21 protein-coding genes are annotated in these 40,699 nt (G+C 62.0%); 15 read left to right on the plus strand and 6 right to left on the minus strand.

The genetic code is table 11. The features are described from left to right. From JKL48_RS20435 to JKL48_RS20455, 5 genes are all read left to right on the plus strand, one after another. Nucleotides 1-941, plus strand: a 941-nt coding sequence (locus JKL48_RS20435) for a phosphate acyltransferase (RefSeq protein WP_262896020.1), incomplete at its 5' end; no start/stop codon positions are given. 351 nt (nt 942-1,292) lie between these two features. Further along, entirely contained in the window at nt 1,293-1,898 is a 606-nt protein-coding gene (ruvA, locus tag JKL48_RS20440) for a Holliday junction branch migration protein RuvA (protein WP_201986815.1), read from the plus strand. 228 nt (nt 1,899-2,126) lie between these two features. Beyond that, nucleotides 2,127-9,683 carry a T9SS outer membrane translocon Sov/SprA gene (gene sov, locus JKL48_RS20445; protein WP_201986818.1) on the plus strand — a complete coding sequence of 2,519 codons (7,557 nt, stop codon included), beginning with the start codon at nt 2,127-2,129 and terminating at the stop codon, nt 9,681-9,683. 74 nt (nt 9,684-9,757) lie between these two features. Then, entirely contained in the window at nt 9,758-10,138 is a 381-nt protein-coding gene (gene gcvH / locus JKL48_RS20450) for a glycine cleavage system protein GcvH (protein ID WP_201986820.1), read from the plus strand. Between the two features lie 30 nt (nt 10,139-10,168). Then, nucleotides 10,169-11,977, plus strand: a complete 1,809-nt coding sequence (locus tag JKL48_RS20455; RefSeq protein WP_201986822.1) for a VanZ family protein — start codon at nt 10,169-10,171, stop codon at nt 11,975-11,977. Nucleotides 11,978-12,058: 81 nt separating this feature from the next. Here the strand turns inward: JKL48_RS20455 and JKL48_RS20460 are convergent, their stop codons facing one another. Both JKL48_RS20460 and JKL48_RS20465 read right to left on the minus strand, forming a co-directional pair. Then, complete coding sequence (locus tag JKL48_RS20460) at nt 12,059-12,523, minus strand: hypothetical protein (protein ID WP_201986825.1); 465 nt, start codon at nt 12,521-12,523, stop codon at nt 12,059-12,061. Between the two features lie 411 nt (nt 12,524-12,934). Beyond that, a complete protein-coding gene (locus JKL48_RS20465) occupies nt 12,935-13,831 on the minus strand; it encodes a YicC/YloC family endoribonuclease (protein WP_201986827.1) in 897 nt (298 codons plus the stop codon). 222 nt (nt 13,832-14,053) lie between these two features. Between JKL48_RS20465 and JKL48_RS23655 the strand changes: the two genes are divergently transcribed. Then, the gene (locus JKL48_RS23655) at nt 14,054-14,509 is read left to right on the plus strand and encodes an energy transducer TonB (RefSeq protein ID WP_201986829.1); all 456 of its coding nucleotides are present in this window, start codon (nt 14,054-14,056) and stop codon (nt 14,507-14,509) included. Nucleotides 14,510-14,743: 234 nt separating this feature from the next. On the opposite strand, the gene JKL48_RS20475 is transcribed toward JKL48_RS23655, so the two are convergent. Both JKL48_RS20475 and JKL48_RS20480 read right to left on the minus strand, forming a co-directional pair. Continuing rightward, nucleotides 14,744-16,261, minus strand: a complete 1,518-nt coding sequence (locus JKL48_RS20475; protein WP_201986831.1) for a T9SS C-terminal target domain-containing protein — start codon at nt 16,259-16,261, stop codon at nt 14,744-14,746. A gap of 123 nt (nt 16,262-16,384) precedes the next feature. After that, on the minus strand, nt 16,385-19,171 hold the full coding sequence (locus tag JKL48_RS20480; RefSeq protein ID WP_201986833.1) for a TonB-dependent receptor: 2,787 nt from the start codon (nt 19,169-19,171) through the stop codon (nt 16,385-16,387). A gap of 370 nt (nt 19,172-19,541) precedes the next feature. Between JKL48_RS20480 and JKL48_RS20485 the strand changes: the two genes are divergently transcribed. From JKL48_RS20485 to JKL48_RS20505, 5 genes are all read left to right on the plus strand, one after another. Next, nucleotides 19,542-22,940: a TonB-dependent receptor gene (locus JKL48_RS20485; RefSeq protein WP_201986835.1), complete on the plus strand. Its 3,399-nt coding sequence runs from the start codon at nt 19,542-19,544 to the stop codon at nt 22,938-22,940. Nucleotides 22,941-23,074: 134 nt separating this feature from the next. Beyond that, nucleotides 23,075-24,322: an AAA family ATPase gene (locus JKL48_RS20490; protein WP_201986837.1), complete on the plus strand. Its 1,248-nt coding sequence runs from the start codon at nt 23,075-23,077 to the stop codon at nt 24,320-24,322. Continuing rightward, nucleotides 24,319-25,071 carry a hypothetical protein gene (locus JKL48_RS20495; protein WP_201986839.1) on the plus strand — a complete coding sequence of 251 codons (753 nt, stop codon included), beginning with the start codon at nt 24,319-24,321 and terminating at the stop codon, nt 25,069-25,071. Before JKL48_RS20490 ends, JKL48_RS20495 begins: the two co-directional genes overlap by 4 nt. 24 nt (nt 25,072-25,095) lie before the next feature. Further along, nucleotides 25,096-26,301: a glycosyltransferase gene (locus JKL48_RS20500; RefSeq protein WP_201986840.1), complete on the plus strand. Its 1,206-nt coding sequence runs from the start codon at nt 25,096-25,098 to the stop codon at nt 26,299-26,301. 166 nt (nt 26,302-26,467) lie between these two features. Then, nucleotides 26,468-27,745, plus strand: a complete 1,278-nt coding sequence (locus JKL48_RS20505) for a lipopolysaccharide biosynthesis protein (protein WP_201986842.1) — start codon at nt 26,468-26,470, stop codon at nt 27,743-27,745. A 287-nt stretch (nt 27,746-28,032) separates the two neighbouring features. Here JKL48_RS20505 and JKL48_RS20510 read toward each other — a convergent pair whose 3' ends face one another. Both JKL48_RS20510 and JKL48_RS20515 read right to left on the minus strand, forming a co-directional pair. After that, nucleotides 28,033-32,106: a DUF7948 domain-containing protein gene (locus tag JKL48_RS20510; RefSeq protein WP_201986843.1), complete on the minus strand. Its 4,074-nt coding sequence runs from the start codon at nt 32,104-32,106 to the stop codon at nt 28,033-28,035. Between the two features lie 184 nt (nt 32,107-32,290). Then, complete coding sequence (locus JKL48_RS20515) at nt 32,291-35,836, minus strand: DUF7948 domain-containing protein (protein ID WP_201986845.1); 3,546 nt, start codon at nt 35,834-35,836, stop codon at nt 32,291-32,293. Between the two features lie 239 nt (nt 35,837-36,075). On the opposite strand from JKL48_RS20515, the gene JKL48_RS20520 reads away from it, so the two are divergent. From JKL48_RS20520 to JKL48_RS20535, 4 genes are all read left to right on the plus strand, one after another. Continuing rightward, nucleotides 36,076-37,257 (plus strand): endonuclease/exonuclease/phosphatase family protein, encoded by a 1,182-nt coding sequence (locus tag JKL48_RS20520; protein ID WP_201986847.1) that lies wholly within the window; start codon nt 36,076-36,078, stop codon nt 37,255-37,257. A gap of 313 nt (nt 37,258-37,570) precedes the next feature. Further along, a complete protein-coding gene (gene cysS / locus JKL48_RS20525) occupies nt 37,571-39,079 on the plus strand; it encodes a cysteine--tRNA ligase (protein ID WP_201986848.1) in 1,509 nt (502 codons plus the stop codon). Between the two features lie 45 nt (nt 39,080-39,124). Then, complete coding sequence (locus JKL48_RS20530) at nt 39,125-40,081, plus strand: hypothetical protein (RefSeq protein WP_201986850.1); 957 nt, start codon at nt 39,125-39,127, stop codon at nt 40,079-40,081. 117 nt (nt 40,082-40,198) lie between these two features. Continuing rightward, nucleotides 40,199-40,699: M28 family peptidase (locus tag JKL48_RS20535; protein ID WP_201986851.1), on the plus strand; the 501-nt coding region annotated here is incomplete at its 3' end.

Below are 40,699 nucleotides of genomic sequence, written 5' to 3' on the forward strand. Positions count from 1 at the left end.
TCTTTGCCGAGGCCGACAACTACAAGGTGCTCAAAGCCGCCCAGATTCTGCGCGACGAGGGCATCTGCTGGCCCATTTTGCTGGGGCCGCCCGAAAAAATCGAAGCCATTGCCCGCGCCAACAGCCTGGACTTGGAAGGGTGCGAAATCATCAACATCCTGCGGGAAGACGCCACGCGCGAAGCGTACGCCCAGCGGCTCTACGAAAAGCGCCAGCGCCGGGGCGTCACGCTCTACGAAGGGCGCCGGCTCATGCGCGAGCGCAACTACTACGCGGCCATGCTGGTGGACACCGGGGCGGCCGACGCCTGCATCACGGGCCTGACGAAGGACTACGGCAAAAGCATCATCCCCTCGCTGCAGGTCATCGGCACGGAGGAAGGCGTGCGCCGGGTGGCCTCGATGTACATCATCCAGCACAAGAAGGGCCCGTACTTCTTCGCCGACACCACGGTCAACATCAACCCCACGGCCGAGGAAATGGTCGAGATTATCGGCCTCACGGCGCGGGCCGTGCGCTTCTTCGACGCCGAGCCGCGCATGGCCGTCATCAGCTACTCCAACTTTGGCTCCAACGCCGGCGCGCTGCCGGAAAAGACGCGCCGGGCCACCGAGCTGGCCAAGGCGCGCTTCCCGCACCTGCTGATTGACGGCGAAATGCAGGCCAACGTGGCCCTGAGCCCGCAGCTGCTGCAGGAAAACTACGGCTTCTCGCCCCTGGCCGAAAAAGGCGCCAACACGCTGATTTTCCCCAACGTGGAGTCGGGCAACATCGCCTACAAGGTGCTGCAGGAAATCGGCGGGGCCGAGGTCATCGGGCCCGTGCTCCTGGGCCTGCGCAAGCCCGTGCACATCCTGCAGCTCGGCGCCTCGGTGCGCGACATCGTCAACATGGCCGCCATCGCCGTGGTGGATGCCCAAACCGGCAGCAAGGCGCTGTGAGTAGGGGCAGGCGGAGGTAGATTAGAACGTCCTGCTGAGCGCAGCCGAAGCATCTCTCCCACGCCGCTTGTCATGCTGACGAAGGAAGTATCTTCTCACGTTCTGCCGATGCGTTCTGGCGTGATAAGGTCCTTCGCTGTGCTCAGGATGACAAGTGGCGTGGGAGAGATGCTTCGGCTGCGCTCAGCAGGACGGGACTACGAATATGACGGGCTTTTGGCCATAATTCGGCCCCTTCACACCTTCCTCATTTTCTCCAAAAATTTTGGCCGAAAAGCCAGTAAATTTGGGAGATAAAAGCGTGGCGTTGGTGTTGCGCAAATACACTCCTGGTTTCTCCTTTCCCAGCCTATGATTGCCTACCTCGACGGTAAACTTGCTTACAAAGACGCCACCCTGGCCATTGTTGACATCCTGGGCATCGGCTACGAAGTCCGGATTTCGCTGGCCACCTACTCCAAGCTGCCCGCCGAGGGCGCGGCCACCAAAATCTATACCTACCAGCACATTAAGGAAGACGGGCAGACGCTCTACGGCTTCCTCGACCCCAGCGAGAAGGCGCTGTTTATGCTCCTGATTTCGGTGTCGGGCATTGGGCCGGGCACGGGCATTGTGATGGTGAGCAGCATGAGCGTGGGCGAAATCCGCGAAGCCATTGTGAACGAGAACGTGCGGGCCATCCAGAGCATCAAGGGCGTGGGCCCGAAAACGGCCCAGCGCGTGATTCTGGAGCTGAAAGACAAGCTGCGGAAGGATGAATTATTGGCCAAAGCGGGCGTGGATACCGTGCCGCTGGCGCGGCAACACAATACGCGGCGCGCCGAAGCGTTGCAGGCCCTGGTGACCCTGGGCTTCGCGCGGGCCGCCGCCGAGAAGCAGTTGGACCAGATTCAGCACAAGCACGGTGGGGAGCTGAGCGTGGAGGAATTGATTAAATTTGCTTTGAAGTCGCATTGAGCCGCGGCCGTGTTTAGCTGTGAGCCAATAGCTTTTAGCTACTAGCGGTCCGCTGGTGCGCCTCGTCGGAGGCGCTGTGGCCTTGCCTTACCCATTACGCTTCGCTTTTGATGAGCCGTCCGAGCCCCGACGATGTCTTATGGGCTAACAGCTATCCGCTACTAGCTATCCGCTAAACCTTTATCCTGCTTGAAATCCGGTCAGAAATTACTCCCCGCGTCGGTTGTTATGGTTGCGTCGTTGCTGGCGTGGTGGGCCCAAGCCACACCCACCGGCAGCGCACGCCTGACCAACGCGTGGCTGCGCGCCAGCCGTGCCCTGGCTGCCGATACCCCCCGGCCCGTTGGGGCGGTGGTGGACACCACGGGCCCGTACAAACCGAGCCGCCGGCCCCGCGTGCGGCCCCGCGACCGGCCCGGCAGCCCGTTCGGGTCGCACCGGCGCGAGTCGCCGCTGGTGCTGCCGCTGCCCAAAAGCGTGAAGCTGAACGTGGCGGTGGACGACAGCCTGAAACAGTTTGACGTACAGGAAAAAGTAGGGGCCAACGTAGACTACCGCGACCCCAGCGTGCTTACGTACAAGCAGTACGAGGAGTTCCAGCGGCGCCAGGCCATCAGCGACTACTACCGGGAGAAGGCCAAGGGCGGCATTACGGGGCCGGCGGCGGCGGCGGGCACGCCCCAGGCCCAGCGCCTGATTCCTAAGATTTACCTCGGGCCCGTGGCGAACCGCATTTTCGGGGGCAGCTACGTCGACATCCGGCCGGCCGGCTCGGTTACGCTCAAGTTTGGGGCCCGGTTCAACAAAAACGAAAACCCGGCCCTGACCCTGCGCCAGCAGAGCGTGGGCGACTTCTTGTTTGAGCAAAACATCAACGTCAACCTGACGGGCGCCATTGGCACCAAGCTCAAGCTGGTGTTCAACTACGACACCAAGGCCGCGTTCGATTTCGACAACCAGATGAAGTTCGACTACGCCGGTGAGGAAACCGACATCATCCGGAAAGTGGATTTGGGCAACGTGAGTTTGCCGCTCACCAACTCGCTGGTGCAGGGCGGGCAAAACCTGTTTGGGGCCAAGGTGACGACGCAGTTTGGCCGCTTGGGCGTGACGGCCGTGGCCGCCACCGTGCGCGGCACCGCCGACGAAGTGCGCATCCAGAACGGCGCGCAGAGCCGTCAGTACGAAATCAAGGCCAGCCAGTACGAGAAGGACCGGCACTTTTTCTTGTCGCAGTTTTTCCGCGAGCGCTACGACCAGGCCCTGCGCAACCTGCCCACCATCCAGAGCGGCGTGTCCATCTCGCGCCTGGAGGTGTACGTGACCAACGACAACCGCACCACCGAAAACCTGCGCAACGTGGTGACGCTGACCGACTTGGCCGAGCCGCTGCGCTTGTACCAGGGCAAGTTTCAGACCAACCAGGCCGCCACTGCTCAGACGCCGGCCAACAACACGGCCAACTCCGAGTTTGGCATTCTGACGGGGGGCGGCACCAGCGCCCGCGACGCAACCACCGTCGATGACTTTTTGCAAAATGGGCAGGGCCTGGCCAAGAACGTGGACTTTGAGCGCGTGCGGGCCCGCAAGCTCGACCCCCGCGAATACACTTTCAACGCCCAGCTGGGCTACCTGAGCCTGAACACCGCCCTGCTACCCGACCAGGTGCTGGGCGTGAGCTACACCTACCTCTACAACGGTAAAACCTACAAAGTGGGCGAAACCTCGGACGACTACGCCAGCGTGGGCGCCGACCAGGTGGTGTTCCTGAAAATGCTGCGCGCCAGCAACCCCGGCGTGGGCGTGGCCGACCCCGGCAAGAACCCGCGCAACCCCAACCTGCGCACCCGCAACACGCCGACCTGGGATTTGATGATGAAAAACATCTATCCCCTGAACGCCTCGCAACTGAGCCGCGACAACTTCCAGCTGCAAATCATCTACAAGGACGACGCGACGGGCGTCGACCTGATTTCACTAAAGGAAGGCAGCAAAATTGCGAACCGGCCGCTCATTGAGGTGCTTAACCTCGACCACGTGAACTCGAACAACGACCGGAACCCGGACGGCAACTTCGACTACTTCCCCGGCGTGACCATTGACCCGGAGCTGGGCAAGATTATTTTCCCGAACCTCCAGCCCTTCGGTTCCTTTCTGCGCACGCAGTTCGATACCGTGGCTGTAGATGAGCGTCCGCTAATCGCCAAGTACGTATACTCGGAACTGTACAACCAGACCCAGAGCGACGCGCAGCAGCGGCAGGAAAAGGACAAGTTTTTCCTGCGCGGGCGCTTTCAGGGCGGGGCGGGCTCCGACGAAATCAACCTGCCGGGCATCGGCATTGCGCAGGGCTCGGTGCGGGTGATGTCGGGCTCGACGCTGCTCACCGAGGGCACCGACTACCAGGTGTTTTACGACCAGGCCAAGGTGAAAATCCTGAACCCGGCCTACCTCAACTCGGCCAACGAGCTGAAGGTGACCTTTGAAAAAAATGCGCTGGTGCAGGTGCAGCCGCGCAAGCTGGTGGGCGCCCGCCTCGACTACCGCCTGAACAAGGACGTGACCTTTGGCGGCACGGCCCTGCACCTGCTCGAAAACCAGGCGCCTGGCATCAACCGCGTCAATATTGGCGACGAGCCCGGCAACAACACCCTCATTGGTCTCGACGGCAGCATTCGGAAAGACAGCCGGGTGCTCACCAAGTACCTCGACATGCTGCCCTTCGTGTCGACCAAAGAAGTGTCGACCATTGCCTTCAGCGGGGAGTTTGCCAAGCTGCTGCCGGGCCGCTCGCAGCTCGGCAACGGCGAAAACGGCGTGTCGTACATCGACGATTTCGAGAATGCCCGCACGCCCTACACGCTGGGCGGGCTGGCCAGCATTCCGGCCTGGCGGCTGGCTTCTACGCCCACGCCCGTTTTGGGCAGCACGGCCGTGGGCCTGCCCTACAACTACCAGCGGGCCAAGCTGGCTTGGTACACCATCGACCAGAGCTACTACACCGGCGGCCCCAGCGTGCCCGGCAACATCGGCGCCACCGACCTCACCAACCACTACATCCGAGGCGTGCGGCGCGATGAGGTGTTCCCGAACAAGGACTTGGGCGCGACCGGCAACGGCTACGAGTACACGTTTGACCTGGCGTATTATCCCAAGGAGCGCGGCCCCTACAACTTCAACCCCAACGTGAATGCCGGGGGCAAAACCTTCGCCCTGGGCGAAAACCCCCAGGACAAGTTTGGCGGCGTGAGCCGGGCCATCACCTTCGACACGGATTTCGACAACGCCAACATCGAATACCTGGAGTTCTGGCTGATGGACCCCTTCCTGAGCACCACCAACCCCAATGCCGACCCTAAGCGGGTGAACATTGCGGACCAGGACGGCAACGACCAGCCCAACACGCACGGCGGCGACCTGATAATTAACCTGGGCAACGTGAGCGAGGACGTGCTGAAGGACGGCGACCAGCACGAATTCGAAAACGGCCTGCCCACCACCACCGACCCCCAGGACATTGCCGACAACAGCAAGCAGTCGCCCTGGGGCCGGGTGACGCGCCAACAGTTTCTGACCGATGCCTTTAATGCGGCGCCGGGCGCCCGGGCCCTGCAGGACGTGGGCCTGGACGGCGTAAACGACGCCACGGAGCAGGCCTTTTTTGGCGCTTATCCGCCGGCGCTGGGCACGGTGAGCCCCTTGTATGGCGGCCTGCCCGACCCTTCGGCCGACGACTTCCGCCACCACCTCGACCCCAGCTACGACCAAACCAACACCAAGCTGCTGGGCCGCTACAAGAACTACAACGGCTACGAGGGCAACTCGGCCGAGAACAGCCAGCTCGTGTCGACGGCCTTTCCCGACAAGGAGGATTTGAACCGCGACAACGTGGTGCAGGACGTGGAGCGCTACTACGAGTACAAGATGCACCTCGCGCCGAACGGCTTGGATGTGGGCTCGCCGGATGCGCGCTACATCATCGACAAGGTGACCAACACCGTGAACGGCGACCAGGTGACGTGGTACCAATTTCGCATTCCGATTCGGGAATACACCGGCATTCAGGGCAACTCGGGCGAGTTCGGCTTCAAATCCATCCGCTTCCTGCGCATGTACATGACCGGCTGGCAGGAGCCGGTGGTGCTGCGCATGGTGCAGCCCCAGTTTGTGGCCAACCAGTGGCGCCGCTTCAACAACAAAATCGTAGACAATGCCCCGGGGGCCCAGGCGCCGCTAAACCAAATCACCGATGTCGACGCCTTCAACATCTCGACGGTGAGCATCGAGGAAAACGGCCTGGCGGTGGCCGCCGGCGCGGGCAAGAAGATTCCCTATCTGTCGCCGCCCGGCATTCTGCGCGACAAGGAGTACGGCAGCAGCAGCACCTCGCGCCTGCAAAACGAGCAAAGCCTGCGCCTGACCGTGACCAACCTGCGCAATGGCTACGCCAAGGCTGCCTACAAGAACATTACCATCAACATGCTGCGCTACAAGCGCCTGCGGGTGTTCTTGCACGGCGACACCGAAGACCCCAACACGCTCAGCGACGAAACCCGCGCCTTTCTGCGCATTGGCACCGACTATACCCAGAACTACTACGAGTACTCGCTGCCCCTAAAGCTGACCAACGTTAGCGACGTGACGGGCTCGGACGACAACAAGGCCAACGCGGTGTGGCCCGAAGCCAACCGCCTCGACGTGGCGTTTCAGGATTTCATCGACGCCAAAGCCAAGCGCAACCAGACCCAGGGCTACAAATTGCAGGACCCGTTTACGGTGGTGCTGGCGAATGGTGCCTCCATCACGGTGGTGGGCAACCCCGACTTTTCGGCGGTGCAGGGCGTGATGATTGGCGTGCTGAACCCGGTGGGCGACGGCTCCGATACGTCCTCGAAAAGTGTAAACCTGTGGGCCGATGAGTTCCGGGTGTTTGACTTTGAGCAGCAGGCGGGCTACGCCGCGCGGGCCAGCCTCAACATGAAGCTGGCCGACGTGGCCAACGTGACGGCCACCGGCAGCTTCACCAGCGTGGGCTTTGGGGGCTTGCAGGACAAGGTGCAGCAGCGCTCGACGGACGACGTGTTCCGGGGCGATTTGAACACCACCATCGCGGCCGAAAAATTCCTGCCGCCCCAGCTCAACCTGCGCCTGCCGGTGCTGCTCCAGATTGGCAAGGAAAGCCGCACGCCCCTCTACGACCCCCTCGACCCCGACACCAAGCTGGAGCAGAGCCTCCAGAAGTTCAAGAAGTCGGACAACACGGTAGACTCCGAAGCGCAGGCCGCCTACCGCAAGCTGGTGGTGGACCAAACCACTAGCCGCAGCGTCTCGGCCCTGAACGTGCGCAAGGAGCGGGCCCCCGCCAAGCCCGGTGCCCCCTTGGTGAAGCCCAAGCCCTGGGACATCGAGAACGTGGCCCTGAGCTATACCATCACCGACCGCCTGCACACCGACATCCGCACCGACCGCGACTACACCAAGTCCTACACGGCCGCCATTGCCTACGTGTACCAGACCACGCCCAAAAACTACCAGCCGCTGGCCAACTTCAAGGTGCTGGACAACCCGTACCTGCGCATTTTCAAGGAAGTCAACTTCACGCCCCTGCCCTCGCGCTTCTCGTTCCGGACGGATATTGACCGGCGCTACAACGAGCGGTTCCTGCAGCGGGTGCTGGAGGCCGGCACCCTGCCCACCACCGACGGCATTGCGCCGGTTATTCAGAAGTCGTTCTACATCAGCCGCATCTACGACCTGAAGTGGGACCTGACCAAGAGCCTGATTTTCGATTACACCGCCAACAACCGCGGCGTGGTGGACGAAGGCCGGGGCCGCACCATTGGGGTGAGCGACGACGCCATCCGCAACCGCAGCCTGCTGCAGGAAAACCTGTTGCGCGGCGGCCGCACCGTCAACTTCAACCAAACGGCCTCGCTCACCTACCGGCTGCCGCTCGACAAGTTCCCGCTCACCGACTGGCTGAGCGCCGAAACCCGCTACTCGGCCAACTACACCTGGCAGGCTTCGTCGGCCTCGCTGCGCAAGCCGGTGTACCCCGTGCCCACCGGCGACGAAGCCAAGGACACGCTCACCACCAGCCTGTACCTGGGCAACACCATTCAGAACAACGCCGAAATGAGCGCCAACGGCAAAATTGACCTGGTGAAGCTCTACAACAAGGTGAAGTTCCTGAACATCATCAACAACGCGCCGCCGCCCACGGCCCGGCCCCGCTCGGCCGTGCGCGGCCCCCTGCGCCCCGGCGAGCCCGCCGCGCCGCCGGCCCAGCCCGCCGACACCACCCGCGAAAAGAACCGCTTTGTGAAAGCCGTGCTGCGCTCGCTGATGACGGCCCGCTCCATCAACTTCACCTACGTGCGCTCCAACGGCACGCTGCTGCCCGGCTACATGCCCAAAACCCAGGCGTTCGGCTTCGACCACGGATTCACGGCGCCGGGTCTGCCCTTCATCATTGGTAAGCAGTACCCGCTCACGGACCTGTATAGCCTGGCGGCCGTGCAGAACGACTGGTACACCCACGACAGCGAATACCTGAACACGCCGCTCAGCTCGCTGCTCACCCAAACCATCACGCTGCGCACGGCCCTGGAGCCGTTCCGGGGGTTCAACATCCAGGTAGATGCCCGCCACCAACTGGCCCGCAACCGCGAAATCTACTACCGTACGCTGCTCGATACGGTAACCCTAAAGCCCGTGGTGAACCCCCTGACCGGGCGCAACGCACAGGCCGACCACCCCTTGCTGGGCACGGGCTCGTTCAGCATGTCCACCATCACCATTCAAACCCTGTTCGGCGACTTGGGGGCCAACGGCGAGACGTCCAAAGCCTTCCAGCAGTTTGTGCAGAACCGCGCCATTGTGCGGCAGCGCCTCACGGATGCCAACCACAATAACACGGGTCTGTATGGGTACAATTCGCAGGAAGTGCTCATTCAGAGCTTCCTCGATGCCTACCACGGTAAGTCGTCGGACGGCTATGAGGCCAAAGCCTTCAACCCCTTTGCCGGGCTGCCGCTGCCCAACTGGCGCGTCGACTACAACGGTTTTGCCGACCTGCCTTTCGTGAAGAAATACTTCTCGTCGTTCACGCTCAACCACGCCTACTCTTCCACTTACAGCCTGGCCAGCTACACCACCTCGACGCTCTACAATCCCGATATTTTTAACCCCGATACCGACTTCCCCAGCCGCGTCAATACCTCGGGCCAGTACCTGCCCTACTACGTGGTGGGCCAGGTGAGCATTGCCGAGCGGTTGTCGCCGCTCATTGGCATCAACTTCCAGACGGTGAGCCGCGCCACCGGCCGCCTCGAATACCGCACCGACCGCGCCATTGCCCTGAACACCACCAATGCCCAGGTCACGGAAATTCACACCGAGGAAATCGTGGTCGGTTTTGGCTATTCCACCAACAGCCTCAAGCTGCCCTTCCGCATCGGCGGCGAGCAGCGCGTGCTGAAAAACAACCTCACTGCCCGCCTCGACCTGAGCATCCGCGACAACATCACGGTGCAGCGCAGCATCCTCGATAGCACCGACCCCACCAGCCCCACGGCGCTCGGCGACATTGGCCGCGCCCAGGGCACGGTCACCAACGGCTCGAAAACCTTCCAGCTGCGCCCCACCATCGATTACCTGCTCAACACCCGCCTCAACCTGCAGCTCTACTACAGCCAAACCATCACCACGCCGCGCATCAGCAACGCCTTCCGCAACTCGGCTACCGAAGGCGGCGTGCAGCTGCGCTACAGCCTGACGCAGTAACGGGATAGGTTGGTGAGGCGTAATGCTTACTTTTGGCCGACCAACCCACAACTTCACCACTCACCCAAACACCTATGAACCTCCCCGCCACCCTGCACTATACCAAGGACCACGAATGGATTCGCGTCGAAGGCGATGTTGCCTTCGTCGGCATCACCGACCACGCGCAGAAAGAGCTGGGCGACATCGTGTACGTCGACATCGACACGCTGGATAAGGACGTGGCCCAACACGACGTATTTGGCACGGTGGAGGCCGTAAAAACGGTGTCGGACCTGTTCAGCCCCATCACCGGCACTGTGCTGGAGGTGAACGCCAAGCTGGCCGATGCCCCCGAAACCGTCAACTCCGACCCCTACGGCGACGGCTGGATGGTGAAAATTTCCATTGCCAAGCCCGAAGAGCTGCAAGAGCTGCTGACCGCCGAAGCCTACGGCGAGCTGGTAGGCGCGTAATTGTAGCACCTGCTGTAGCTTGTGCGTCGTATGCCGATTCCTTCCCGCACTTCGCCCAGGCTACAACAGGTGCCGCTCCGGCCCTACGCCGCCTTGCCCATTGGCTGGGCCGTGGTCGTGCTGGTGCTCACCCTCACCCCCTCCGATGAAATGCCGCGCACGCCCGTGTGGGAGCTGCTGTCCTTCGACACAGCCGCCCATGCGGGCGTGTTCTTCGTTTTGGCGGCGCTTAGCTGGTTTTCACTGCATCGGCAGCGCCGCTGGCCCTGGCTGGCCCACCACGCAGTCGCGACCACGTTGGTGGGCAGCGTCCTCTTCGGCGCCCTTATCGAAGTGCTCCAGATGACCATGAAGCTGGGCCGCCACGGCGAGTGGTCTGACCTGATTAGCGACAGCATCGGAGCCGGCTTAGCCGTGGGCCTGGCTACGGCCTGGGCCGCCCGCCAAGCCCGCCAAAACAAGTTCTTGGCAGCTGTAGTGTGCTGGCTGGGCCTGATGCTAGCCACTACCACTGCCCAGGCGCAGGACATAGCCCGCGCCCGCCACACCATCGAAACGTTGGCTTCTGAGAAAATGCACGGCCGCGGCTACGTGCAGCAGGGTGAGCACATTGCGGCCGAATACCTGCGTAAGCGGTTCCGGGAGCTGAAGCTGACGCCATTGGCGCCGAACTATACCCAGCCGTTTACGCTGGACGTAAACACGTTTCCGGGAAAAATAATGCTGGCCTTTGGCGATTCCGCCATGTGGAGCGGCGGGCGCCCGCTTTGGCGTGAAGCGCCGTTGCGGCCGGGGCTCGACTACATTGCCGCACCGGCTTCGGCGGGCACCGTTGGCGCCACTCGCTGGGTTCCACTGGTCGAGTTGCCCGACAGCGCAATACTGGTCAACGCCGGTAGCACGTGGTGGCAATGGGCAAACCGGCAGCCTCGCCACAAGTGGGCCTTGGTGCTGCCCCAACGCGCGTTACCGTTGCTTGGCGCCCTCCCGCCGCCGCTCCGGCAGCGCCTCGACTCGGTGGCTCGTCTCACCATTGTGCCCAAGCTCACGGCCTCCATCGGTAGTGAGGTAGCACCCAACGTGCGTTTTGAAGTACTTGCCCAATCGTGGGGCGCCTTTGCCGGTCGCGCTCGGGTGGCAGCACCAATTGCCCATTACCTCGGCTTCGCTCTCGACGCCCAAGTTCAGCGCAACTACCAAACCCAGAACCTCGCCGCCGTCATTCGCGGCAGCGCCCAGCCTGATTCTTTCCTCGTCGTCTCGGCCCACTACGACCACCTGGGCACGATGGGCAGGGACGTGTACTTTCCCGGTGGCAACGACAACGCCAGCGGCGTTTCGATGCTGCTGGAGCTGGCCGCGCACTACGCGCAACCCGCGAACCGCCCGGCTTACTCCGTGGTGTTTCTCCTTTTTGGAGCCGAAGAAGCCGGCCTGGTGGGCTCGCAATACTTTGTGGCGCACCCCCTGGTACCGCTCCAAAACATCAAGTTCCTGGTCAACCTCGACCTGCTGGGTACCGGCGAGCAAGGTGCTACCGTGGTGAATGGCAAAGTGTTCGAAGCACCTTATAAGCGCTTGGTAGCCCTAAACGACGCCCACCACTACCTGCCCGCGCTGGGCGCCCGTGGCAAAGCGGCTAACTCCGACCATTACCCTTTTTCTGAAGCGGGCGTACCGGCGTTTTTCCTCTACACCCGCGGCGGCAGTACCGCCTACCACGACGTAAACGATAAACCAGCCGCCCTGTCTCTGGCTGGTTTTGCCGGCGCGTTTGGGCTGGTGCGTGATTTTCTCAACGAAAAAGGCGCTGCGCCCACCCAAAAAAATAGTCGGTAGCCGAACCTGCGTTCAACTACCGACCTTATTTCTAACAGCTAACAGCTAACAGCTAACAGCTAACAGCTAACAGCTAACAGCCTAGCCTTTGGCTTTCAGCGAAAGCATGATTTGCTTGGCAATGGGCTCCCACTCGGGTTTCTGGCGGTCGGCGCAGTTGAAGGTGCAAATCATCAGCTTGCCTTCTACGTCGGTGAAGAAAATGAGTGTGTATACCTCGTGGCCCATTTCGGGCTTCATGAATTCGAGGTAGCCCACCTTGCGGTTGTTGATGTTTTTCACGCCATCGCCAAACCAGGTAGCCTCTTTGTACTGCTTGTGGTAGGTCTTGCCGAACGAAGCAGAGTAGATGTCCACCATGTCCTGGTCGGCGTCGTTGTCCGAGTAGTTGAAAGCGAGGCTGATGAGGTTGTTGTTGGTGAAAATAACGCTGGGGCGGCTTTGGGACTTGGCGTAGGCAAAATCCATCTGCTGCTCGGTCATCACCTCAAATCCTTTGGGAATGAGGATTTCGACCCGCTCACTTAGGACGCGTTTTTTTACCAACTCAATTTCAGATGCAGGGCGTGCGGAGGTTAATAGCAACCCCAGAATACAGAGTAAAAATGTAATTTTCATACTAATTGGCGATAAGTGGTGAGTAGCTAAATCGTATTCGGGCACCCAAGTTAGATACAATAACCAAATATCCAACTTTGAGTTCTCAAATATCGTTTGTTTTTTCGGGAGTACGAGGATATTTGATTTTGGATTTACCAATAACAGCCTAGTATTCTAGTGGTTGTCTATGGGCCAACTTGCAGGCGAAACAAAGTCCGAACTAAGCGCCAGTGGCAATTCAGTGCCAATTGCGTTGCAAGATTTACACGTATAATCCTATCAAATGAGATTTTCGGTCAACACAATTGTTTCCTCGATGAACAGCATCATACCCTACTTGTCGCGCCAACCGAATTGCTAGAGAATGTTGTTTAACTGCTCTTTTATCTTCTCCAATTCTTCCTTCATGCCCACCACTAGGTGCTGCACGGTGGCGTCGTTGGCCTTAGAGCCGATGGTGTTGATTTCGCGGCCGATTTCCTGGGCCAGAAAGCCGAGCTTTTTGCCCACGGCCTCGTCGGGCTGGTGCACGGCCTGTTCAAAATAGGCCAGATGGGCCGCCAGGCGCACTTTCTCCTCGGCAATGTCCAGCTTTTCGATGTAGTACAGCACTTCCTGCTCGAAGCGGGTGGCGTTGAACTGCTCGTGGCTGGTGAGCTCGGCCAGGTGGCCGGCCAGGCGCTGGCGCACGTGTTCGATGCGAGCGGGGTCGTGCAGTTCCACGGAGGCAAGCTGCTGGCGGATGGTGGCTATGTAGCCCAGAATTTCGGTGCTGAGGGTCTGGCCCTCGTCGTGGCGGAACTGCTGCATGGCGGCCAACGCTTCGGTCAGCAACGGTTGCAGCTCGGACCAGGCTATTTCCTCGGCGGTGGGCTCGGCATCGCGCAGCTCGGTGGCGCTGGGGATGACGCCGGGCAGGCGCAGGGCGGCCATGAAGGTTTCTTCGCCGGCGGTCACGCCCAGGCTTTCGGCCACGGTTTTCAGTTCCTGAAAAGCGGCAATGAGGGCCTCCTTGTTGAGCGTGGCGGCGCGGGCAGCAGCTGGCCGCACAAATTCCAGATTGAGGTTGACTTTGCCGCGTAGCAAAGCTTTTGCTACCGCGTTGCGGATTTCCAGCTCGTGGGGCATCAGGAAGCGGGGCAGGCGCAGGGTGAGGTCCAGGGTTTTGGAATTGACGGAACGCAGCTCGATGGTGGCGGTGTACGTGTCGGTTTCGCGATGGGCCTGGCCGAAGCCGGTCATGGAGAGAAGCATAGGGGGAAATGAGCTGATTGAGGCTGCAAAGGAACTACCCAAACTTCTGGCTTGCGAGGCTACGTAGCTGTACCGGAGCAGCCCAGGTCTGGAATAGCAGCGGCGGAGCCATAGCCGCAGATAATGAAAACGTGACGAAAGGGTAATTGACGGGCTTATCCAGGCACTGACTGCGGCCAATAGCTTTGCCGGAGCAATTACTATAGCCTTACGTGTATAGCCGTGAATACAACACAAAAAATGGCCATAGCCGGCAGCATACTGCTCGCTACGGCCACTGCCGGGCATGCCCAGATGGCTAGCCGCACAGCCGTTCCGGTGGCCGCCGCCACTGTTGCGGCCGCCACGCCGGTCGCCCCGGAAGTGCTCACTTACGCCGATGAAATGCCGGCCTATCCTGGCGGCGACGCGGCCATGCACCAGTTCCTGGCCAAGAAAATCAACTACCCCGCCGAGGCTAACCAGCAGAACCTCTCCGGCACGGTGTACGTGCGCTTTGTGGTGGACGAGCAGGGCCGCATCCGCGACGCGGAAGTAGCCAAGGGCTGCGGCCATGGCTTCGATGAAGAGGCCTTGCGCGTGGTGCGCCTCATGCCGTGGTGGACGGCTGGCCGCGTGGCAGGCCAGCCTGTGCGGGTGCAACGCACGCTGCCGATTATCTTCCGGCTGAGCCGGTAGATTTTGAGCTGAGTCGAGTTAAGTTGCCTGTCATTCTGAGCGTGCGAAGGACCTTCTCACGTTCATGCCGATTAGAATTACTGCTAAACGTGCAGGTGTGAGAAGGTCCTTCGTCTCTGCTTGATGCGCAGAATGCTCAGGATGACAGGCGATTTGGATTTCTGAACAGCGTGAGAAAACAAAAAAGGCTCTCCGAAGCGGGGAGCCTTTTTTGCGTGGTAGACAGTCAAATGATTAGTAGTCGGTATTCTGCGGGTCGAAGTTGGTCCAGCCGGTGGCCCAGTTGTCGGTGCTTTGGCCCGAGCCGCTGAAGGCGCCGATGTAAGCCACCTTCGTGAAGAAGCTGTCCGAAACCTTGCTGTCGGTGAAGGCCGGCGATACCACCGGGTTGGTGTTGGTGGCCGATGTCCAGACGATGGGGGACGTGGTGAGGGGCAGGAAGCTGGGAGCCGTGAGGCTGAAGGGATTCAGCAGGCGTACCTCATCGGAATTGGTGTAGCGCTTGTTCACGTTGCTGGTTTTGTAGAGCCAGCTCAGCGGGCCCACGGCCGTGCCGAAGCTGCTGCTGTCGGAGCTCATGGCCGAGGTAGGCGTGAGCGAACCCGCACCACCGGCCGGGCCGATGTAGATGATGTTTTTCTGGTTGCGGGTAGCTGCGGTGCCGGCCGCCATGCCGGCAATAATGTTATTCTGGAAGCGCAGGTCATTGTTGGCTACGTTGACGGCCGTCTTGGCGTGGTCAACCAGGATGCCGGCCGGATAGCCAAGAATCACCGAGTTCATGATGCTCTGGGCCGAGTTGCGGCGGATGTGCGCCGCGGCCACGTACTGCGAGCTGATGCCGCCCACGTTGTTAATGTTATTGAGCGGTCCAATCACGGTCACGTTCGAGAACACGGCGCTGGTTTTGGGCAGGTTGTCGGAAGCGTTGGCGTCGTTGTCGCTTTCAAAAGCCTTCGAGCCCGACTGGTCGGCCTGCAGCGGGTCGCGGAGCGACACGGCAAACTGCACCTTGCCCGAGAAACCGTTGTCGGTGTCGAAGTCGTCGTCGTAGCCGCGGTGGGCAATGAGGTACTTGGCGTTCACGGTGCCACCAAACCACTCGTAAGAGTCATCGCCGGAGTAGGAAACCTGGAGGTGGTCGAGGGTAGTGCCCGAGCCCACGCCGCAGAGGGTCAGGCCGTTGATTTCGTTATTGGGGGAGAAGGCGATGCCGCCAAACTCGATGCGCACATACTGCAGGGTGCCGGAGTTGTCGGCCGCGTCGGTGCCGCCGTAGGTGGTGGTGGGGCCGCCTTCCACCACGGGTTTCACGCCGTTCACGATGCTGTTCACCGGCGCGTTGCCGCAGAGAATCACGCCGCCCCAGTCGCCGTAGTTGCGGCTGCCCTTGGGCTGGTTGGAAGTGAAAATAATGGGCTTGGCGGCGGTTCCGGCGGCAATCAGCTTGGCGCCGGGCTCCACGATGAGCGAGCCCTTGGAGTCCTTATCACCCTTGATGACGGTGCCGGGCTCGATGGTGAGCGTAGCACCGGAACGCACGTACACGTAGCCTTTCAGCAGGTACTTGTTGCTGGCCGTCCAGGTGGTGCTGGTTTTCACTTCGGTCACTTCCACGGTCTGGCCAGTGGTCGTGGTCGTCGTATCCGGTGTGGCGGTGGTGGCATCGTCTTTTTTGCAAGCCGCCAGGCTCAGCGAAAACAGGGCGGCGGCGAGCAGAGTACGCTGACGAAACGGGTTGAGAACTTGCATGGTATGCTAAGAATTAGTTGGTGAGGGGTTGAGAGGAGAGGTAGGGGCGGGGCCTGCCCCCGCCCGTCGTTGGACGGAATCGTTGGTCTGGCCCAAACGTCTGGGCGGGGGCAGGCCCCGCCCCTACAGGGCTATTTTCACCCCGATGGTGGTGTAGGTGCCGCGGCGGTAGTCGGCCAGGGCGGGGTCGGTGTCGCGCTGGTATTTTTTGTCCTTGTTGAAGTCCTGGAGCAGGGTCACGCGCTGGTTTAGCAGGTCCTGCACGCCCAGGTTGAGGGCCACGCGCTTGGTCAGGCTCTTGGTCAGGGACAGGTCGATGGTGTGGCGGGGGGCTTCCACCACATCGGGGTACTGGTCGGAGCCGGCGAAGAGGATGCGTGGGCCGAACACGTTGTAGAGGGCCGAGGCCTGCCAGCTGCCCGACTCGTTCTGGTAGTACAGGCCGGTGTTCACTACGTAGGGCGACTGGCCCTGCAGGGCGCGCTTGCTGTCCCAGGCCACAATGCCGGGGCCCAAATTGACCTGGCTTTTGATGAGTGAGGCGTTGAACACGGCCGTGATGTTCTTCAGGCCAGTGGTGCCGAAGGCATCATCCAGAAAATTGAAGCTCTTGCGCACGTCCAGCTCCACGCCGTAGGAGTAGGCGCTGGGGGCGTTGGCGAAGGAGTAGGCCAGGTTGGTGCTGGGGATGACGACGTTCTCAATCGGGTTGGTGAAGTTCTTGTAGAACACGCCCAGGTGCATCTGCTCGCCGGGGGTGGGGTACCACTCGTAGCGCAGGTCGAAGTTGTCGATGGTGGCGACTTGCAGCGGCTTGGTGGGGTTGAGGTAGAGCGAGCCGTAGTTGAGGACGTTGAAGTCGAAGTCGTAGTAGTAGAACGGGGCCGACTCGCGGAATTCCGGCCGGTTGAGGCTGCGGCCGTAGCAGGCGCGCAGCAGGCTGGTTTCGGTGAAGTTGTAGCTCAGGTTGGCCGAGGGCAGCAGGTAGTTGGTGGTCACCGTCTGGTTCACGGGCGCGCCGTTCACGCCGGTGTTGATGACTTGCACGTTGCGCTCGAAGCGGGCACCCGTCAGCAGCTTGAGACTTGGGGTGATGGGAATATTGAGCGAAGCATACACGGCTTCCTGCTCGTTGCTGGCGGTGTAGCGGTAGGTCGAGTTGATATCTTCGCGCAGCTGGAAGCCGGTGCCGCCCACATTCTCGGGGGCAAAAACCGTGGCCAACGGTAGGTTTTTCAGGGTTTGGAACCGGGTGGCATCGGTGGGGGAGTAGCCGAAGGCGCGGGCCGTGAAATCGCGCTTCTTGTATTCGAGGTAAGTGCCGGCAGCTAGCTCCAGCTCGCGCCCGCCCAGGCCCACCAGCTTGTGCTTGCCGTTGGCGTTCAGGGTGTACACATTCTCGTTCAGCTTCTGGTAGAGGCGGCCCGCATTGATGACGTCGACCTGGCCGGGGGCGGGCGTCAGGATTTCCTGACCCACGCTGCCGTCGGCTAGCTTCACGGCGCGGTAGGCCACGCGGCGCAGGTCGGGCTCATCCTTGGCCGAGTAGCCGTAGCCGGCCACCCAGTCGAAGGTCGTTTTCTCGTTGTTGAACAGGTGGGTGCCGGCCAGCTGGCCGGTGTAGGTGGTGCGGCCCTGGTAGCCCAGCGCGTAGGCCTTGCGCACCAGAGAGTTGTCGCCGGCCGAGAAGTTGTCGCGCGTCGTAATCTGGTTGCGGCCAAACTGGTTGAACAGGTTGCGGAATTCCAGCTTGGTACCGTTTTTCAGCAGCGCGCTAAAGTTCTGGATGAGGCCCAGGCGCACGTTGTTGGTGGCCTGCTCATCATTGAGAAAATCGGTGCGCTGGCCGTCAGCGTCGTACACGTTGCGGGCAATGTTGAAGCGCGAGAAGGCATTGGTGTAGCTCAGCGAAGTGAGCGAGCCAATCTGGGTTTCGCCCAGCTTGATGTTGTCGAGGTACGAGGCATTGAAGCGCACATCGGGCATGGCCGTCATGGTCTTGATGCCAAATGCGTTGCTCAAATCGTGGGCCGAGGCATCGCGCTGGGCCGCTGAGCTGGCCGAGTTCAGCACCGGGAAATTGCCGGGCAAATTGCGGTTGAATGCCCCGAAACCGGCGAAGTCGGCCCCGCTGCCCTTGTTGGTATTGAAGTTGCCGAAGGTGGTGCCGTCACGGTAGCCGCTCACGTAGGAGGCCGTGAAGCTGCGCTCGTCCAGCGAGGGCTTGCGCAGGTACACTTTCACGAGGCCGCCGGCGAAGTCGCCGGGCAGCTCGGGCGAGGGGTCTTTGAACACCAGCACGCGGTCGAGCAGGGCGCTGGGCACGATGTCGAAGGAGAATGCTTTCTTATCGGTTTCGGAGCTGGGCGCGGTCACGTCGTTCAGCCACACGGTGTTGTACCGCTCGCTCAGGCCGCGCACCTGGATGAAGCGGTTGTCGATGATGGTGACGCCCGGAATGCGGCGCACCACTTCGGCGGCGTCGCGGTCCTGCGATTTCACAATTTGCTCCGACGACACGCCGCTGACGACCACGCTGGCCTGGCGGATTTCGGTGATAACCGATACCTCCGTATTGGTGCGGCGCACGCCGCGCACCACCACTTCATCGAGTGCCTTGCTGTCCGATTTAACACTCGTATTGATGACCGTGGCCTTGCCGGCTTCCACGGCGATGCCGGGCAGCGGGGTGGTTTGGTAGCCTACCGAGGAGATAATGACTTGATAGGTGCCTGCCGGCACGCGCTCCAGCCGGAAGGTGCCGTCCACGTCGGTTTGGGTGCCCAGCGTGGTGCCGTCGAGGCGCACGGTGCCGCCGATAATGGCTTCCTGGGTGGCGGCATCCTTAAGCGTGCCTTTGATGGTGCCCGATTGAGCAAATACACTGCTGCTGAAAAATAAGCTCAGCACTAAAGTGTATAGATAACGGTAATTAATAGTGTTTTCCATTCGAGGGACAAAAGTACCGGGGTGGTATTTCGTCCCTGTTTTCCCAGAATTATCAAATGATTATCGGCCCGGCAGCAGGGCGGGCAGGTGGTAGTGAGCAAAAACCGGCCGTGCGGCGGGGCCGCAACCGAGTTGTTGAGCTCTGAAAATCAGACGGGTAACCGGGTAGTAAAATGAGGTTTTGGTGAAGGGGAAATGACTCGGAATTAGTGCCAATGTTACGGCCAGGTTATGCGCCGTGAGCAAATACAACAATTAGGAAACGCCCATACGGGTGAGGAGGGCGTTCAAGGGCCGGAACTTTGCACCTGTAATCAAATCCCTCATTTTTATGTCGATTCGACACATTTTTACGCAACTGTTTTTCCTGCTGCTGGTCGTCTGCTCGCAGGCCGCAATGGCACAGGTAACCACTTCCGCGCTGAGCGGCAAAGTGACGTCCGACAAAGGCGAAGAGCTAATTGGGGTAACGGTAGTGGCCACCAACACCCCCACCGGCGTGAAGCGCGGCACCGGCACCGAGCCCGATGGCCGCTTCACCATTCCCAACCTGACTCCCGGCGGACCTTATTCCGTGACGGTGACCTACGTGGGCTTTAAAGAGCAGACCGTGAGCGGCGTGTACCTGACCCTGGGCAACACCACCCGCCTCAACTTTGTGCTGGCGGCCGAAGCCCAGCAACTGAACGAAGTAGTGGTGACGGGCAACGCCCAGGCCACCAAAACCGGCGCCGGCACCAACGTGAGCGGTGCATCCATTCAGCAGCTGCCCACCATTTCGCGCAGCATCTCGGACTTCACGCGCCTCGACCCGCGCAACTCGAACGGCTCGTTCGCGGGCAGCTCGTTTCGCTACAACAACGTGACCCTGGACGGCGCCGTGAACAACGACGCCATTGGCTTCTCGCCCTCGCTGGGCGGGCAGAGCGGCACCAGCGGCCTGCCCGGCGGCTCGGCCCGCGCCAACCCGATTTCGCTCGACGCCATTCAGGAAATTCAGGCGTCGGTGGCGCCGTATGACGTGAAGTTGGGCAACTTCACGGGCGGCTCGGTGAATGCCGTGACGCGCTCCGGCACCAACGACTTCACGGGCTCGGTGTATGGCTACGGCCGCAACCAGAACGTGACCGGCAAGAGCATCGACGACAGCCGCAGCAAAATCGGCTCGGACTACCACGACTACCAGACCGGCTTCCGGGTGGGTGGCCCCATCATTAAGAACAAGCTGTTCTTCTTTACCAACGCCGAAATTGCCCGCCGCCAGGAGCCGCAGTTCTACGGCGTGGGCCAGGCCAACTCGCCGGTGACGGCCGAACTGGCCCAGCAGATTACCGACAAGCTGAAGAACACCTACGGCTACAACGTGGGCGACTACGGCACCTACAACATCCACGCGAACAGCAACAAAATTTTCGGTCGCCTCGACTTCAACCTTGATGACAAGACCAGCATTGCGCTGCGTCACAACTACATCGGCTCGGAGGCGACGAACCTGGAGCGTTCGGGCAGCCTGTTCAAGTTTGGCTCGCAGGACTACACCCAGCACAACGTGCAGAACTCGATGGTGATGGAGGTGAAGAGCAATTTTACCAGCAAGCTGGCCAACAACCTGATTCTGGGCTACACCAACATTCACGACTACCGCGACCTCATCGGCGGCCAGGCCAACCTGTTTCCGGCCGTACAGATTAACTCGGTGAGCACCAACCCAGCGGCCGGCTACGGCGGCGGCTCCAACCAGATTCTGTTGGGTTCGGACCGCGAAGCCAGCATCTTCAACACCCGCCAGAAGACGTTTGAGCTGACCGACAACTTCACCTTCTACACCGGCTCGCACGCCCTCACGGTGGGCACGCACAACGAGTTCTACCACATCGACTACGGCTTTATCAACTCCTGGAACGGCCGCATCGAATACAACAACGTGGCCCAGTTCCTGAACGACCAGCCCAACCGCATCCGCGGGACCTACAACAAGACCGATAACTCGTACGCTTACAACTACAACAACCCCTCGGCCGCTTTCAACATCAACTTCTACAGCGCCTACGTGCAGGACGAGTGGAACGTGACCGACCGGCTGAAAATCACGCCCGGCCTGCGCTTCGACATTGCCTCGCTGCCCACCAAGCCAGCCCTGAACTCGGCCCTGGTAAACAACGTGCAGAACGACGCCAACACCCTGAACCAGACCTACTCGCACACGGCCTGGTCGCAGCTCAGCAACGGCTACCTCGGGCAGGTGCAGATTTCGCCCCGCCTGGGCTTCAACTACGACGTGAACGGCGACGGCTCGGTGGTGGTGCGCGGCGGCTCGGGCGTGTTCACCGGTCGGGTACCGTTTGCCTGGTTCGGCTACGCCTACTACAACAACGGCGTGAACTTCAACTCGGTGGACTACAACGGCATTCAGCCCAGCGCTTCCTCCACCGCTGGCCCCAAAATTCTGCTCAGCCAGAACCCGAACCAGATTTATCAGAACGCCGCTACCGCGCTACCCAACGCAGCCGCTCAGAATACAACAGAAGTCAACCTGATTGACAACAACTTCAAGATGCCGCAGGTGTGGCGCTCGTCGCTGGCCCTGGATTTCAAGCTGAAAACCGGCACTCGCTTCTCGGTGGAAGGATTGTACACCAAGACTTTGCAGGATGTGAAGTTTGAGAACATCAACCTGGTGGATAACGTGACCTACTATGCTGCCGGTCCCACCCAGACGCCGCGCTACTCAGCCGCCAGCTTTGGCTCGAAGGTAAACAGTAATTTCTCCAACGCCTTCTTCCTGACCAACACCCAGAAGGGTTACCGCTACCAACTCACCGGTTCGGTGGGCCAGACCCTGAACCAGCTGCTCGATGTGAGCGTGGCCTACACCTACGGCAAGAGCTACGACATCAGCAACGGCATTCGTAACTCGCCCCAGAGCAACTGGGAGCTGAATCCCGCGCTGAACGTGAACGACCCGGCCCTGGCCTACTCCAACTTCGACCTGCGCCACCGCGTGGTAGCCTCGCTCAACCTGCACAAAAATTTCGCCCAGCGCTTCACTGGCTACTTCACCTCGGTGCTGACCTACGCCAGCGGCTCGCCTTATACTTGGGTGTACAACAACAACCCGAGCAACAACGCGACCGGTTTCACCAACAACGGTCAGCAAAACGTGCTGCTGGCGTACATCCCGGCCTCAGCTTCGGACATCACGCTCGTAAACAAAGGCGCGGCCCCCGTCACCACGGCCAACCCCAACGGCTACGGCCTCGACGCCAGCGGTGCCCAGTACGCGGCCCTCAGCAGCTTCATCGACGGCGACAGCTACCTTAAAACCCGCCGGGGCCAGTACGCCGAGCGCAACGCCGGCCGCACGCCCTGGAACAACCAGGCCGATATCCGCCTGATGCTGGAAGCCAAGCTCGGCAAGCTCGAAGCCAACGAAGCCGGCATCGTGCCCGCGGGCCACACCATCCAGATTTCGCTCGACATCATCAACTTCGGCAACCTGCTGAACAAGGACTGGGGCCGCCAGTACTTCGTGCCCAACACCTTCAACTCGACCGTAGGCACCGGCCTCTCGCAAGTCGGTTTCGCCGATGCCGCCGGCAACGTGCAAACCAACTACAGCGCCTCCACCTTCAACCGGCCGGCCTTTACCTACGGCACGCCGGCCACCTACTCCATCGACCAGCTGGCCTCACGCTGGCAGGGCCAGTTGGGCGTGCGCTACTCGTTCTAGCGCCTTTGGCTTGGCGCTTCGGCGCCCAGGGCTCGGCCCCGGTTCCGCAATGGCGGAGCCGGGGCCGAATTTGTTTGCGTACCTGTAGCCGGGCATAGGGTTTATCTTTGTCTTGCTGCCAATCCTTTATTATTATGATTACCCGCCAGGAATTTCCCTATCTGCAAGAGCTAGTCATCAACGACGCCTACGCCGTGAAAAACCTACGCGTGCCGGTATTTGAGCCGGGGCAGGAGTTCAAGCATCTGGTGCTGACGGGAAGGAATGGGTCGGGAAAGACGACGGTGTTGCGGGCTTTGGATTATGTCATTGATTACGATATTAATAACAGTAGACTTGCTGCTCAAGAGGCCGCAGACATTGAGCAGGCATTATTAAGAAACAGTATAGACCAGTCAACACTAGACTACGCTCAGAAAAAGCTTGGACGATTGGTTAGAATTACACCATCATTTAAAAGCCATCAAGCAAACGCCGCCTACAGCGGCTTTAGTCAATTCAGTAAAAAACTAATAAGTGTCTTTTTTGAAGCCAATCGGAAGATTCAAGTAGGGGAGGTATCAACAGTCACTCGTGAAGATGAATTAGAAAAACGTCTTATGTCAGGAGCTTCTAATAATTCCTCTGCTGAGTTCTTCAAGCAATATCTTGTCAATAAGAAGGTCTTCCAAGTCTTTGACGCAATGGATGGCAGGGTAGATGGTGCTAAGCAACAAGAAGTGTTTTTTTCTCAATTGGAAAAAAACCTAGCCGAAATATTTAATGACCCAAATACTTCGCTCGAATTCGTGCGCGAACACTTTGAGTTCTATATCAATCTATCTGACGGCCGCCGATTCACATTTAACCAGCTTTCCGCCGGCTTCTCAGCATTTCTCAGCATTTTAACGGAACTGCTGATGCGCGTTGACTTGCTTCGAAAGCGAGCCAACGACTACAACTATGACCCCTGTGGCTTTGTGCTCATTGATGAGCCCGAAACGCACCTACACCTGGAGATGCAGTACCAGATACTACCACTGCTCACGAATCTTTTTCCCAACCTGCAGTTCATCGTTGCTACGCACTCGCCAGCCGTGGCTTCCAGCATCAAAAACGCCACGGTATTTGACCTGAGTACCGGACAGGCGCTGGGCGACGAAGCGGCGGGTTCGTCGTTCTCGGAGTTGATGCAGACGCATTTCGGGCTGGAAAATGAGTATTCCAACGTAGCCGATAAAATTTTGGAAGAGGTAACTGAGATTGGGCAGATGTCGGACCGGGCGGCGGCGCTAGCGCGGTTGCAGCATCTGCTTGACGAGCAGGGCCGGTACATGTCGCCGGTGTTGCGGCTCGATGTGCAGGCACAACTGCTTCACTTGCAGCGCGAGCAAGCCGCATGATTCGTTTGCAACGCCCATCCGTACCGGCTTCATTAAATACGCCGGAAATGCAGCAATACGTAGCCGATTGCGCGACTTACGCGGCGGCCTGTGCCGTCGCATCTGACCCCTCTATCATTCCTGTGCCTACCAAGCCCGGCAGCTACCGGAGCTCAGATGTGCTGCAAGCATTCGACACGCATTTCTTCAGCAAATGCTACCTCACAGAGCAATGGCATGGCAGCTCTTATGAGATGGACGTAGACCACCTCGTGCCGGTCAACCAGAACGCGGCCCTGAAATTTGACTGGAACAATCTGTTTCCGGCTGCCCACAAGGCCAATATGATGCGCCCGCGCCAGTGGCCCGTAGGCGGGCTACTCGACCCGTGCCGCGATGATGTGGAAGCCCGTCTGTTGGCCACTATCGGAGCCAACGGCCAAGCGCCACAGTTTGAAGCGGCTAATGCTGCTGACCAAGCTGCTTGCAACACTGCAGACTTGCTTAATTTACTGCACAACGGCAAGCCAAATGATGAGAATTCACGCTTGAATACTAAGCATCTGCGTGTGACTATTGCCGCACAGTACGAGCGGGTGATGCAGGCAATTATTCGTTTTCTGGCTGCCCAAAATGGCAATAACATACAACGACTTGCCATTGCTCGGCGTGACTTACAGGCACTACTGTCGCGTCAGGCTCCCTTTACGCAGTTGATGCGAGCTATGTATCCGGTGGTAGAGTTTGTGCCCTCAGAACTGCTGGATTAACGGTTGAAACCAAGCCCCTAAGCCTTGAAGATTCTCCACCTGCCCAAGTGGTACCCGCACCGCTACGACGACCAGGATGGTGACTTCGTGGGTCGGCATGTAGCGGCCATTGCCGAGTTTGGGGGCGTGGAAGGGGCAGTGCTTTTTGCCGCCGTAGCGCGCGGGCCACTGCCAACGCTGATTGATGCGGAAGAAGATTTTACCGGCCCCGTGCCTACGCTGCGCTACTACTACCGGGCCGAGCCCACCGGCCTGCCGCTGCTCGACAAGCCGCTGAAGCTGCTGCTGTATTTCTGGTGCCTGCTGCGGGGCTACCGGCGGCTGCGGCGGCACTGGGGCGGGCAGCGGCCCGATTTGGTGCACGTTCATGTATTGCTGCGCACGGGCTTGTTTGCCTGGGCGCTGAAGGCCGTGCGCGGCATCCCGTTCATCATTACTGAGCATTGGACGCTGTATTTGCCGCAGCGGGCCGATGGTATTTCGTGGTTGCGTCGGGTGCTCACGCGGGCCGTGGTGCGCCGGGCGGCGGCCCTTCACACCGTATCGGGCGGGCTGCGCGATGCCATGGCGGCGCTGGGGTTTGTGAATCCGAACTCCGTGGTGATTGCCAACGTGGTAGATACGGCGCTTTTCCAACCCACCCAACCATTCAACCAGCCAACCAACCAGCCAACCATTCAACCATTCACCCTGCTGCACGTTTCGGCATTTCATGACAAGGTGAAAAACCTCTCCGGCGTGCTGCGCGTGGTAGCGCGGCTGCGGGCGATGCGGCCCGGCCTGCGCCTGCGCATAGTGGGCTACGGACCCGATGAGCTGGCGCTGCACGAATACGCCACTGAGCTGGGCCTGCTGGCCGATGGCACCGCCGCCTTCCTGGGCAAGCTGCCCCACGCGGAAGTGGCCCAAGAAATGGCCCGTGCCAATGCCCTGGTATCCTTCAGCCGGGCCGAAACCTTTGGCTGCGTGCTGCTGGAGGCCCGGGCTTGCGGCTGCCCGGTGGTGGCCACCCGCTCCGGCGGCGTGCCCGAGCTTTTCCAGCCGGACAATACCTTCGGGGTGTTGGTGGAACCGGATGACGAAGCTGCCCTGGAATCTGCGCTCACGGGCGTGCTCAGCGGACGGCTGCAATTTGACCCGGTGCGCCTCAGAGCCGATGTAGCGGCCCGGTGTGCGCCCCGCGCGGTAGGGGAGGCCTTCGGCGCAGTGTATCGGCAGGTACTGAGCTAGCGGTGGCTAATAACGACATCGATAGAGCGTCATGCTGAGCGTAGCCAAAGCATCTCGCGTTTGGTAGTAATCCAATCGAATGGGTTGCTGCCCCGAGCGAGATGCTTCGGCTACGCTCAGCATGACGTTCTTTTGCTAGTCTTTACTCTACTCTGCCACTATGCTCATGCGCATTCTTCATCATTTCGCGGCGCGGGTCCTCACGGCGGGGCTGAGCTTTGCGGTGGTGTGGCTCACGGCGCGCTACCTGGGGGCGGCGGGGCGCGGGCAGGTCAGCTTGTTTTTTACGGATGTATCGGGGCTGGTGCTGCTGACGGGGCTGGTGGGCGGCTCGTCGCTGATATACCTGGTGCCGCGGCGCAACGTGTGGCACCTGCTGCCGCCGGCCTATGGCTGGGCTGTGGTAGTGAGCGTGGCTGGTGCGGCCGTGGTGCAACTGCTCCGCCCCGTCACGCTGGAATACACTCTGCACCTGGCGGCCGTTACGCTGGCGCAGGTGTTGCTGTCCATCAACCTGTTTCTGCTGCTCGGGCGCAAGCGTGAGCGGGACTACAACGTGCTCACCACGGCCCAGGCGGCGCTGCTGGCCGGCGCGCTGGCCCTCGCCTTCGGGGCGGCGCACTGGCTGAGCATCCGGGCCTATTACTACGCCAATTACCTGGCCTACGGGCTGCCCTGGCTCATCAGTACCATCATGTTGCTGCGCCTGCCCGATGCCTGGCGCAGTCGGCGGGCCCGGCGCCGGGCGGCGGCCCGCGAGCTGGCTCGCCACAGCCGGGGGGCCCACCTCTCCAACCTGCTCACGTTTGCCAATTACCGCTTTGGCTACTACGCCGTGGCCTACCTGGCCAGCGCCCGGGAGCTGGGCGTGCTCTCCGTGGGCGTGGCCCTGGCCGAGGCCATTTGGCTGATTCCGCGCAGCACCGCCCTCATTCAATACGTGGCCTTGGTAAATGCTGCCGATAAGCACGGCCAGACCTATGCCGCCCTGCGGGGCAGCCGGCTTACGCTGCTGGCTACGGCCGCCGCCGTCGCGGTGCTGGCCGCTGTGCCGGCTAGTTGGCTGGCGGCGTTTTTCGGGCCGGAGTTTGGGGCGGCGCACGGCGTCATTCTGGCTTTGGCACCCGGCATTCTCATCAACGGCGCGGGCATGCAGGCCAGCACTTATTTCAGCGGCATGGCCCGTTACCGCGTCAACAACCGCGCTTCGCTGCTGGGCCTGGCCGTGACCGTGCCCGTGAGCATGCTGCTGGTGCCTCGACTGGGGATGGTGGGGGCGGCCCTGGGCATGACGGCCTCCTACACGGCCAGCGTTGCGTATCTGTTTTGGCACTACCGCCGCGCCCTGCGCGCCACCTGGCCCGATTTACTGCCCGGCCGCGCCGACTGGCAATGGCTAATTGGGAAAGCAAGGGAACAGCTGAGTACTAGGAATAAGCCATAAGGAATCAGCCCGTCATGCTGAGCTTGTCGAAGCATCTCTACCGCGCAATGTGACTCAATCGATTGGTTTACTATTAAAGCTGTTTAGAAAGTCAAAATCGTTGTCATCCTGAGCGCAGCGAAGGACCTTATCACGTCAGAATAGGCGTTGTTCTGACGTGATAAGGTCCTTCGCTGCGCTCAGGATGACAGACGTGTAGGCAAATCAGACTTTCTAAACAGCTTCATTGCGGTAGAGATGCTTCGACAAGCTCAGCATGACCGTTCTGATTTTTTCTATCCCAACTACTATCGAATTACCTCGACCCATCCTTTGGCGCGGGAGCCGTTGGGGTAAGTAATGAGGTAGTAGTACACGCCGTTGGGCTGGCCGGCGGCGCTCCAATCGTCGTGGTAGGCGGCGGCTTCAAAGACGAGCTGGCCCCAGCGGGAGAAAACCTGCAGGCGGGGCGGGCAGTCGGGCCCCAGCTTAAAGGTTTGGTTCACTTCGTCGCCGTTGGGCGTGATGATGTTCGGGATTCTGCGAAGCTGCACTTCCACGACGGGCGCGGTGGTTTCGGTTTCGCAGCGGTTGGCGTTGTAGCGCACCCGTACCCGAGGCTGGTAGGTGCCGGGTGCGGTGTAGGTGTGCGTCGGGGTGAGTTCTGCTGATTGGCTGCCATCGCCAAAGTCCCACACCAGACTCGGCGAAGCAGGGATGCCGGAGCCGGATAAGGCGAAGTGCAGCGTGAGCGGGGCCAGCCGGGTTTCGGCGCAGGCCGCAGCCGTCCAGGATGCCAGCAGGGTTGGGGCCGGGGCTATCGACAGGCGCCGGGTGGTGGTGCCCACGCAGCCGCTGTCGCTCACGGCGTAGGTAAGCGTGACGGGTCCGGCCAATGCCGCTGCGGGCGAGAATACGAAACCCGTAGCCGCGCTGCCGCTCACCCCCGGCCCGCTGAAAATACCTCCGGCCGGCTTGCCGCGCAGCGCAAACGCCGCCGACCCGGCGCACAGCAAAGTGTCGGCCCCAATGGTGGGCGTGGGTATTTTTCGAAGCATAACGGTTCGGGTGGCCTGCACCAGGCAGCCGTTCACCGTCACGGTATACAGTATCTGCACCGGGCCGGGCGACAGGTTGGGCGAAAACACAAAGCCCGTGCCCGCGCTGCCGCTCACCCCCGGCCCGCTGAACACGCCCCCAACCGGCGCGGCCGTGAGCGGCACCGGTGCCAACGGCGGCGCCCCCGCTGCCGGTAGGCAGTAAGAGGGCTGGAGCGCCGTGGTGAAAGCCACCGTGGGCGGCGCTGTCACGGTAATGCGACGGGTGCCGGCACAGCTGGTCGTGCCCAGGCCAGGAAACGAGTAGCTCAGGGTTTGCACGCCCACCAAGGCCAGCGAGGGCGTGAACACGAAGCCCGCTGCCACCGAGCCCGTCACGCCGGGCCCGGTCCAGGTGCCGCCCGTTGGCGTGCCCACCAGCGAAATGGCTCCGGCGTTGGCACAGAGCACTTGGTCGGCGCCGGCATTGGGGGCCGTGGCGACGGTTACGGTTTGGGATGCCTGCACCACGCAGCCATTCAGGGTGAGGGTATAGGTCAGCTGCGAAACGCCGGGGGCCCCGCCGGGAGAAAAAAAGTAGCCGGTTGCCGCATTACCGCTCACCCCCGGCCCGCTGAAAATGCCGCCCACCGGCGTGGCCGTCAGCCGGATGGCGGGTATGGGCGGAGTTGCCGGCGTCAGGCAGTAGAATGCTTGGGGCAGCGGCGTGAAAGTGACCACCGGCGGCACTGTCACCGTTACGCGGCGGGTGCCAAGGGTGGTGCACAAGCCCGTGCTGGCAACCGTGTAAGTCAGCGTCTGGACACCCGCGAGGGCTAGCGAGGGCGTGAAGACGAAACCCGTTGCCACGCTGCCCGTCACGCCCGGCCCGGTCCAGACGCCGCCGGCCGGCGTGCCCACCAGCGGCTGCGGGCCAGCCGTGGCGCACACCGTTTGGTCGACTCCCGCGTTGGCAATGCTGGGCTGAAAGTTGAGCACAAAGGCCGCATTATTGCAGCCAATGTAAATGCCGTTGTTAGCATTATTCGTCGTCGAATAGGTATTGGCCCCGCTGGGAATAGGAAAGCCAGTGGCCGAGAAGCACGAGCAAACAGCTTGGTACACAATGCCCCGTGGGTCGAAGCGCGAGGTGCCGCCGTCCACGTGCTCGCCTTCGCTGTTGGGGTTGGGGTTGCCGTAGAAGGTGCCGTAGGTGAGCCCGGTGAGGCCGGCCGAAAACTGGGCCAGGTAGAAGTCACTGCCATCGGTGATGGGCTGGGCGGCATCCGGCGTGATGGGCAGGCCGGTGGTGTAGCCGTTGTAGTTGAGGTAGGGGAAGTTCGGCCCATTCACCATGCCATCCCAGCCGCACACGTACACCCGGTCGCAGCGGTCGACCAGGAAAGCCGTGGGGTTGAGGCTGATAAGGTGCGGGCCGGTATTAACTGCCGCCGTACTGCCAAACACCATGGCCAGCTGGCTCAAGCCCAGGTTGGCATCGAGCTTCTGAATAAATTGTGTGCCGTTGGGCGTGTTGTAGAGGCCGGGCGTCACCGGAAACTGGCCTAGCGTCTGGCCCAGCAGGTACACCCCGCCATCGGAACCCAGCTGCAGAAAATAGGCCTGGTCGTAGGCCGCCGTGCCCACATAGGTGGCCCGCAGCAGCCCCGTGCCACTGGCCGAAATGCGCGCCGCAAACCCGTCCACATTGCCCGGCCGGGTGGTGTGGTACGCCCCGCCGGAGGTCGGAAAATTGGCGCTGGTGGTGCCGCCGGCCACGTACACATCGCCGGTAGTGGGTTCCAGCTGAATAGAATACGTGGCATCGGCCCCGCTGCCGCCCAGGTAGCTGCCCCAGGTAAGGGCCGTGAGGTTGGGCGCCAGCTTGCACACCACGCCATCCGAAGTGCCGCCGTGGTAGCTGCTGCTGAAGCCCCGCGCCATCGGGAAATTGCTGGACGTGGTGTGCGAGGCGATGTACACATTATCAGCCGCATCCACCAGAATATCACCCCGAAACGGGTCGCCGTAGTTGTGGGGCAGCTGCTGCACGCTGCTATCCGGCGCCATGTTAGTGTCGAGGGGCAGCAGGCCGTCGTTGCCGCTGCCGCCCAGGTAGGTAGAGCCCACCAGAGCCGTGCCCGTTGCATTGAGCCGGGTAATGACGAGGTCGGAGCCGTTGGGGCAATCGTAGGGCGCGCCATAGCCCAACGGCGAAGTAGTGGTGCCGCCCCCAAAGGTGCGCTGCAAGGCGCCGCTGGTGGTGGGGTAGTCCGACGAGCCCGACGAGCCCAGTACCAGCAGCTCGCCCTGGCTGTTTACCACCAGGCTGTGCGGAAACTCGGCGCTGCTGCCGCCCAGGTAGGTGGCCCATACCCGCGCCGCTGCGCCCGTCACGCTGGTGTTGTACTTGATGAGGGCAATGTCAATCAGCGCCGCAAACGTGGTCTGGAAAGCGCCCGGACTGGTCGGGTAGCCCGCATCGAACGCAATGCCGCCCGAGTACAGGTTACCCGCCGCATCATAAGTAGCCGTGAAACCCCAGTTGTCCGCCGCCGAGCCGGTGTAGGTTGAAAACACAACGACGGGGTCGATGGTCAGCAGACGGGCATGGTCGTACTTGCCCAGGGCAAAATGCACGGTTTTTCCACGCAGCTGGTAGCGGCAAGCCACGGGTCGGTGCTGGCCGGCGGCATCGGTTTGCCAGGCCAGCGGGGCGCGCTCGGTCACGGTGCCCACACTGGTTTTTATGACGAGGTTGCCGGCCGGGTCCAGGGTCAGAGCATCGGCCCCGTCGTGGCGCAGGGCAATGGCGGCGGCACTGGCACCGGGGGCCAGCTCGAAGTCGTACTCCAAGTGCTGGTCGGCGCTTTCGTAGACGCGGGCATTCACGCCGGGCCAGAGGCCGGCGTAGCGCAGCTGGCGGAAGCCACGCACGTCGCGGGCCCAGCGTTTGGGGTCGGCCCCGAGGAAGTAGTTGCGGCGCTCGGCCGTGGCCGTTTCGGCCGTGAGCACGGCCGTAGCGGCCGCCTTGTCGAAGCGCAGCGTGAAAGCATGACCGCGCACGGGGCCTTCGGTCGCCGGGTCTTTCGGGCGCTTGGCGCCGTGGCCCAGCTGGGCCGGGCCGCCGTTGGCCAGCAGGGCGAAGGTGAGGCCGTCGGCTTCGGCAAAAAGCCGGCCGCCGGGCAGCGCGGCAGCATAGCGGGCGTGGGCATCCCACTGGCCCTTGTTTTCCACAAATTCGAGCGAGGGCGCCGCAGCACCGGGATGGGCCGCTGGCTGCGCCAGGAGAGCAGAAAGCAGGCTGGGGACGAACAGCGCAGCCAAGAGTAGCGGTAGTTTCATCGACAACTAAAAAGGTGGGAACGGTAGTTGGTAAAGATAACGGCTGCGAAGAACCAGCTCAGAACGTCATGCCGAGCGCAGCCGAGGCATCTCGCGTGTGGTAGTAATCCAATCGTAAGAATTACTTCGGCACGCGAGATGCCTCGGCTGCGCTCGGCATGACCTGTTTATTCCCGCCTCTGCACTAACGGCGTATTTCCACCCAGCCTTTCACGCGGCGGCTGGCCGCGTCGCGCAGCACGTAGTAGTACATGCCGTCGGGCAGGCCCTTGCCGTCCCAGTTGTTGTGGTAGTCATCGTTCTGATACACGCGCTGGCCCCAGCGCGAATACACTTCAAGCGAGGTGCGCAGGCAGCTGAAGCGGGGGCGAAACGTGTCGTTGAGCGAGTCGAGGTTAGGCGTGAAGATGTTCGGGATTTTCACCTCGCCCACGTTCAGCGGGGCAAAGCCGGTCAGCACCTCGCAGTTGGCGTAGCGGGCCGTGAGCTTAATATAATAAGTACCGGCCTGCAGGTAGCGGTGGGTAGGTGCGGCGGCCGTATCGGTGGGGCTGCCATCGCCAAAATCCCACACGAAGGTGGCGTGCGGCGCCCGCAGCACCGGCGTCAGCGGGCAGTCGAACGGCGCCAGGCCGGCGTAGGCCGGAATGGCCGAGCACACGGGCAGGTTCAGGGCTACGTTCTGGTTGGACGTGGGCGCCAGCACCACCACGCGGCGGGCCGTGGCCTGGCACGGCCCTTGGTTCACGGTGTAGGTAAGGGGGAATACGCCGCCCCGGTTGTTGGTATTGGGCGGCGTGAAAAAGCCGCCGGCCGACACCCCCGTACCGCTCCAGGTGCCGCCCGCCGGCGCGTAGCCGCGCAGCTGGAACGGCTGCTGCTGGTCGGCGCACAGCGTGGTATCGGGGCCCGGCCGAATGATGGGCGGCTGGTTCACCACCACCTGCTGCGTGGTGGTGCCGCAGCCCAGCGAATCGAAAATGGTGTAGGTGAGGGTGTGGGTGCCCGCGCCGGCCACGCCGGGGTCGAAGCGGCTGCCGCTCACCCCCGGCCCGCTAAACACGCCGCCGGCCGGTGCGGCCACCAGGGTGACGCCCCCCAGCGTGATGCACTGCGGCGGGATGGGAGCAAAGGCCGGCGTGACCGGCGGGGCCACCACGTAGCGCACCGTGCGCGTGCTCTGGCAAATGCCGGTGGTGGCCACCGTGTAGGTCAGAATATACTGGCCCGGCCCCACCGCCGTGGGCACAAAGCGGTAGCTGCCGCTGCTGGCCTGCACACCGGGGCCGGTCCAGGTGCCGCCGGCTGGGGTGCCGCCCAGGGCAATGGGCCCGTTGTCCAGGCACACGTAGCGGCGCGGGCCGGGGTCGGCCGTGATTTTATCGAACGTCATTTTAAAGGCGCCGTTGTTGCAGTTCAAACTGCCGTTGCGGGTGGTGTAGGTGCCCGCGCCCGGTGGCTGCGGAAAGCCCTGCGCGCCCTGGCAGCTGGAGCACATGGCCTGATACACCACCCCACGCTTGTCGAAGCGCGAAGTGCCGCCGTCCACGTGCTCGGCGGCATTGGGGTTCAGCTCACCAAAATAAGTGGCGTACTCGAGGCCACTCATGCCGGGCGCAAACTCGGCCAGGTAAAAGTCCGAGCCGTCGGTGGTCGGCTGCACGGCATTGCCCGTAACGGGCAGCCCAAACGTGGTGCCGCCGATGTACGTGTTGCTAAGGCCATTGTCGGCCCCGCCCCATCCGCTGATGTACACCCGCTCGCAGTCGTCTACCAAAAAGGCCGTCGGCACCAGTTTGGTGCCACCGCTGCTGGTGGAGATGCCGCCAAAGCTGGTGCTGTACACGCTGGCCGTCAGGTCGGGGTTTAGCTTCTGAATAAACAACTGGCCATTGGAGCGGCTGAACAGGCCGGGCGTTACGGGAAACTGGCCGCCCGTTTGCCCCAGCAGGTAGGCGTTGCCGGCCGCATCAAGCTGCACAAACTGGGCCTGGTCGTAGTCCTTGGTGCCGATGTAGGTGGCCCGCTCCAGCGTGCGCCCGTCGGGGCTGATGCGCACCGCAAACCCGTCGACGGCATCGTGGATACCGATGCCGGTGGGCGTGGGCGTCGTGGATAGGTAAGTGCCAGCCGTGACCGGAAAATTTCGCGACGACGTGCCGCCGCACACGTACACCCGGCCTTGGTTGTCGCGCTGCACCGAGTACGCCGCATCGTCGCCCGTGCCGCCCAGGTAGCTGGCCCACACCACCGCACTCAGGTTGGCCGTGAGCTTGCACACCAGCGCATCGGGCCGGCCGCTGTGGTAAGTGGGGTTAAAGCCCAGGGTACGTCCCGGGAAATTGACCGAAGTGGTAGTGGAGGCGATGTACACGTTGCCGCTGCCGTCGAGCAGCACATCGCTGCGAAACACGTCGCCGTAGTTGGCCGCCAGCGGGTAAGACTCCAGCACGCCGTCGTTGCCAGAGCCTCCCAGGTAGGTGCTGGCCACCAGGGCGCTGCCGTTGGCTGCCAGGCGGGTCACCACCAGGTCGGAGCCGTTGGCCATCAGGTAGGGGTCGCGCCCGGCCTGAAAGGGGTCGAGCGGGGTGCCGCCGCCAAAAGCGCCCTGCACCACCCCGGCAGTGGTCGGAAAGGTCGTCGACGATGTGCTGCCGAGAATCACCAGTTCGTTTTGCGCATTCACCACCAGGCTATGCGGAAAATCGGAGCCGTTGCCGCCCAAATACGTGGCCCACACCCGCGCCGCGCTGCCCGTGGTGGCCGTGTTGTACTTGATGAGGGCCATGTCCTCGGCGCTACTGGGGTTTACCTGGTAAGCGCCCGTGGTATTGGGGAAGCCCACGCCAAACACAATGCCGCCCGAGTACAGGTTGCCCGCGTCGTCGTACGTGGCCGTAAAGCCCCAGTTATCGGCTGTCGAGCCGGTCAGGGTCGAGAATTGCACAGTGGGGTCAATGGTCAGCGGCCGGGTCTTGTCGTAAGCGCCGAGTGCAAACGTGAGGACGGTGCCTTTCAGCACGTAGCGGCACGCCACGGCCTGGCGCAGGCCGGCGGCATCGAGCTGCCAGGCCTGCGGGGCCAGCTCGGTGATGGTGCGCACGCTGGTTTTTACCACCAGGTTGCCGGCCGCGTCCAGGGCCAGGCCGTCGGCGCCGTCGTAGCGCAGGGCCACGCGGGCGGGGTTGGCGCCGGGAGCCAGCAGCACGTCGTATTCCAGGCGCTGTTGGGCGTTTTCGTACAGCGTCAGGTCGATGCCGGGCCACAGCCCGGCGTAGCGCAGGTGCCGGAAGCCGGCCACGTGGCTGGCCCAGCGCGTGGCGTCGCTGCCAATAAAATAGTTGCGCTCGCCCGCCGTGGGCGTGGTGGCCGTGAGGGCCGCATGGGCGTTGGCCCGCTCAAAATGCACCGTGTAGGCGTGGCCCGCCACGCTGCCCGCCCCGGCCACCACGGCGGCGCCACTGCTGGCGCCGCCGTGGTGGTGGCTGAGAAAAGCGGGGTCGTAGAAAGAGAAGGTGAGGGCCGTGGGCTGCACAAACAGGCCGCCCGCTTGCAGGGCAGCCTGGTAGCGCACGCGGCCGTCCCACTGGCCTTTGTTCTGAATAAATTCGAGGCCGGGCGCATCCGGCGCCACCGACACCGCCAGCGCCGGCCGCGCCAGCAACAGGCCGGCCGACCACACCAGCCACGCAACGAAATACCGACCAGCCGAGCGGAAAAATGAGGGCATAGTAAAGCCAGAAAGCAAAGAAGAAACAGGAAGGGCCGCCACGAAGCGGCACGGGCTCCACGCGGGCCGCGCCAACTCCGTTTTGCCGGAACCGCGGCGGCGCAAAATTCGTGCGAGTCTCGCCGGGTTTGTCGATTAGAAGCCGCCGCGGCTACGCAAGATAGCGCAGCGGCACCAGGCAGCGGCCGGGTGGCTGTTGGCCGCCGCCGCTACCTTTGTGGCCCTTTGCTCCCCGTGCCGTGCGCCGCTCCTTTGCCTTCAAGCTTACCCTCCTCGCCCTGGCGTGGCTACTGCTGGCCATCGGCTGCGAGCAGGTGCCCGCCCGCGTGTTCTGGCCCGTCGTATTCGGGGCCCTCACCACGCCGGCTGCCTTGCTGGCCACGGCTTTGCTCACGCTGTACTGGCTGCGGCGCAACTGGCGGGTGGCGGTGCTGCCCTTGGTGGTGCTGTTCCTGACCTGGCCGCATGTGCAGCGCGGCCTGGCCCTGCACCTGCCGCTGGGCGCTTCCTCCAAAGAAGCCAGCCTGAGCCTGGTGAACGGGAAAACCATTCGCTCGTCCTTCTTCGCCGTGCCCGCTGCCGCCGTGAGCCTGATTTCGGCCAACGTGCGCATCTTCAACGTGTACGCCGCCCTGCGCGACCCCGACGACGCCTCCTCCATTGGGGCCATCCAGTGGCTGGCTGCCAGCCCGGCCGACGTGCTTTGCCTCCAGGAATTCTACAACGAACCCCGGCGGCGCGGCGAAAAAAACGGGGTATTCAATTCGGAAGAGAAGCTGAGCCGGGGCAGCGGCCGTCACTCCTTCGTGTCGACCAGTTTGGTCAACGGCGTGGGAGCCGAGTTTGGGCTGGCCATTTTCTCGCGCTTTCCCATTGTGCGGCGCGGCACCATTCCCTTCGGGAAGCTGTCGCAGAACCACGCCATGTGGGCCGACGTGGTGCGCCCGCCCGCCCGCACCGGCCTCGGCCACCCCGACACCCTGCGCGTCTTCAACCTGCACCTGCAAAGCATGAGCATGGCCGAAAGCGACATTGTGACGGCCACCGGCAGCCGCGCCGGCCTCCGCCAGAAAGCCCCCAACCTGCTCCGCCGCTTCCGCAACGGCGCCGTGGCGCGGGGCGCGCAGGTAGATACCGTGCTGGCCCGCGTGGCCCGCTCGCCCTACCCCGTGCTGCTGGCCGGCGACCTCAACGACCTGCCCTATTCCTACACCTACGACCAGCTGGCCGACCACCTCCAGAATGCCTGGGCCAGCGCCAGCCTCGGCATTGGGGCCACCTACAACGGCAAGCTCCCCCTGCTGCGCATCGACCAGCAGTTTGCCGGCCCGCAGTGGCAGGTGCGCGGCTGCCGCGTGCACCAGGAAATCAAATGGAGCGACCATTTCCCGGTGGAGGGGCTGTACCAATTAAGCCGTTAACCAACAAACTTCCCTCCTCAGACGAGGAGGGGATGTTTCAGCGAAGCTGAAACGGGGGTGTTTGAAGTCGTTGACCGATGTCTGAACGACGTGCTGAAGTGAGCGGCCACACGCCAGCAAACCGACCCAAAACCACTTCTGCTCAACACCGAAAAACCGGAACCGCTGCTTTCGAACAACCAAGCCACTATTGGCGTTGCAGCAGGCCCGCCTTGTCGTTCACGCCTCGTTTAACGACTTCAACCACCCCCGTTCGAGCTAAAGCTCGAACATCTCCTCCTCATCTGAGGAGGGGAGCCGCTACCTTTGTACCATGCCGCTCAGTCTGTACAACACGCTCACTCGCAAAAAAGAAGAATTCCAGCCCCTGCACCCGCCCCAGGTGGGCGTGTATTTGTGCGGTCCTACCGTGTATAGCGAAGCCCACCTGGGCAATGCGCGGGGCCCGGTGGTGTTCGACGTGCTGACGCGCTACCTGCGCCACCTGCAGTACCAGGTGCGCTACGTGCGCAACATCACCGACGTGGGCCACCTCGAAAGCGACGCCGACACCGGCGAGGACAAGATGGAAAAGGCTGCCCGCGCCGCCCGCATCGAGCCCATGCAGGTGGCTCAGCACTTCACCAACCGCTACCGGCAGCACATGCTGGGCCTCGGTTGCCTGCCGCCCGACATCGAGCCCCAGGCCAGCGGCCACGTCATCGAGCAGATTCAGGTGATTGAGGAAATCATCAACAATGGCCTGGCCTACGAGGTCAACGGCTCGGTGTATTTCGACGTGCCCAAGTACAACGAAGAAGGCAAGCGCTACGGCAAGCTCTCGAACCGCAGCATCGAGGACCAGCTGGCCGGCACCCGCGCCAATCTGGAGGGCCAGAGCGAAAAGCGCAGCCCGCTGGACTTCGCGCTGTGGAAAAAGGCCTCGCCCGAGCACATCATGCGCTGGCCTTCGCCCTGGGGCGAAGGCTTTCCTGGCTGGCACCTGGAGTGCTCGGCCATGAGCCGCAAGTACCTGGGCGAGCTGTCCGACATCCACGGGGGCGGCCTCGACCTCATGTTTCCGCACCATGAGTGCGAAATTGCCCAGAGCCAGGGCAGCCACGCCCACACCGACGAGGCGCGCTTCTGGGTGCACAACAACATGATAACCGTGAACGGCACCAAGATGAGCAAGAGCCTGGGCAACTTCGTGCTGCTGGGCGACCTGTTCACGGGGCCGACCGGGCCGCTGGCCTTCGGCTACTCGCCGATGGTGGTGCGCTTCTTCCTGCTGCAAGCCCACTACCGCTCGCCGGTCGATGTGAGCGACGATGCCCTGCAAGCCGCCCGCAAAGGCTACCGCAAGCTGATGAACGGCCTGCGCCTGCTCGATAAGCTGGCGGGCGATGATTCGCTGGCCGTGTCGGGCACCGCCGCCGACCAGACGGCCGAAGCCGCGCAGCTGCTGGCCCTGGCCGCCAAGCCTGCCGAGTTCCTCGACGACGACCTGAACACGCCCCGCGCCCTGGCCGCCCTGTTCGACTTGCTGAAGCGCTTCAACACGCTGGCCGCCAACCCGGCGGCGCTGGAAGCGGTGGGCCCCGCCGCCCTCGCGCAAGCCACCGCCACCTACCGCGTGCTGGTGCAGGACGTGCTGGGCCTGCGCGATGAGCCCCGCGCCAACGTGGAGCAGCTCCTTGAACTCACCCTGGGCTTCTACGCCGAAGCCAAAGCCGACAAAGCCTACGACAAAGTCGACCAGATTCGCGGGGCCCTCAAAACCCAGGGCATCGTGATAAAGGACACCAAAACCGGCGTAGAGTGGGCCTACAGCGAAGAATAACGCGGCTCCCCTCGCGGCCCCCGATTGATGATGAATCTTAAACTTTTGGCGATTATCGTAGCCGCCGCGGCCGGGCTGGGGGCCTGCACGGCCCAGAAAGGCGTGTCGGCGCAGCATCCAAACTACCCTTGGTTTCCCTTCAAATGGTACAGCGCCACAATCGAAGGCAAGTCGTTTGATAAAGCGGCTATCATCGTGCCGGCTAAAGTGGCCGGACTGAAGGGCAACTTCATTGCGCAATTCGACCTGGGCAGCGACGCGACGTTGCTCTACGAAGGGGCGCTGAAAAACTACTTCGCCAGCCGCGCGCAGCTCTACTCCCGGGTCGATACCACCCGGCGGGGCGTGAACGACAGCGGCGTGGTGAACTACGGTACCACCGGACTGCCGCTGGTGATGGGCGGCAGCACCATACCGCACCCCTTGCTGATGACAAAATACGGCGACCCCGTGCCCCCGGACTCGCTGTTCACCGCCTCCGACAAACTGGTTGGCACCATTGGCTCCGACTTTCTGAAGGGCCGGATTCTGGTAATAGATTACCCGCAGCGGCGCATGTGCGTGCTGGATTCGCTGGACCGTTACTGGCGCTCCAGCACCACCTTCGTGCCCAGCAAAATGAAGAACGGCCGGTTCCACCTGCCCATCACCGTGGGCCAGCGCACCTACTGGGCCGCCTTCGACACCGGGGCCAGCCTGTTTCCGCTCAGCACCGACTACAACACCTGGCAGCAACTGGTGGGCGCCCCCGCCGTGCCGCGCGACACTTTAAAGGTCAATTCCTGGGGCGAAAAAGTGGCGTTCTACGGTGCGCCCATGCGGGCGGATGCCTACCTGGGCAGCATCAAGCTGCCAAAGTCGAGTGCTTGGTTTAACCGCAACCAGCGCCTGCTGGATTTCAATAAAAGCCAGGAAGTGGACGCGCTGACTGGCAATGCTTTCTTTCTCAACAACGTTCTTGTCCTGGATTTTAAGCACAATAAATTTGGGGTGAGCCGGTAATGCCTGCGGACGTCGCCCTCACTGCTTTTTACATTCAATCGCAACAATCGTCAGGCTCCCCTCTCCACGAGAGAGGGCAGGGGAAGGTCCACCTATCCGCGCCGCACCGCATTCCGCATGAAATTCGCAACTTTCCGCCTCCCCCTTGCCGCCTTGGCCGGCCTCGTGCTGCTCACCGGCTGCCCCGATAAAAAGTCGACTGAAACCGCCGAAACCAGCGCCCCGGCCGCCGCGCCCGCGCTGCCCAAGGCGCCGGTGTTCAACGCCGACTCGGCTTATGCCTTCACGGCCAAGCAGGTGGCCTTTGGGCCGCGCGTGCCCAACTCCAGGGCGCACATTGCCTGCGGCAACTGGCTCGTGGCCAAGCTAAAAAGCTACAAGCTGAAGGTGATGGAGCAGCCTTTCGAGGCGATGACCTTCGATGGTACCAACATCCACGCCCGCAACATCATTGCGCAGTACCAGCCGCAGGCGGTGCGCCGCGTGGCCATCTTCGGCCACTGGGACACCCGCCCCTTCGCCGATGCCGACCCCGACCCCAAAAAGAAAAACAAGCCGATGGACGGCGCTTCCGACGGAGCCAGCGCCGTGGCCGTAGCCCTCGAAATGGCCCGCATC

This window comes from Hymenobacter rubidus (genome assembly GCF_016734815.1).
Taxonomy (GTDB): Bacteria; Bacteroidota; Bacteroidia; order Cytophagales; family Hymenobacteraceae; genus Hymenobacter; species Hymenobacter rubidus.

Excerpts from the sequence above, each read along its gene's own strand:
- JKL48_RS20490 (WP_201986837.1), top strand. The coding sequence starts at position 23,075 with ATGATTACCCGCCAGGAATTTCCCTATCTGCAAGAGCTAGTCATCAAC.
- JKL48_RS20505 (WP_201986842.1), top strand. The coding sequence starts at position 26,468 with ATGCGCATTCTTCATCATTTCGCGGCGCGGGTCCTCACGGCGGGGCTG.
- sov (WP_201986818.1), top strand. The coding sequence starts at position 2,127 with ATGGTTGCGTCGTTGCTGGCGTGGTGGGCCCAAGCCACACCCACCGGC.
- JKL48_RS20510 (WP_201986843.1), bottom strand. The coding sequence starts at position 32,106 with ATGAAACTACCGCTACTCTTGGCTGCGCTGTTCGTCCCCAGCCTGCTT.
- JKL48_RS20455 (WP_201986822.1), top strand. The coding sequence starts at position 10,169 with ATGCCGATTCCTTCCCGCACTTCGCCCAGGCTACAACAGGTGCCGCTC.
- JKL48_RS20515 (WP_201986845.1), bottom strand. The coding sequence starts at position 35,836 with ATGCCCTCATTTTTCCGCTCGGCTGGTCGGTATTTCGTTGCGTGGCTG.
- JKL48_RS20475 (WP_201986831.1), bottom strand. The coding sequence starts at position 16,261 with ATGCAAGTTCTCAACCCGTTTCGTCAGCGTACTCTGCTCGCCGCCGCC.
- JKL48_RS20495 (WP_201986839.1), top strand. The coding sequence starts at position 24,319 with ATGATTCGTTTGCAACGCCCATCCGTACCGGCTTCATTAAATACGCCG.
- ruvA (WP_201986815.1), top strand. The coding sequence starts at position 1,293 with ATGATTGCCTACCTCGACGGTAAACTTGCTTACAAAGACGCCACCCTG.
- JKL48_RS20465 (WP_201986827.1), bottom strand. The coding sequence starts at position 13,831 with ATGCTTCTCTCCATGACCGGCTTCGGCCAGGCCCATCGCGAAACCGAC.
- cysS (WP_201986848.1), top strand. The coding sequence starts at position 37,571 with ATGCCGCTCAGTCTGTACAACACGCTCACTCGCAAAAAAGAAGAATTC.
- gcvH (WP_201986820.1), top strand. The coding sequence starts at position 9,758 with ATGAACCTCCCCGCCACCCTGCACTATACCAAGGACCACGAATGGATT.
- JKL48_RS20485 (WP_201986835.1), top strand. The coding sequence starts at position 19,542 with ATGTCGATTCGACACATTTTTACGCAACTGTTTTTCCTGCTGCTGGTC.